54 protein-coding genes (2 of these 54 only partly in view) are annotated in these 57,671 nt (G+C 41.0%); 31 read left to right on the top strand and 23 right to left on the bottom strand.

From position 1 onward, the window contains the following. Window positions 1-384: the 5' portion of a response regulator gene (locus H3302_RS13210; RefSeq protein WP_036965892.1), read on the bottom strand. The gene continues 306 nt to the left of window position 1, outside the view; 384 of the gene's 690 nt are visible here — the first part of the coding sequence; the start codon lies at window positions 382-384; the stop codon falls past the left edge of the window. Between the two features lie 171 nt (window positions 385-555). On the opposite strand from H3302_RS13210, the gene H3302_RS13205 reads away from it, so the two are divergent. Next, window positions 556-1,086 carry a Spy/CpxP family protein refolding chaperone gene (locus H3302_RS13205; protein ID WP_051501715.1) on the top strand — a complete coding sequence of 177 codons (531 nt, stop codon included), beginning with the start codon at window positions 556-558 and terminating at the stop codon, window positions 1,084-1,086. A 61-nt stretch (window positions 1,087-1,147) separates the two neighbouring features. On the opposite strand, the gene yacG is transcribed toward H3302_RS13205, so the two are convergent. From yacG to nadC, 8 genes are all read right to left on the bottom strand, one after another. Next, window positions 1,148-1,381 carry a DNA gyrase inhibitor YacG gene (yacG, locus tag H3302_RS13200; RefSeq protein ID WP_036965896.1) on the bottom strand — a complete coding sequence of 78 codons (234 nt, stop codon included), beginning with the start codon at window positions 1,379-1,381 and terminating at the stop codon, window positions 1,148-1,150. A 67-nt stretch (window positions 1,382-1,448) separates the two neighbouring features. Continuing rightward, complete coding sequence (pilB, locus tag H3302_RS13195) at window positions 1,449-3,125, bottom strand: type IV-A pilus assembly ATPase PilB (RefSeq protein ID WP_118844625.1); 1,677 nt, start codon at window positions 3,123-3,125, stop codon at window positions 1,449-1,451. Between the two features lie 162 nt (window positions 3,126-3,287). After that, window positions 3,288-3,896: a dephospho-CoA kinase gene (coaE, locus tag H3302_RS13190; protein ID WP_180311094.1), complete on the bottom strand. Its 609-nt coding sequence runs from the start codon at window positions 3,894-3,896 to the stop codon at window positions 3,288-3,290. Between the two features lie 2 nt (window positions 3,897-3,898). Next, complete coding sequence (locus tag H3302_RS13185) at window positions 3,899-4,795, bottom strand: A24 family peptidase (protein WP_180311093.1); 897 nt, start codon at window positions 4,793-4,795, stop codon at window positions 3,899-3,901. A gap of 179 nt (window positions 4,796-4,974) precedes the next feature. After that, window positions 4,975-6,204 (bottom strand): type II secretion system F family protein, encoded by a 1,230-nt coding sequence (locus H3302_RS13180; RefSeq protein WP_182395472.1) that lies wholly within the window; start codon window positions 6,202-6,204, stop codon window positions 4,975-4,977. A gap of 19 nt (window positions 6,205-6,223) precedes the next feature. Next, complete coding sequence (locus tag H3302_RS13175) at window positions 6,224-7,519, bottom strand: O-antigen ligase family protein (protein ID WP_180311091.1); 1,296 nt, start codon at window positions 7,517-7,519, stop codon at window positions 6,224-6,226. A 46-nt stretch (window positions 7,520-7,565) separates the two neighbouring features. Further along, window positions 7,566-8,009 carry a pilin gene (locus H3302_RS13170; protein WP_180311090.1) on the bottom strand — a complete coding sequence of 148 codons (444 nt, stop codon included), beginning with the start codon at window positions 8,007-8,009 and terminating at the stop codon, window positions 7,566-7,568. Window positions 8,010-8,506: 497 nt separating this feature from the next. After that, on the bottom strand, window positions 8,507-9,355 hold the full coding sequence (gene nadC, locus H3302_RS13165) for a carboxylating nicotinate-nucleotide diphosphorylase (protein ID WP_074988951.1): 849 nt from the start codon (window positions 9,353-9,355) through the stop codon (window positions 8,507-8,509). 189 nt (window positions 9,356-9,544) lie between these two features. On the opposite strand from nadC, the gene ampD reads away from it, so the two are divergent. From ampD to H3302_RS13110, 11 genes are all read left to right on the top strand, one after another. Further along, on the top strand, window positions 9,545-10,087 hold the full coding sequence (gene ampD, locus H3302_RS13160; protein WP_180311088.1) for a 1,6-anhydro-N-acetylmuramyl-L-alanine amidase AmpD: 543 nt from the start codon (window positions 9,545-9,547) through the stop codon (window positions 10,085-10,087). Between the two features lie 23 nt (window positions 10,088-10,110). Next, window positions 10,111-10,962: a beta-lactamase regulator AmpE gene (gene ampE / locus H3302_RS13155; RefSeq protein WP_036965921.1), complete on the top strand. Its 852-nt coding sequence runs from the start codon at window positions 10,111-10,113 to the stop codon at window positions 10,960-10,962. A gap of 477 nt (window positions 10,963-11,439) precedes the next feature. Further along, window positions 11,440-12,189 carry a pyruvate dehydrogenase complex transcriptional repressor PdhR gene (gene pdhR / locus H3302_RS13150; RefSeq protein WP_036965924.1) on the top strand — a complete coding sequence of 250 codons (750 nt, stop codon included), beginning with the start codon at window positions 11,440-11,442 and terminating at the stop codon, window positions 12,187-12,189. Between the two features lie 84 nt (window positions 12,190-12,273). Beyond that, on the top strand, window positions 12,274-14,940 hold the full coding sequence (gene aceE / locus H3302_RS13145; protein WP_182395470.1) for a pyruvate dehydrogenase (acetyl-transferring), homodimeric type: 2,667 nt from the start codon (window positions 12,274-12,276) through the stop codon (window positions 14,938-14,940). A 9-nt stretch (window positions 14,941-14,949) separates the two neighbouring features. Next, window positions 14,950-16,845 carry a pyruvate dehydrogenase complex dihydrolipoyllysine-residue acetyltransferase gene (aceF, locus tag H3302_RS13140; RefSeq protein ID WP_182395468.1) on the top strand — a complete coding sequence of 632 codons (1,896 nt, stop codon included), beginning with the start codon at window positions 14,950-14,952 and terminating at the stop codon, window positions 16,843-16,845. Between the two features lie 189 nt (window positions 16,846-17,034). Continuing rightward, entirely contained in the window at window positions 17,035-18,459 is a 1,425-nt protein-coding gene (lpdA, locus tag H3302_RS13135; RefSeq protein WP_036965933.1) for a dihydrolipoyl dehydrogenase, read from the top strand. Window positions 18,460-18,737: 278 nt separating this feature from the next. After that, on the top strand, window positions 18,738-19,427 hold the full coding sequence (locus H3302_RS13130; protein ID WP_118844616.1) for a tRNA-uridine aminocarboxypropyltransferase: 690 nt from the start codon (window positions 18,738-18,740) through the stop codon (window positions 19,425-19,427). A gap of 971 nt (window positions 19,428-20,398) precedes the next feature. Further along, on the top strand, window positions 20,399-21,403 hold the full coding sequence (locus H3302_RS13125; protein WP_036965938.1) for a Fe(3+) ABC transporter substrate-binding protein: 1,005 nt from the start codon (window positions 20,399-20,401) through the stop codon (window positions 21,401-21,403). 112 nt (window positions 21,404-21,515) lie between these two features. Further along, window positions 21,516-23,150: an iron ABC transporter permease gene (locus H3302_RS13120; protein WP_074988946.1), complete on the top strand. Its 1,635-nt coding sequence runs from the start codon at window positions 21,516-21,518 to the stop codon at window positions 23,148-23,150. Further along, complete coding sequence (locus tag H3302_RS13115; RefSeq protein WP_182395465.1) at window positions 23,147-24,190, top strand: ABC transporter ATP-binding protein; 1,044 nt, start codon at window positions 23,147-23,149, stop codon at window positions 24,188-24,190. Before H3302_RS13120 ends, H3302_RS13115 begins: the two co-directional genes overlap by 4 nt. Window positions 24,191-24,254: 64 nt before the next feature. After that, window positions 24,255-25,154 (top strand): Dyp-type peroxidase, encoded by a 900-nt coding sequence (locus H3302_RS13110; protein WP_065979651.1) that lies wholly within the window; start codon window positions 24,255-24,257, stop codon window positions 25,152-25,154. Between the two features lie 2 nt (window positions 25,155-25,156). On the opposite strand, the gene argR is transcribed toward H3302_RS13110, so the two are convergent. Beyond that, window positions 25,157-25,624 carry a transcriptional regulator ArgR gene (gene argR, locus H3302_RS13105; RefSeq protein WP_036965948.1) on the bottom strand — a complete coding sequence of 156 codons (468 nt, stop codon included), beginning with the start codon at window positions 25,622-25,624 and terminating at the stop codon, window positions 25,157-25,159. A gap of 226 nt (window positions 25,625-25,850) precedes the next feature. On the opposite strand from argR, the gene mdh reads away from it, so the two are divergent. Then, entirely contained in the window at window positions 25,851-26,786 is a 936-nt protein-coding gene (mdh, locus tag H3302_RS13100; RefSeq protein ID WP_182395463.1) for a malate dehydrogenase, read from the top strand. A gap of 98 nt (window positions 26,787-26,884) precedes the next feature. On the opposite strand, the gene ispB is transcribed toward mdh, so the two are convergent. After that, window positions 26,885-27,856, bottom strand: coding sequence for an octaprenyl diphosphate synthase (gene ispB, locus H3302_RS13095; protein WP_182395461.1), 972 nt, complete (start codon window positions 27,854-27,856; stop codon window positions 26,885-26,887). Between the two features lie 410 nt (window positions 27,857-28,266). Here ispB and rplU point away from each other — a divergent pair, with 410 nt between their 5' ends. The 5 genes from rplU (at window position 28,267) to H3302_RS13070 (ending at window position 31,184) form a co-directional block, all read left to right on the top strand. Further along, the gene (gene rplU / locus H3302_RS13090) at window positions 28,267-28,578 is read left to right on the top strand and encodes a 50S ribosomal protein L21 (RefSeq protein WP_036965957.1); all 312 of its coding nucleotides are present in this window, start codon (window positions 28,267-28,269) and stop codon (window positions 28,576-28,578) included. A 16-nt stretch (window positions 28,579-28,594) separates the two neighbouring features. Continuing rightward, a complete protein-coding gene (rpmA, locus tag H3302_RS13085) occupies window positions 28,595-28,852 on the top strand; it encodes a 50S ribosomal protein L27 (protein WP_036965960.1) in 258 nt (85 codons plus the stop codon). A gap of 157 nt (window positions 28,853-29,009) precedes the next feature. Next, the gene (gene cgtA, locus H3302_RS13080; protein ID WP_036965963.1) at window positions 29,010-30,164 is read left to right on the top strand and encodes an Obg family GTPase CgtA; all 1,155 of its coding nucleotides are present in this window, start codon (window positions 29,010-29,012) and stop codon (window positions 30,162-30,164) included. 80 nt (window positions 30,165-30,244) lie between these two features. After that, window positions 30,245-30,724: a type 3 dihydrofolate reductase gene (folA, locus tag H3302_RS13075; protein ID WP_036969051.1), complete on the top strand. Its 480-nt coding sequence runs from the start codon at window positions 30,245-30,247 to the stop codon at window positions 30,722-30,724. 79 nt (window positions 30,725-30,803) lie between these two features. Then, a complete protein-coding gene (locus tag H3302_RS13070; RefSeq protein WP_036965965.1) occupies window positions 30,804-31,184 on the top strand; it encodes a DUF3718 domain-containing protein in 381 nt (126 codons plus the stop codon). 65 nt (window positions 31,185-31,249) lie between these two features. Here the strand turns inward: H3302_RS13070 and H3302_RS13065 are convergent, their stop codons facing one another. The 9 genes from H3302_RS13065 to lptD all read right to left on the bottom strand — a co-directional run bounded on the left by H3302_RS13065 (window position 31,250) and on the right by lptD (window position 41,726). After that, a complete protein-coding gene (locus H3302_RS13065; protein WP_259369895.1) occupies window positions 31,250-32,095 on the bottom strand; it encodes an IS3 family transposase in 846 nt (281 codons plus the stop codon). Further along, a complete protein-coding gene (locus H3302_RS13060; protein ID WP_182395458.1) occupies window positions 32,092-32,595 on the bottom strand; it encodes a transposase in 504 nt (167 codons plus the stop codon). The genes H3302_RS13065 and H3302_RS13060 overlap by 4 nt, the downstream gene beginning before the upstream one ends. A gap of 403 nt (window positions 32,596-32,998) precedes the next feature. After that, window positions 32,999-35,014, bottom strand: coding sequence for a methyl-accepting chemotaxis protein (locus H3302_RS13055; protein ID WP_036965967.1), 2,016 nt, complete (start codon window positions 35,012-35,014; stop codon window positions 32,999-33,001). A 140-nt stretch (window positions 35,015-35,154) separates the two neighbouring features. Continuing rightward, window positions 35,155-35,970, bottom strand: coding sequence for a symmetrical bis(5'-nucleosyl)-tetraphosphatase (locus H3302_RS13050; RefSeq protein WP_182395455.1), 816 nt, complete (start codon window positions 35,968-35,970; stop codon window positions 35,155-35,157). Window positions 35,971-35,976: 6 nt separating this feature from the next. Further along, window positions 35,977-36,366, bottom strand: coding sequence for a Co2+/Mg2+ efflux protein ApaG (apaG, locus tag H3302_RS13045; protein ID WP_036965974.1), 390 nt, complete (start codon window positions 36,364-36,366; stop codon window positions 35,977-35,979). Further along, on the bottom strand, window positions 36,350-37,156 hold the full coding sequence (rsmA, locus tag H3302_RS13040) for a 16S rRNA (adenine(1518)-N(6)/adenine(1519)-N(6))-dimethyltransferase RsmA (RefSeq protein ID WP_065979654.1): 807 nt from the start codon (window positions 37,154-37,156) through the stop codon (window positions 36,350-36,352). The genes apaG and rsmA overlap by 17 nt, the downstream gene beginning before the upstream one ends. Further along, window positions 37,156-38,145, bottom strand: a complete 990-nt coding sequence (pdxA, locus tag H3302_RS13035) for a 4-hydroxythreonine-4-phosphate dehydrogenase PdxA (RefSeq protein WP_065979655.1) — start codon at window positions 38,143-38,145, stop codon at window positions 37,156-37,158. The genes rsmA and pdxA overlap by 1 nt, the downstream gene beginning before the upstream one ends. A 5-nt stretch (window positions 38,146-38,150) precedes the next feature. Beyond that, on the bottom strand, window positions 38,151-39,443 hold the full coding sequence (surA, locus tag H3302_RS13030) for a peptidylprolyl isomerase SurA (protein ID WP_036965983.1): 1,293 nt from the start codon (window positions 39,441-39,443) through the stop codon (window positions 38,151-38,153). A 36-nt stretch (window positions 39,444-39,479) separates the two neighbouring features. Continuing rightward, window positions 39,480-41,726 (bottom strand): LPS assembly protein LptD, encoded by a 2,247-nt coding sequence (gene lptD / locus H3302_RS13025; RefSeq protein ID WP_065979656.1) that lies wholly within the window; start codon window positions 41,724-41,726, stop codon window positions 39,480-39,482. A gap of 103 nt (window positions 41,727-41,829) precedes the next feature. Between lptD and H3302_RS13020 the strand changes: the two genes are divergently transcribed. Genes H3302_RS13020 through djlA form a run of 3 tightly spaced genes read left to right on the top strand, consistent with a single transcriptional unit; the run spans window position 41,830 to window position 44,366 of the window. Beyond that, window positions 41,830-42,831, top strand: a complete 1,002-nt coding sequence (locus tag H3302_RS13020) for an aminoglycoside phosphotransferase family protein (RefSeq protein WP_065979657.1) — start codon at window positions 41,830-41,832, stop codon at window positions 42,829-42,831. Beyond that, complete coding sequence (gene murU, locus H3302_RS13015) at window positions 42,828-43,487, top strand: N-acetylmuramate alpha-1-phosphate uridylyltransferase MurU (RefSeq protein ID WP_065979658.1); 660 nt, start codon at window positions 42,828-42,830, stop codon at window positions 43,485-43,487. The genes H3302_RS13020 and murU overlap by 4 nt, the downstream gene beginning before the upstream one ends. Window positions 43,488-43,505: 18 nt before the next feature. After that, window positions 43,506-44,366 (top strand): co-chaperone DjlA, encoded by an 861-nt coding sequence (gene djlA / locus H3302_RS13010; RefSeq protein ID WP_065979659.1) that lies wholly within the window; start codon window positions 43,506-43,508, stop codon window positions 44,364-44,366. Here djlA and H3302_RS13005 read toward each other — a convergent pair. The 3 genes from H3302_RS13005 to rapA all read right to left on the bottom strand — a co-directional run bounded on the left by H3302_RS13005 (window position 44,349) and on the right by rapA (window position 49,301). Further along, window positions 44,349-45,272 (bottom strand): DUF3530 family protein, encoded by a 924-nt coding sequence (locus H3302_RS13005; RefSeq protein ID WP_182395453.1) that lies wholly within the window; start codon window positions 45,270-45,272, stop codon window positions 44,349-44,351. The genes djlA and H3302_RS13005 overlap by 18 nt on opposite strands. Before the next feature lie 59 nt (window positions 45,273-45,331). Then, window positions 45,332-45,985: a bifunctional tRNA pseudouridine(32) synthase/23S rRNA pseudouridine(746) synthase RluA gene (gene rluA / locus H3302_RS13000; protein ID WP_074988943.1), complete on the bottom strand. Its 654-nt coding sequence runs from the start codon at window positions 45,983-45,985 to the stop codon at window positions 45,332-45,334. A 421-nt stretch (window positions 45,986-46,406) separates the two neighbouring features. Beyond that, complete coding sequence (gene rapA / locus H3302_RS12995) at window positions 46,407-49,301, bottom strand: RNA polymerase-associated protein RapA (RefSeq protein ID WP_182395451.1); 2,895 nt, start codon at window positions 49,299-49,301, stop codon at window positions 46,407-46,409. Window positions 49,302-49,599: 298 nt separating this feature from the next. Here rapA and H3302_RS12990 point away from each other — a divergent pair, with 298 nt between their 5' ends. The 10 genes from H3302_RS12990 to H3302_RS12945 all read left to right on the top strand — a co-directional run. Further along, on the top strand, window positions 49,600-50,964 hold the full coding sequence (locus H3302_RS12990; RefSeq protein ID WP_074988941.1) for a PhoH family protein: 1,365 nt from the start codon (window positions 49,600-49,602) through the stop codon (window positions 50,962-50,964). After that, window positions 50,964-52,346, top strand: a complete 1,383-nt coding sequence (locus H3302_RS12985; protein WP_130166806.1) for a PhoH family protein — start codon at window positions 50,964-50,966, stop codon at window positions 52,344-52,346. Before H3302_RS12990 ends, H3302_RS12985 begins: the two co-directional genes overlap by 1 nt. A gap of 194 nt (window positions 52,347-52,540) precedes the next feature. Then, window positions 52,541-52,903, top strand: a complete 363-nt coding sequence (locus H3302_RS12980) for a hypothetical protein (protein ID WP_016708261.1) — start codon at window positions 52,541-52,543, stop codon at window positions 52,901-52,903. Window positions 52,904-53,111: 208 nt separating this feature from the next. Then, the gene (locus H3302_RS12975) at window positions 53,112-54,149 is read left to right on the top strand and encodes a hypothetical protein (protein WP_016708260.1); all 1,038 of its coding nucleotides are present in this window, start codon (window positions 53,112-53,114) and stop codon (window positions 54,147-54,149) included. Then, window positions 54,146-54,463, top strand: coding sequence for a hypothetical protein (locus tag H3302_RS12970; RefSeq protein ID WP_045979610.1), 318 nt, complete (start codon window positions 54,146-54,148; stop codon window positions 54,461-54,463). Before H3302_RS12975 ends, H3302_RS12970 begins: the two co-directional genes overlap by 4 nt. 13 nt (window positions 54,464-54,476) lie before the next feature. Beyond that, window positions 54,477-54,824, top strand: coding sequence for a hypothetical protein (locus H3302_RS12965; RefSeq protein ID WP_045979609.1), 348 nt, complete (start codon window positions 54,477-54,479; stop codon window positions 54,822-54,824). A 156-nt stretch (window positions 54,825-54,980) separates the two neighbouring features. Continuing rightward, window positions 54,981-55,340, top strand: coding sequence for a hypothetical protein (locus H3302_RS12960; RefSeq protein ID WP_062566154.1), 360 nt, complete (start codon window positions 54,981-54,983; stop codon window positions 55,338-55,340). 107 nt (window positions 55,341-55,447) lie between these two features. Further along, window positions 55,448-55,945 carry a DUF411 domain-containing protein gene (locus tag H3302_RS12955; protein ID WP_016708256.1) on the top strand — a complete coding sequence of 166 codons (498 nt, stop codon included), beginning with the start codon at window positions 55,448-55,450 and terminating at the stop codon, window positions 55,943-55,945. After that, a complete protein-coding gene (locus tag H3302_RS12950) occupies window positions 55,945-57,372 on the top strand; it encodes a TolC family protein (RefSeq protein WP_062566153.1) in 1,428 nt (475 codons plus the stop codon). The genes H3302_RS12955 and H3302_RS12950 overlap by 1 nt, the downstream gene beginning before the upstream one ends. Next, window positions 57,372-57,671 carry the start of an efflux RND transporter periplasmic adaptor subunit gene (locus tag H3302_RS12945; protein WP_055022008.1) on the top strand. The gene runs 1,458 nt beyond the window's last position, so only the first 300 of its 1,758 coding nucleotides appear in the window; it begins with the start codon at window positions 57,372-57,374; its stop codon lies beyond the right edge, outside the window. Before H3302_RS12950 ends, H3302_RS12945 begins: the two co-directional genes overlap by 1 nt.

The raw sequence follows: 57,671 nt of genomic DNA, 5'->3' as shown, positions 1-57,671 counted from the left end.
TTGCTGGCTCGATAGACTATTAATATGTTCGATACGACGGGTTATTGCTTTAACTCGCGCCAGTAGTTCTCTGTGATTAAATGGCTTTGGTATGTAGTCATCTGCACCAAGCTCTAAACCAAAAATACGGTCAAAGTCTTCCCCTTTGGCTGTGAGCATAATGACAGGCGTGAGTTTATGTTGTCGAAGTTGCTTGAGTACTTCAAAGCCATCCATCGACGGTAGCATGACATCAAGCAAAATTAATTCGTAGTTGTATTTTAAGGCCTGATTTAGGCCTTGTGCGCCATCATGATAACAATCAACTGTAAAGCCTTGTGCTGTTAAATACTCGCTTAACAGCTCGCACAGCCCTGTATCATCGTCGATCATAAGTAATTTCATTGTGGCACCTATTGCACTGTTTCTTTAAGGCTATTCTACTCAGTAAATTGTGTAAAAGTGAATCTTTACACAACCTTTACACTGGTTTGCGTTCCTTTGCATTGAAGTGAGTATAGTGAATCCATCAGTTAAAAATAACGACAGAACACAACCCAACAAAAGGTAATGACTATGACTATTTCAAATAAGCTTTCTAAATTCGTACTTGTTTGTGGTTTAGCTGCAGCAAGTGTTGGCGCAACATCAGTAATGGCAAAAGGGGATATGCACCGAGGCATGAATCCGCAAGCCGGTTTTTTATTGTCTGAGCGTGGAATTAATAAATTACAATTAACAGAAGCACAGCAAGTCCAGCTTAAAGCGATTTTTGCTGAGCAAACAACGCAAATGAAGGCTCTTCGTGGTGATAAAGGCAGCATGAAAGACAATAGAATAGCCTACAAAGAGAAAATGGATGCACTCTTAGCGACCCACGCATTTGATGAAAATGCAGCACGTGAACTAATTAAAGCCCGCCAAGAAAAAGGTGAGCAATTTGCGTTAATTAAAATGAAATCAGAGCATGCAATCTGGCAAGTTCTTAACGCAGAACAGCGTGAAAGCTATCAAGAAATTAAAAAACAGCTGCGTAAAAAAGGTCACAAAAAGGGGCTACACAGAGTTGATGGTGAGCGTAATAAGGCTGAAAGAACACATAGCTAATATGTTCCGGCGCATTCGTTAAACTAGAAAACGCGGCTAATGAAGCCGCGTTTCTTAATACTTATTCTTTGAAAAATGAATCATCATTCTTAGCGAGCATAGCCTCGATATCTTCAATCATATCTTGGTTAAGTTCGTTTGCGCTGGTGATGGGGGAAGAAATCTTGTTATTTTCAAATGACCACTCACCTAGATCGATCAGCTGACAGCGTTTTGAACAAAAAGGGCGATACGGGCTTTGTTCTGACCATTCTACTTTTTCTTTGCAGGTCGGGCAGTTTACAACGGTTGGCATGGTGTGATCTCTATTAAGCAATTTTAGCTGATCTTACTAAAGCTCAGCCTAAGAATCGAGTCGCGAGTTAAAAACTCGTGACCCGATTTATTTCAGCTAGCGAGGTGACACCATCCGCCGCTTTTTTTAATCCCGATAGACGTAAGTTATTAAATCCTGATTTTAAAGAAACCTCAGCAATTTCGAGTGAATTACCTCCACGCATAATAATTTGCGCAATTTCAGGGGTAATTTGCATGACTTCGTAAATACCTACTCGTCCCTTATAGCCATCGGTACAGCTATCACAGCCTTTTGGAGAAAACAGCGTGAGTTTGCTCAATGTTGCGGGGTCAAAGCCTTGGCGAATAAGTTCTTCATCGGGCAGTTTTTCTGGGGTTTTACATTTCGGACATAAACGTCTGGCCAGTCGCTGTGCAATGATAAGACTAATTGAACTTGCAACGTTGTATGCCGGAACGCCCATGTTTAACAATCGAGTCAGTGTTTCTGGCGCTGAATTTGTGTGCAGTGTCGATAAGACTAGGTGGCCTGTTTGCGCTGCTTTAATGGAAATTTCAGCTGTTTCTAGATCTCGTATCTCACCGACCATGACGACATCGGGATCTTGACGCAAGAACGCTTTTAACGCGTTGGCGAACGTCATATCTGCTTTTGTGTTAATTTGTACTTGGTTAATGCCTTCAAGGTTGATCTCAACCGGATCTTCCGCAGTACTAATATTGCGCTCAGGTTGGTTCAAAATATTCAAGCCGGTGTAAAGAGATACTGTTTTACCAGAGCCTGTAGGACCTGTCACTAATATCATCCCTTGCGGCTGTTCGAGCGCATCCATGTAGAGCTTTTTCTGTTCAGGCTCATAACCCAATACATCGATGCCAAGCATAGCACTTGATGAATCAAGAATACGCATTACAATTTTTTCGCCCCACAGCGTTGGCAGGGTACTGACACGAAAGTCGATACTTTTACGTTCAGTAATTTTTAATTTAATGCGGCCATCTTGTGGTTTACGTTTTTCGGCGATATCTAAGCGTGACATAACTTTTATGCGCGCAGATAATCGACTTGCTAGGCTATTCGGTGGGCTTGCCATTTCGTGTAAAATGCCATCAATCCGAAAGCGCACTCGATAACGATGCTCGTATGGCTCGAAGTGTAAATCTGATGCCCCTTTTTTTATTGCATCCATCAAAATCTTATTGATGTAGACAATAATAGGCGCATCGTCTTTGTCTTCATCATTACTTGGCATATCGCGTGGTTTATCGGTGTCGAGATCGCCAAGCTCTTTAAATTCGTCATCCGTTAAATGTAAGCTACCGGCCGCATCGAGCAGCTGCTCTATTTTATTTTCTAGCTGGTTGTAATCAACCACTACAACTTCACAAGACAGACCTGTACTAAATTCAAAGTTTTCAAACGCACCGTAATCAGTAGGGTCCGATGCCGCTATATAGAGCTTACGGCCTTTCTTTATCAGCGGGAGGATATGATGCTCGCGAATGAGCTTTTCTTTTACTAACTCATCAGAAATAAGTGATACATCGAAGTCTTTGATATCAAAATAGGGAACACGGAACAAGTCAGTGCATTGCTCTGCTAATTCATGCGCGTCTATACCGCAGCTCTTAGAAATGAGCTCAGCTGTGGAGTTATATTCTCGTTGCTTTAATTTGACGGTCTCTGCATCAATGCGACCTAATGTGATAAATTTTCTCAGTAACGGTGAGTTAATATTCATTGCGCACCTTAATTTGATCCTTTCTATGCCAAATCTATCAGAAAAAAGCAGGGTATAACATCAGTCTTGTCGATTTAGGCAAAATTGCAAAATAAATTCACCCTTTAACTCAGGTATTTATAATTTGTATTAATGTTTTTGTATTAGATGGGTGTGTATTTTTTAGCATATAGTTTCAGCATGAGTTAAATATTTTTGATGCAGCTTTTTCACATCAATCGCAACTTCAGATAGAGCGCGATCATTGTCTAAAATATCATCGGCTTTTAGCTGTTTATCGGCACGAGACATTTGTGATGCAATAATTTTTTTCGCTTGAGCCTCAGAGACATTGTCGCGTACGCTGGTCCTAGTAATTTGAGTTGTGACGGGGACATCGATGAGCAACGTATGGTTGCACAATTTTTCTAAACCGTTTTCAAATAATAAGGGCGCAACTAAAATTACGTAGTCGCTGGTGGCTTGTTGCAGTTGCTTAAGCATGGATTCCCTTATTAACGGGTGTAGTAAAGCATTGAGCCATGCTTTTTCTGTTTCATTATCAAAAATAATGCCCCTGAGCTTCGCGCGGTCAAGCACTCCCTCGCTGGTGAGAATAGTTTTGCCAAAATGCTCAACAATTTTTTTAAGACCTACACTGCCTGGCTCGACGACCTCTCTTGCGACGATATCGGCATCAACAACCGTGATCCCTAACTTTTCAAACATCGCACTCACAGCACTTTTGCCAGAGCCAATACCACCCGTTAAGCCTAAAATCCAGTTTGCCATATTTAATGACCTAAATAGCTAAAATAGATAGTTTGAATTTGCTCACCCCACAATAAGGTTACCCAACCGGCTATCGCAAGGTAGGGGCCAAAGGGAATAGGCGTGGTTTTATCTTTGCCTTGAATAATAATTTGCAGCATACCAATAAGAGCGCCAACGACACTCGAAAGCAACACGATAGTTAAAATAGCCTGCCAACCAAGTAACGCTCCAAATACCGCGAGTAATTTAAAATCGCCATACCCCATGCCTTCTTTGCCAGTAGCAAGTTTAAAGAGCCAATACACACTCCATAAACTTAAATAGCCAATTGCAGCGCCAATAATCGCATCAGAAGGGGCGATTGTGATGTTCATCACGGCTGCTATCAATGCAAGCCAAACGAGCGGTAAGGTAAGTTGGTCAGGCAAAAGCATATGATCAATATCAATGAACGTAAGCGCAATGAGCACCCATGTGATTACAATATAAAGTAACGCAAGTTCAGATGCGCCAAATACAACTGCAACCGCGATGCTTAAGCTGGCTGTTAGCATTTCAACAATGGGGTAGCGAACAGAGATTGGCGCCTCACAACTTGCACAGCGGCCTTTGAGTATTAACCAGCTGATAACAGGAATGTTCTGCCAAATCTTAATCGGTGCCTTACATTGTGGGCAGGTTGAATTAGGTGTGACTAAATTAAAGGGAGTAGGCTCTTCAGTATGGTTAATTGTTTGCTCATCGGCCAATAACAGACGGCACTCTGATTGCCATTCTCGTTTCATCATCAGTGGTAACCTGTAAATAACGACATTTAAAAAGCTACCAATACACAGACTCACAAGTCCTACAGTTAACAAATAAAACCACTGTTGAGATTGCATCACGGTGGCTATATCAAGGAAAAAATTTTGCATTAAACTACCTAATTTTTGGCTTTTAGAAACAAGTTTAGGCTTGCAGGCCTGAACGAATTACTCAATGTCTTTTTTATTATTTTAATCAATAGCCATTCAAAATTGTAAATGACTACCTAAGCTGTGATTAGTAAAAGCCTAGACAGCATCAATATACCAACTCAATTTTTACTTATCGATTAAATGACGGAACCTAACTGGAAAATAGGTAAATACATAGCAACGATTAAACCACCGACTAGCACACCAAGTACAGCCATGATCAACGGCTCCAATAAGCTCGAAAGGCCATCGACCGCGTCATCAACCTCTTGCTCATAAATAGTGGCTACTTTAGCAAGCATGCCATCTAATGAGCCTGACTCTTCACCAATTGCGACCATTTGGATCACCATATCAGGAAATATTTTAGAGTTTCGCATTGCCCAGTTCATCAAATTACCTGAGCTCACTTCTGCTTTTATCTCTAAAATAGCGTAACGGTACACTGCATTACCTGAGGCTCCCGCGGCGGAGTCGAGCGCATCAACCAAGGGCACACCCGCAGCAAAGGTTGTTGAAAGAGTGCGTGCATAACGAGCCACTGCTGCTTTATTTAAAATCATGCCAATAACAGGTAACTTTAATATAGCTCTGTCGTTGGCATCTCTGAGTTTTTTGCTTTTAAGCAGCGCTTCTTTATAGGCATAGCCAAATGCAATAACAGCAATCAGCATTATCCACCAATATTCTTGCATAAATTCAGATATACCTATCACCATTAAAGTAAAGGCGGGAAGCTCAGCACCAAAGCCGTTAAAAATCTCTTGGAATTGAGGCACCACAAAAATAAGTAAGATTGAGGTAACGATTAAGGCCACAACTAATACCGCAATCGGGTAAAACATTGCTTTTTTTATTTTAGATTTTAATGCTTCGGCTTTTTCTTTATAAAGAGCGACACGGTCGAAAATTTTATCAAGGGCACCCGATTGTTCACCCGATGCAACAAGGTCGCAATATAAATCATCAAAATAACGGGGGTGTTTGCGTAAAGCTTGCGAGAGTGGCACACCCGCTTTTACTTCGTCACCAATTTCTTCCATCAGCCTAGCAACACTTTTATTTTTAGCACCTGAACCTATCATTTCAATAGATTGAATAAGCGGCACACCAGCCATCAGCATGGTCGCTATTTGGCGTGTAATCAGGGCAATGTCTTTAGGGGGGATTTTTTGTACATGTTTAATGCCAAATAATGGCTTTGCTTTGCGCTTAACTTTAGAAGGAGTAATTCCTTGTTTACGGAGCTGTGCTTTGACCAATGCTATACTCTGACCAGAAAGTTCACCTTCAAGTTTCTTTCCTCTGGCACTTAAACCAACCCATTGAAAAGTATCTAATTTATTTTTTTCTATTTGTTTTGACATTTTCAATCCTATTTGGGAGTTACTGGCAACTTGACAAAAAAACTTGTCCATTTGCCCAGAAATTAGGTCCTGATGGTATATGGCTTTGGCAATTAAAACTTATCATACTAAGAATAAAATAAATTAGAGCAACTGCATATATAAAGATAACTTTATTAATGCTAATTCTTACACTTTTATTAGTTTTTCGTAACTCTTTTATTATTAAACCTGCTAGTATAAAAAGAAATGTTTGTGGGATCGGCATAATTGTTATACCACTTACAAGTGAAAGTGAAAGTAGCGCTAAAAATGTAAGAAAACAACAATTAAAAGTATTGTTATCTTTTTTAAATTTTAAGTAATCTAGTGATTCACTTATAAGGTTAAAAAGTAAGTAAAGAATTAATAACGTTACTATAGCTCCCCAATCAAAGAGTAAAGATATTACGCTATTGTGAGGATGGCTAACTCCATAACTGTCTGATTTAAATGTACCAGCCCCATTTCCGAATAAAATAGTTTTAAAGTTAAAAGATCTAATTACATCTTCCCATAATGCTAATCTTCCTGAGCTGGTTTCTCGAAAAAGGCTATCCCTTGTAAGTGATACAGGCTCAGTTAAAATGTAGATGATAAATAGAAATAAAGAAAAAATGAAGAGCCAAAATACTTTATTTAAAACTTCCCTATTTATTATTTTCATATAAGCACCAATAAAAATAATAATTATTATTGCTAGAGAAGCTCCCCTAGCTGAACTAATCATTATAATCAAAAAGTTTAAGACTAAAGATATAGCAGTAATGCTTTTGAAGTTTTTATTCATTAATAGGTATAGTGAGAAGCATACGCATATGACTTGGAAATGATTAAAAAAACGAATGTTATAGAATCCGGAAAAAACTCCATCTATAAAAAAATCTGTATTGTTATATAAATAAAAAAAATAGTTTAAAAAAAACATACCAGAAGAGAAAATGCTCAAAATTATTGATGTTATAAATAATGGCAATTCTAAATCTTTTTGGCTTATTCCAAGTTTTATTAGTGCTGTCAGCATAAAGATGTGTAAAAGTATTAAAAGTGAATAAAAAGGATTTTCACTATGAAATACACTGATCAGAGAAAATGTTAATAGTAAATATATTATGTTTTTATTTTTTGAATCACTAATATTGGATGAGATTAGGTATGGGATGCATAGAATTAATAATGCAATTTGAGAGGCTCTTTTTTCATTAAAAAGGCCAAAATATAGAGAATCCCAAAAAGGAGCAATACTAATAATTAAAAAAATTGGTAGGTAAAATTTATGTGGAATATTTTTTATCATAGGATAAAGAAGCTCTAATCAAGAGCTTCAATATTTATAGATTTTATTAAGTTCTACGACAGTTTTGAGGTACAAATTTATTTAATGTATTTGAGCTCACTTCACACTGCCAAAGTATCGAGTTGGCGCTATAGGTAGGCTTGAATGCTATTGAAGCTGTATCAAGAGCTGTGTTCGTACCTTGTATAGTTACTGTTATCAAACCATCAGTACCAACTGAAACTTGCTTTACATATGTTGAAGTGATATCGGTTGCAGCTGCAATTCCTACTTTAGTATTGGTGTTACAGTTTGTTAATGCGCCATTTGAAATTGCACATTCACTTACGGCTGTTTTAGCAGAGCTACCAAATGCAATAACCTCACTAACCTTAGCACGCGTAGTATAGTCTTGATATGCTGGCAGGGCCACTGCAGCTAGAATACCGATGATTGCTACTACAATCATTAATTCAATTAGGGTGAAACCCTGTTGCTTTTGTTGTGTCATTTTGTTCCTCTCCTAAAGGATATGATGTTATGTAAGTTTAGCTGTTAGATCAGCATTGTAAAATCGATGCTAAACATACAGGACTATTCTTACAGTTTTACTTAAAACTTCTGTTAAAAATCGTGATTGTTAACAAGTTGATTTTAAACTTTTGTTCATTAAGTGTTTGTTAATTTACTTTAGCATCAATTAATGTATTTGAAAGCAATTTTCCGGCTAGATAACTGGTTTTTCAGAAGTTTCCTACTTTAGTTTGAGACAGATCAAGCTTAAAAATCCATAATTGAACTATTTATACACATGCATCCTTGCTGGAACTTATTGAATTAATTGTAAACTTACGTAAGTCATTAGGACACAATGATACTAAAGAACTAAAAGCACTGAAAAGTTATTGATTTTTTGTTACCGATTCAGGCTTTTTACGTATTTAATGCTTTTTTTATTTCGTTGTCAACGAATTAGGTAAACATTAAATACGCAAAAATGGGGTGGGGTTACGCGTTAAAGCGCATCGATAGGTCGATTGATTGTAAATTTTTTGTAAGTGCGCCGCTTGAGATAAAATCAACACCTGCTTGCGAATAAGCTTTTAGTGTTTCAAGGGTCATATTGCCAGACACTTCTAATTTTGCTCGCTTATCAGTAAGGATGACGGCTTGCTGTATTTGTTCCACAGTAAAGTTATCAAGCATGATGATATCAGCACCCGCATGAATGGCTTGCTCAAGCTCATTTAAAGATTCAACTTCGACTTCTACAGGTTTTGATGGATGATTAACTTTTGCTTGTGCCACGGCTTTATCAATGCCACCACATGCTGCAATGTGGTTTTCTTTAATTAAGAATGCATCGAATAAACCAATACGATGGTTCGCGCCGCCGCCGCATTTGACTGCGTACTTTTGCAATGCACGTAAGCCCGGAATCGTTTTACGGGTATCAAGTAACTGCGTGGTTGTTCCTGCAAGTTCTTTAACGTAGTGGGCTGTGGTTGTTGCTGTACCCGAAAGCGTTTGCACAAAATTAAGCGCTGTACGCTCTGCGGTTAAAATGGCACGTGCAGAACCAGACGCTGTAAATAAGGTGGCATTTGCAGCGACCTTATCACCATCGTTTACTAATACATCAACTTTTACCGTTGCATCTACTTGCTTGAACACTTCTAAAATAATGTCTTTGCCACAAAATACACAGTCTTCACGAGTAATTACTTTGGCATTCGCTTGCTCGTTTTCAGGGATGAGTTGAGCGGTGATATCACCGTCGTTTGCATTTTGGTAATCCAAATCTTCATCAAGGGCGAGTTTAACCAGTTGGCTAATTAAAGAGTGAGGGACTGACATGTCGAAAGCTCATTGTTTATTAATAAATTGGCTAAATTTTACTATGTTTAACCTTGTATTAGAAGTTAAAGATTTATCGCTAACGTGGATTAAAAGTCCTTGTGGGTGGCTTCACAAATGAATGCAGCTAGACCCTGAGTAGCGAACCATTTACACTGTTTAACTTTATTGTCATTGTTAGTTTTTAATATGCATATAAACGAATTAGGCCAGTTAAACAGTGTGTTACAGCGGCCATGCAGGCATTATGATGCGCGTCCTGATAATGAAGTGTCATTACTTGTGATTCACAATATTTCGCTACCCGCAGGGCAGTTTGGCACGCGATATGTGGATGATTTATTCATGGGTTGCATAGACTGTGAGGCACACGATAGTTTTGTTGACTTAAAGGGGCTTAGAGTATCTGCGCATTGTTTTATTCGTCGCACGGGTGAAGTGATTCAATATGTGCCATTTGAAAAGCGTGCTTGGCATGCTGGTGTGTCTGAGTTTAATGGCCGTCAGCAATGTAATGACTTTAGTGTAGGTATTGAGCTTGAAGGTACTGATACTGAGCCGTATACCCAAGCACAATATAATGCATTACACTTAGTGACAAAGGCACTTATGGATAAATACCCAAAAATAACCCGCTCTCGTATTGTCGGCCACTGCGATATTGCACCCGGTAGAAAAACGGATCCGGGCGAGAGTTTTGATTGGCCATACTTTTTTGATTTAGTGTTTTAATTTAAAGGATATAGGTAACAAGCATGATCTTGATTTCAATTATAGTTGCGCTAGTCATTGAGCGTCTTGGCGCGCGGGCTGATTACTGGCAAATTGGTTTTTATGCCGATCACTACCTAAAGCACTCTAAAAAACACTTATCAGATAAAGGCTTATTTAATTCGCCCGTTGGTTTTCTGATCTGGTTAATGTTACCAGTGATTGCTATTGCCTTAGTTTATAAGTTATCAGATTTTATAGTATGGCAATTAGCGGTTAACACCGTGGTGTTATTAACGTGTTTTGGCTGTGCTAAGCAACGAGCACTGTATAAGTCTTATCTCAATGCCCTAACGCGAAACGATCAAGAAGCTGCGACATTATTTGCATTACAAATGGGCCAAAAGAAAACAGAAGCTGAGCCCCAAGGGGAAACATTCGGGCAAACACTCGCGTGGCTTAATTTCCGCTTTTATTGTGCTGTTATTTTTTGGTTTGTGATATTGGGTGTACCGGGCGCAATACTCTATGCCTTAGTGCGTACTTACGCTGACAAGGTAAGAGAAAACCATAATATGGTGTATGCAAAACGCTTTAAACTAATTCATACCTTATTATTTTGGTTAGATTGGTTACCTGCGCGCATTGCAAGTTTTGGTTATCTTGTTATTGGCAACTTTAATAAAGGAACCAGTTGCTGGTTGAAATACGTGTTGGACTTTTCAGTAAGCAATCGCAAAGTGGTTACTCAAACAGCTTTGGCTGCAGAGCAAATTGAGCAGCAGTATGTTGGTTGCACTTATGAGGCAACCTGTATGATGAAACTCGTAAAACGTAATGTGTTGTTCTTTTTAGTCATTATTGCCGCACTCACTCTATTTGGTGGGTTGGCGTAGTAAAGTTAGCGAGTTGCAAGGGCTGGCTTTAGCCGGGAACGGCTTTTAAAGTCAGCGAGCTGCAAGAGTAAAGCTTGTAGGAATGATTTCAGTCATGAATCATTCTGTTAATGTACGTCGTTTGAGTTTTGATTTTTCAGCACTGTAATGCTTCCTACTTTGCCTTTCTACAAAGCCACTCAAATCAGCTAACATCGAATAGCTGACTTCTAAGAGCGTGCTTGTCAATCTGGTCTGACCATTTATTTTTTATTGTTTTCTTCTTCCGAAATAGCGACTTTCTTCCATACTGTTTAATCTTTATGCAAAATGGAGTACCGTGTCAGTTGGCGCTGAGCGCAGTGAAATTGACAGAAATACCGGTTTTTGATAACGTATGCTACAAATTTGGTATGACCAATTTACCTTTTGGTTGAGTCTTATGGCTAAAAACCCTGTGTTTAGCGGGCTTGGCCGAAACAACGCGGACGTTGATAAATGTCTTTAAAGATAAAAGCAGCAAAATTATCTGATGTAATTTTACAACAACTTGAGAATATGATTCTTGAGGGGTCGTTAGCGCCAGGCGAAAAATTACCTCCAGAACGTGAGTTAGCGAAACAGTTTGAAGTATCGCGTCCATCACTTCGAGAGGCTATTCAAAAGCTGGAAGCTAAAGGCTTAGTCACGCGTCGTCAAGGGGGTGGCACGTTTGTAAAAAATCAGCTTGAAGAGGGGCTTACTGATCCACTCTTTGATTTGATAAGTAAACATCCTGAATCACAATTTGATTTACTTGAATTTCGTCATGCTCTTGAGGGAATCGCAGCTTATTATGCTGCAATGCGTGGTACGACGAATGATTTTAAAAAAGTAAAACAAAGCTTTGACAATATTGCGCTTGTAAATGATGACATTGTGCAAAAAGCAAAAGCAATTAATGCATTTCATTTCAGCGTAGCTGAAGCGTCTCATAATGTCGTGTTGCTGCACTTAGTGCGTGGTATGCAAGCATTGCTTGAGCAAAATGTATTACAAAATTTAACTGTACTGTTAAAAAAGCCGCAAATCAGCCAGCAGCTCGCAGAGCATAGACGACTGTTAATGGATGCGGTTATTGAAGGAAACCCAGAGCAAGCACGCCTTGCTAGTAATGCTCACTTGGCCTTTATCGAAGAAGCCTTACTTGAGGCTGGCAAAGAGCATTCGCGGATTGAACGTAGTTTAAGACGCACCAAACAACATTAAGCAAGTGATTAGCTAAGTTTAGTTAACTACTTAATTTAAGATTTATTAAAATAATTAGTATTTTAAACATAAGGAAACCTCCATATGTCTGAAGTCAATAAAATTGACGTAGACGCGCTAGAAACACAAGAGTGGTTACAAGCCCTTGAGTCTGTTGTGCGTGAAGAAGGTGTAGAACGTGCTCAATTCTTACTTGAGCAAGTGTTAGAGCAAGCCCGTTTAGACGGTGTTGATATGCCTACTGGCACAACTACTAACTACGTTAATACCATTCCAGTAGATCAAGAACCAGCCTACCCAGGTGATGTGAATGTTGAGCGTCGTATTCGTTCAATCATTCGTTGGAATGCGATTATGATCGTATTACGCGCGTCGAAAAAAGATCTCGACTTAGGCGGCCATATGGCGTCTTACCAGTCTTCAGCGGCTTTTTATGAAGTTTGTTTTAATCACTTCTTTAAAGCGCCAAACGATGTAGACGGCGGTGACTTAGTTTATTATCAAGGTCATATTTCTCCAGGTATCTATGCGCGTGCATTCGTTGAGGGTCGTTTAACAGCTGAGCAGCTTGATAACTTCCGTCAAGAAGTTGATGGTAAAGGTCTTCCTTCGTACCCACACCCGAAATTAATGCCTGAATTCTGGCAGTTCCCTACGGTATCGATGGGTCTGGGTCCAATTGCTTCAATTTACCAAGCGCGTTTCTTAAAGTACTTAGATGGTCGCGGCTTAAAAGACACTAAAAACCAACGCGTATATGCTTTCTTAGGCGATGGTGAGATGGATGAGCCAGAATCACGTGGTGCAATCTCATTCGCTGCACGTGAAAAATTAGATAACCTATGTTACCTAATCAACTGTAACTTACAGCGTTTAGATGGCCCAGTAATGGGTAATGGTAAAATCATTCAAGAGCTTGAAGGTCTATTTAAAGGTGCAGGCTGGAACGTGATTAAAGTTGTATGGGGCAGCGGTTGGGATATCTTACTTGCTAAAGATACAACCGGTAAGTTACTACAGTTAATGAACGAAACTATTGACGGTGACTACCAAACATATAAAGCAAAAGACGGTGCCTACGTGCGTGAGCACTTCTTTGGTCGTTATCCAGAAACAGCAGCACTTGTTGCTGATATGACAGACGAAGAAATCTTCGCACTTAAGCGTGGTGGTCATGAGCCATCAAAGCTTTACGCAGCATTCAAAAAAGCGGAAGAAACGAAAGACCGTCCAACTGTTATCCTAGCGAAAACGGTTAAAGGTTACGGCATGGGTGAAGCGGCTGAAGGTAAAAACATCGCACACCAAGTTAAGAAAATGGACATGACACACGTAGCACACTTACGTTCGCGTCTTGGTTTACAAGATCTTGTGTCAGATGATCAATTAGCTGATCTTCCATACTTAACACTTGAAGAAGGCTCAGAAGAGTACAAATACTTACACGCTCGCCGTGAAGCACTTCAAGGTTACACACCGCAGCGTATTGCTAAATTCTCTGAAAAGTTAGTCTTACCAGAAGTAGAGGCATTTAAACCATTACTTGAAGAGCAAAAGCGCGACATTTCTACAACAATGGGCTTTGTTCGTGCACTTAATGTGTTGCTTAAAGACAAAGGTATTGGCAAAAATATTGTGCCTATCATTGCTGACGAAGCACGTACATTTGGTATGGAAGGTTTATTCCGTCAAATCGGTATTTATAACCCACATGGCCAAAATTACACGCCTCAAGACCGTGACATCGTTTCTTACTACAAAGAAGCTACATCAGGTCAAGTATTACAAGAAGGTATTAATGAGTTAGGTGCAATGTCGTCATGGGTTGCTGCTGCAACATCATACAGCACCAACGATTTACCTATGATCCCATTCTATATCTACTACTCTATGTTTGGTTTCCAACGTGTTGGTGATATGGCATGGATGGCGGGTGACCAACAAGCACGTGGTTTCTTATTAGGTGCCACTGCAGGTCGTACAACGTTAAATGGTGAAGGTTTGCAGCACGAAGATGGTCACAGCCATATTCTTGCTAACACAGTGCCTAACTGTATTTCTTATGACCCAACTTACGCTTACGAAGTTGCAGTTATTATGCAAGACGGTATTCGTCGTATGTACGGTGAAGATCAAGAGAACGTGTTCTATTACCTAACACTGATGAACGAAAACTACCATCAACCAGCAATGCCAGAAGGCGCTGAAGAAGGTATTCGTAAAGGTATCTATAAGCTTGAAACCGTGGCTGGCGATAAAGCGAAAGTACAGTTGCTAAGCTCGGGTACTATCATGATTGAAGTACGTAAAGCTGCCCAAATCTTAAGTGAAGAGTACGGTATTGGTTCAGATGTATTCTCAGTGACTTCATTCAATGAATTAACACGTGATGGTCAAGATGTTGAGCGTTTCAATATGCTTAACCCAGATGCAGAGCAAAAGACTGCTTACATCACTGAAGCATTGTCAGACGCTGTAACAGTTGCTGCAACGGATTACATGAAGAACTACGCAGAGCAAGTTCGTTCATTCGTACCAAGCAGTAACTACAAAGTACTTGGTACAGACGGTTTTGGTCGTTCTGATAGCCGTGAAAATTTACGTCGTCACTTTGAAGTTAATGCAGGCTATGTTGTTGTTGCAACATTATCTGAACTTGCTAAACGTGGTGACGTTGAGAAGTCTGTGGTTGCAGAAGCAATCAAGAAGTTCGACATCGACACTAACAAAGTTAACCCGCTATACGCATAAGAGGTTCCAATGAGTATTGAAATTAAAGTACCAGATATCGGTGGCGATGACGTTGAAGTAACCGAAATCCTTGTTAGCGTTGGTGATAAGGTTGAGGTTGATCAGTCGTTATTAACGGTTGAAGGCGATAAAGCATCAATGGAAGTTCCTGCTGCACAAGCAGGAACGGTTAAAGAAATTAAAGTAGCCGAAGGTGACACTGTTACGACGGGTTCACTTATTATGATCTTCGAAGGTGAAGAGCAAGCTTCTGCATCTTCTGAAGCAAAAGAAGAATCAAAGCCAGAGCCTGCTAAGCAATCTTCAGGTTCAGCGACGCAAGACGTAACGGTACCAGATATCGGTGACGACGAAGTTGAAGTGACTGACATCATGGTTGCTGTTGGTGATACAGTTGAAGAAGAGCAATCTTTATTAAGCGTTGAAGGTGACAAAGCGTCAATGGAAGTACCTGCACCATTTGCGGGTACCGTTAAAGAGATCAAAATCGCGACAGGCGATAAAGTTAAAACAGGCTCTTTAATCTTTGTTTTCGAAACAGCATCTAGTGATTCTGACGCTCCGACAGCAGAGTCTGCACCTGCTGACGAAGCGGCCGCTGACACTGCATCAAGCACAAAAGAAGTTAACGTGCCTGATATCGGTGGTGATGAAGTTGAAGTAACCGAAGTCATGGTTGCTGTTGGCGATAGCGTGTCAGAAGATCAATCAATCTTAAACGTTGAAGGTGATAAGGCTTCAATGGAAGTACCAGCACCTTTTGCTGGTACGGTTAAAGAAATCAAAGTTGCTGCAGGCGATAAAGTTTCAACAGGTTCTCTTATCTTTGTATTTGAAGTTGCGGGCAGTGCTAAAGCGTCAGCGCCTAAAGCGAAAACAGAGTCAGCACCTGCGCCAGCAGCAAAAGCAGAGGCAGCCCCTGCGGCTAAGCCTGCTTCAGCACAAGCTAGCAAAGAAGAGTTTGCCGATAACAACGCGTATGCACATGCATCGCCAGTTGTTCGTCGTTTAGCGCGTGAGTTTGGTATTAACTTAGTAAACGTTAAAGGCACGGGTCGTAAAAACCGTGTTGTTAAAGAAGACGTGCAAAACTACGTTAAAGAACTTGTGAAGCAAGTTGAATCTGGCAATGCAGGCAAAGGCAATACAGGCGGTGGTGAGCTGGGTCTTATTCCATGGCCAAAAGTTGACTTTAGCAAGTTTGGTGAGATTGAAGAGAAGAAATTATCACGTATTCAAAAACTGTCAGGTGCTAACTTACACCGTAACTGGGTGCAAATCCCACACGTTACACAGTTTGATGAAGCTGATATCACCAGTCTTGAAGCATTCCGCAAAGAGCAAAATGCACTGGCTGAGAAGAAAAAGCTGGGTGTTAAAATCACGCCACTTGTGTTTGTCATGAAAGCAGCAGCGAAAGCTCTGGCTGAGTTCCCAACATTTAACTCTTCGTTGTCTGAAGACGGTGAAAGTTTAATCTTGAAGAAATACATCAACATTGGTGTTGCAGTCGATACACCTAATGGTTTGGTTGTGCCAGTATTCAAAGATGTTGATAAGAAAGGCATCATTGAGCTTTCTCGCGAGCTAATGGACGTGTCGGCTAAGGCGCGTGATGGCAAACTAACGTCATCTGACATGCAAGGCGGTTGTTTTACAATTTCAAGCCTTGGTGGTATCGGTGGTACCGCATTCACGCCTATCGTAAATGCACCAGAAGTGGCTATTTTAGGTGTCTCTAAATCGGAGATGAAACCTAAATGGAATGGCAAAGAGTTTGAACCTAAGTTAATGGTTCCATTATCAATGTCATACGACCATAGGGTTATTGACGGTGCACTAGCAGCACGCTTTACTGTGACGCTAGCAAGCTATATGAGCGATATTCGCCAATTGGTGATGTAATCGCGTCATAATTTATAAGAATCAAATCCCAGCAAGGTGTTTTTTGCTGGGATTTTTACCATTGGCAATGATACAATCTTTGCCATAGAACAATCTTTGTATAGATATCTGCTCTCACTTTCTGCCTTGCAGAAACATGGCAGTTTAACTTAGGGGCAGTGTTCCCGTTCAAACATTTAAGGTAATAGCATGAGCAACGAATTAAAAACTCAAGTTGTTGTACTAGGCGGTGGTCCTGGTGGTTATTCTGCAGCTTTCCGTGCTGCTGACTTGGGCTTAGAAGTCACATTGGTAGAGTCTCGCAACACATTAGGCGGTGTATGTCTAAACGTGGGTTGTATTCCTTCAAAAGCACTTTTACACGTAGCTAAAGTGATTGATGACGCAGCAGAAATGTCATCTCACGGCGTTACTTTTGGTAAGCCTGAAATTGACCTAGACAAAATCCGTGATTGGAAAGAGTCTGTAATCGGTCAGTTAACTGGCGGCCTAGACGGCATGGCTAAAATGCGTAAAGTGAAAGTGGTTTATGGTTACGGTAAATTCACTGGTAGCAACACCCTGGCTGTTGAAGGTGAAGAAGGTACTACAACAATCACATTCGACAATGCTATTATTGCTGCTGGTTCACAACCAGTAAATCTACCTTTCATCCCTGAAGATGACCGTGTAATTGATTCGACTGGTGCGCTTGAGCTTAAAGACGTTCCTGAGAAACTACTTGTACTAGGTGGTGGTATCATTGGTCTTGAAATGGGTACAGTGTACCGTGCACTGGGTTCTGAAATCGACGTTGTTGAGTTTGCTGATCAATTAGTACCCGCTGCTGATAAAGACGTTATCAAGATTTACCAAAAATACGTTAAGAACAAGTTTAACGTAATGCTATCTACTAAAGTAACTGGCGTTGAAGCAAAAGACGACGGTTTATATGTAACATTTGAAGGTAAAAACGCACCTGCTGAGCCTGTACGTTACGACAAAGTACTTGTTGCTGTTGGCCGTACTCCAAACGGTAAACTACTTGATGCAGATAAAGCGGGCGTTAACGTTGATGAGCGTGGTTTCATTAATGTTGATAAGCAACTTAAAACAAACGTTGATCACATCTTCGCTATCGGTGATATCGTTGGTCAACCAATGCTCGCGCACAAAGCGGTTCATGAAGCACACGTTGCGGCAGAAGTTATTTCTGGTCAGAAGCACTACTTCGATCCTAAGTGTATCCCTTCAATCGCTTACACAGATCCAGAAATTGCATGGGTTGGTGTAACTGAAAAAGAAGCGAAAGAGCAAGGTTTAAGCATCGAAACAGCTGTATTCCCATGGGCTGCGTCTGGTCGTGCAATCGCTTCAGCACGTACTGAAGGTCAAACTAAGCTTATCTTCGATAAAGACTCTGGTCGTGTTATCGGTGGTGCTATGGTTGGTATCAATGCTGGTGAGATGCTAGGCGAAATCGGCTTAGCCGTTGAAATGGGCGCAGACGGTGAAGACCTTGCGTTAACTATTCACGCTCACCCAACGCTAAACGAATCAATCGGTCTAGCTGCTGAAATCTTCGAAGGTTCAATTACTGACCTTCCAAACAAAAAAGCAGTTAAAAAGAAGTAAGTTCTTTTGACTAATCGTTTTAAAAACCCAGCTCCGGCTGGGTTTTTTGTTATTTTTAGGGATTAGACGTTAGAGATTAGAAGTTAGAGATTAGAAGTTAGAAGTTTGATCTGACCCCGATAAAGTAGAAGTTAGATTACACACATAAAAATGTGGGGTTATTTTTTTCTAACCACTAACCACTAACCACTAACCACTAACCACTAACCACTCGCATTGATTTCTATTCCTGCTATTTTTAGCTACAATACGCGCCGTTCAATTTTCTGGTAAACACAGTGGCTACTATCTCAAATAACTCCGTCTTGGTACTTCGTGCTAAACAATTGGGCGAATCTCGCCGAGAATTTAAAGCCCGAGGAGCAAAACTCACACGCTGCGAACGGTGCTTATTAGCAGAACACTACTGCATTTGTGAAGGTGTTCAACAGGCTGAATGTGAAGCCGCTGTATGCCTATTGATGTATCATAACGAGAGTTTTAAACCCTCTAATACAGGGCGCTTAATTGCCGAAATCATTCCCGATAACCACGCATTTAAATGGGATCGAACAAACCCTGATGCCGCGCTTCTAAGTTTATTGGCCGATCCTCAGTATCAGCCGATGGTTATTTTTCCTGCCAGTGATGTTGAGGACGAAAACCGTGTAATTACCGAGGTGATACCTGAACAAGGCAAGCGTCCGCTTTTTATCTTTTTAGATGGCACTTGGCGTGAAGCTAAAAAGATGATCCGTAAAAGTCCCTACTTAGATCACTTACCCGTGCTGTCTATCACGCCTGAAAAGTTGTCTGATTATCGTTTACGTGTCGCTCCCCATGAACATCAGCTAGGAACGGCTGAAGTCGCTATTATGGTTTTGGCACTTGCCGGTGAAGAAGAAGCAACCAGCAGGCTAGAAGAGCACTTTATTAACTTTAGAGATGCCTATTTGCTTGGTAAAAGAAACAAAGGTCGCCCAGAGTAATTCTTGTATCAATTTGATTTATTGAGCGCTCTATTTTGAGGCAATAAAAGTTGAGGCAATAAAAGTCAGAGGTAATAAAGCGCGTTGGTAACAAGGTATCAGTTTTGTGATTAGGTTTTATTAAATGAGAAACTTTTAACGTTGTTTACGTCAGCTTTTAATCCTTCAAAATGATTGAGTATTATTGCGGGTAGGTAGTATGCAAAAGAAAAGCGCGAACTATCTCTAGTCGCGCTTGCGGAATCTTCTTAATTTTCTGCATCCTGCAATTGAATCTAATCAACTCCATAAACTTTGCAAATCCATGCCATTACACTGTACTTAGTTGTTCTGTGTAATAAAGACTCTCCGGGTCTATATCCTGTCCATTCCTTTACATCCGTGCTGGTAAATACTTTACCTTTCCATTACGCATCATCGTGATGCTATCCCTTTATTAGCAATTCCCTTGCGTTGTCCTTACGACCTGTCCTTTATTCCACTTTTTGAACTCCTGTATAACAACACCCTGTTGTTATTCCATTTCACATCATCCTGATGCTGTCCATAAGCTGTCATTCCCTTGCGTTACTCTTCCTGAGCCTGTCCTAATATCCTTACTATCCTAATGAACCTTATCCGAGGTTTGATATGAGTAATGCTTCCCTATCCATCTACTCATAAAGCTTCATGCTTAGCTGATAAGTTAATTATAGAGAAATTGCCAAGCGCGAGTAGGTCAAAATCGTGCTTAAAATAGCGGTCATTTTATTGTCATTTTAATTTAATTGTTTATTTTCAGTTTGTTATGGGTTTTTATGTGGTTTTTGCTGTCTGCTTTTACTCAATAGCTGCCATGTAGGTAAGATATCTCTCACAAGTAACTTCCTAAATGGCAGCTAACATGATTGTTTTATGACTATTAACAGGTGCACTTTGCCTTAAGTGTAGGTAAAATATTTTGAGAATTGTTTTTATTTAGGTGTTAAATAATGAAAAAAACAGCGTTAGTCTTATTCACGGCTTTACTAAGCACACCTGCACTTTCAGCGGATGTCGTTAATATATATTCATTCCGACAACCTTTTTTAATTCAACCAATTTTAGATGATTTCACTCAGCAAACGGGCATAAAAACCAATGTTGTTTTTGCTAAAAAGGGCCTGATTGAACGCGTAAAGCGCGAAGGTAAGCATAGCAAGGCTGATCTCGTTTTGACGTCAAATTTTAGTGCGCTTGTACAGTTAGAAGAGCTTGGTTTAACGCAATCAATTAACAGTGATATTGTTAATGCAAATGTCCCCAGTACTTTTCGTGATGAACAAGGGCAGTGGATTGCACTTACTAAACGAGTGCGCAATGTCTACTCAGCAAAAGAGCGAGTTGGCGCGTTACCCACACTGAGTTATGAAGACTTAGCCGATCCAAAATACAAAGGCAAATTATGTACGCGCCCTGGTAAGCACCCTTATAACTTAGGCCTAGTAGCGTCTATGGTGGCGCATCACGGTGAAGTAAAAACAAAAGAATGGCTTGAAGGCGTAAAATCAAATTTAGCTCGTAAACCACAAGGTAACGACCGTGCACAAGTTAAAGCGGTAAAAGAAGGGCTGTGTGATATTGCCTTAGGTAATAGTTATTACTTTGGTAAAATGTTGCAGGATGAGCAGCAAAAGTCATGGGCTGAAGCGGTGCATATTAACTTCCCTAATCAAACAAACCGAGGCTCACATATTAATGTATCGGGGGTGGTGATGACGAAATATGCCAAAAACCCTGAAAATGCCTTGAAACTGATTGAGTATATGACCGACAATAAAGCGCAAAATATGTATGCCTCAGTCAATATGGAGTACCCAGTAAAACAAGGGGTTGCTTTATCTGATATGGTGGCATCATGGGGCAAATTTAAAGAAGATACTTTGTCGCTTGATGAAATTAGCAAATATCGCCCTGTGGCACTTAAGCTAATTGATGAAGTGAAGTTTGATTTATAACGCACAAAGCGTTATTCCAGCTTAAAAATTTGAAAAAGCTGTTTAAGCGGCATTGCTTAAACAGCTTTTGTTTTATATCGCCCTGTTATTAATGAAGGAATAACAGCCTCGTATGCATGTGAAGTTTTCGTTGTCTCGCTGGCAGTTAATAGCTTGGTTTATCGGGTTATTGCTTGTAACACCTCTTGGCTTTTTATTAGTGGAGTCTCTGCAAGGAGGCTCTGATGTGTTTCAGCACTTGTTTGATACTGTGTTGTGGGATTACACCCGCAATACTCTATTCTTGATTGCTGGAGTCGGGCTTTTAAGTTGCCTCATCGCGCTGCCATTAGCGTGGTTGACTGCGTATTGTGAGTTTCCGGGACGAAAGCAATTTGAGTGGGCGCTCATGCTGCCACTTGCCATGCCGACCTACTTGATTGCTTATGTTTACACGGACTTACTCGATTATGCAGGTCCCGTACAAATTGCGCTACGTGATTGGTTTGGTTGGCAATCGCCGGATGACTATTGGTTTTTCGATATTCGTACCTTAACAGGAGCAATAGTGATGATTGCCCTTGTGTTGTATCCCTACTTGTATTTAATTTTCAAAACAGCACTGAGAGAGCAATCATTTAAACTTGTGCAAGCCAGCCAGTTAATGGGGCTGTCACCTTTGCAAAGCTTCTTACGAGTAAGCTTGCCACTTGGCCGCGGCGCTATTGTGGCGGGTATTACCTTAATTAGCATGGAGGCGATGGCTGACTTTGCAACAGTGAACTATTTTGCTGTGAGTACATTGACGACCGCCGTTTACGATACCTGGTTGGGGTATTACTCTCTCACTGCGGCTGCAAAAATTTCTGGTATTATGCTGCTCATTTTATTCTTAACCCTGATGCTTGAGCGCTACAGCCGAAGAAACCAAGCCGTGTATGAGCGCCAATCAAGTGTTAATAGTGCGACGTTATACAGCTTAAAAGGCAGCGCAGCCTGGGGGGCAACAATAGCCTGTAGCCTTACTTTGGTGCTGGCGTTTTTATTACCCGTGGCAGTGCTTGTGAAGTACGCTATTGTGTATGCGGAAGATGCGTGGAATGGTGCATTTTTTAATTATGCATGGCAAAGCCTCAAGGTTGCTGTCGTCGTGAGTCTGGCGACTATTATACTGAGCTTATGTGTGCTGTTTTATCAACGCATAAGTAAAGACCGTTACCCCCTTATTCCTGGACGTCTAGCGAGTACAGGGTACGCACTACCAGGCACGGTGCTTGCTATCGCCGTTTTACTGCCTTTAACGCAGCTTGATGACTTACTGAATGCATGGTTAGAGCCGCACGGTTTTTCGTTAGGCCTAGTATTAAGTGGTACTCTATTTGCGATGGTTTTTGCTTATATAGTGCGTTTCTATGCAATTGCGCATGGGGCGCTTGAAAGTAGTTTCTTACGTATCAGCCCCTCACTCGATATGGCGAGTCAATCAATGGGCAAAGGGCCTTTTACAACCCTGTATAAAGTTCATTTACCCTTGCTAAAACGCGGTATATTAACCGCAGGATTATTAGTATTTATTGAATGTATGAAAGAGCTACCCGCCGCATTGCTCTTGCGTCCATTTAACTTTGAAACTTTGGCCACGCATGTTTTTCAGTATGTCAGTGATGAACAATTAGAGTTAGCGTCTATTTCGGCCTTGTTTATTGTTTTAGTAGGACTAATTCCTTTGTATTTCGTTAATCGTTCGATGGAGCACAATCACTCATGAGTCATTTGATAATTAAAGACTTAGCCTACCAATATAATGGCACTAAGGTATTGAGTGAGCTTACTCTAAATGTGAAGCAAGACGAAATAGTCTGTTTATTAGGCGCCAGTGGGTGTGGTAAAACCACCACGTTAAAAGCAATTGCAGGTATTTTACAGCCATCGCAAGGATACATGAGTATCGACTCACAAGTGGTCAATGACAATCATCACTTTATTGCGCCAGAAAAACGAAATATCGGCATGATGTTTCAAGATTACGCTTTGTTTCCGCATCTAACAGTAAGCGATAACATTGCCTTTGGTTTGAGCAATATGAGTAAAGCACAAAAACGTGAGCGCGTGAGTGAAATGCTCAGGTTGGTTAAACTAGATGGCTGTGCAAAACGATACCCACATCAACTCTCCGGTGGGCAGCAACAACGTGTCGCAATAGCGAGAGCTTTGGCATATAAACCCAGTTTATTACTACTTGATGAGCCATTTTCGAACATTGATACCCAAGTGCGTTTTGAACTAATTGCTGATATTCGTCGGATTATAAAAGACCAACAAGTTTCCGCTGTTTTTGTGACGCACTCAAAAGAAGAAGCGTTTGCCTTTGCTGATACGCTTGCGGTGATGCACGGTGGAAAAATAGCGCAACAAGGCACTCCTGAGCAGTTATTTAGCCAACCTAACTCAAAGGAGGTTGCAGAGTTTCTTGGTACGGGCATATACTTAACGGCAAAAGTCTTAACGCCAACTGAATATGAAACGACGTATGGTGTCATACATTCGCTAACCGAAAGCAAGCATCAAGGTCAACACGGTGTGGTGTATGTACGACCTCATCATATTAAGTTATGTGAGGCAGAGCACGGCGATGTAAGTAGTCAAGCCATACTCAACAGACGTTTTATCGGTACGCGTTATGTGTATAAGGTACGTATTGCTGGGCAGGAGCTAGAAGTTGCTGCCGAAAATGATCGTGTACTAGCGGTCGAACAACTAGTAAAAATAAAAATAATGCCACATACGGTCAATTTTTTCGAAGATTAAACAGAACGTTATAATCCTGAATTCCTTGTCTGTATGTTTGATAACGAGTAGCTAAGGATTCATTATGGCGCAAGCGCAATCTGGGATTTGTGCTGAAGCAAACTTACACGGTTTGCACCTGTTTTTTAATGTTTATGATGGTCACGATGAGTCATTACGCAAAAAACTTAAACGCGTAAGCGTCATTCAAGACGAGTTTGCAGACCAATTCTCTGAAGCCATGTTGTCATGTGTGGTTGCGCTTGGTGCGCAGTACTGGCCGCATATACTGCCAGAGTTTATTCCAAGCCAATTACAAAGCTTTCCAAATGTGACGCACAGTGAGCACGTCATGAGTGCGCAGCCATTCGATTTGTTTGTGCAAATTCGCTCTGATCGTGAAGATGTAAATCACCTTTTTGCTCTACAAATCATTAAATTATTTACACCTGATGTTGAGCTGGTGGAACAAGTTCGTAACTTTCGCTTTTTAGATGGCCGCGATTTTAATGGCTTTATTTATGCGGGAGACACTCCGCATGGGCGACAAAAGCGAAGCACCGCACTGATTGATAAGCCGGGTCATTTTGAAGATCAGGGAAGTTATATTCATGTGCAGCGTTTTGTGCATGACCTAAGCGTGTGGCAACATTTGTCGTTATCTGAGCAAGAGCAAATCATGGGGCGTACACGTCTTGATAACACGTTAATAATGCCAGCTGTTGAAACGAGTCATGCAGTACGAAATGAATTAAAAGATGAAAAGGGTCAGCCTCTCATACTCAATCAAAGCATGCCGTTTGGTGACGTTCATAAACAGGGCATTTTAATGGTGTCGTGTGCAGCGCAAGGTGATGCGTTTGAACAGGTACTCAAAAGCCGATTAGGGCAGGGCGAATGTTATGACCATTGGCTCGATTTTACACAAGCCGACATGGGGTCTGCATTTTTCGCCCCGTCAGTAAACTTTTTGAAGCAGCTTTAACGTTAAACTGTATCGAATAATGTTCTAACACGGTCTAGCGTGACATCGATTTCAGAAATTTTTGCAGGGGCGATAAAAATAGTGTCGTCGCCTGCAATTGTACCCAGTACACCGTCTGCCTTACCTAATGAATCCAGTAATCGGGCAATCAGCTGTGCAGCCCCTGGGCTGGTACGAATAATAATCATCATTTCGTTGTGCATGATGTCGATAACAAGCTGACGAAGAGGGCTCTTTGCGGTTGGCACACCCATTTCGGCAGGTAAACAATACACCATTTCTTGTTTTGCATTGCGTGTGCGTACAGCGCCAAATTTACTCAACATGCGTGAGACTTTACTTTGGCTAATATTATCAAAGCCTTGGTCTTTTAATGCTTCGACAATCTCCCCTTGTGAGCCAAAGTTTTCTTCTTTTAATAACGATTTAAACGCTTTGATCAGTGCTTCTTGTTTGTCTTGTGGTTGCATGTTGTCGTTTCTTTTATTCATCAAATATGAAGTAATTCTACACAATTCTGCATAGTTATGCAGTATTTGTTTGCATTTGTCGTCCAAATACCGTCACGTTACAGCTAAGTTTACAACTATGGTCGAAATTATACGCGAAATAAGCAGGATAAATTTGTTTTTAGTCGCTAATTTCATTATCTTTAGGGCCACAAATATTTCCTACCTCAAATTACGGAGAATTCCAATGAAAGTTGCTGTTTTAGGCGCAGCTGGCGGTATCGGCCAAGCATTGTCTTTATTATTAAAAACAAGTTTACCTGCAGGTTCTGAATTATCGTTATACGATGTTGCCCCTGTTGTTCCTGGTGTAGCGGTTGATCTTTCTCACATCCCAACTGACGTTAAAGTTGAAGGCTTTGGTGCAGACAGCTTGGACGCTGCATTAGTAGGTTGTGATATCGTTCTTATTCCAGCGGGTATGCCACGTAAGCCGGGCATGGACCGTTCGGACCTTTTCAACGTAAACGCAGGTATCATCAAAACATTAGCTGAAGGCATCGTTAAAAACTGCCCTAAAGCGTTAGTAGGTATCATCACTAACCCAGTAAATGGCACTGTGCCAATCGTTGCTGAAGTATTCAAAAAAGCGGGTACTTACGATGCTAACCGTGTATTCGGTATTACGACTCTTGACGTGATCCGTTCTGAAGCGTTTGTAGCTGAGCTTAAAGGCTTAAGCGCAACTGACGTTAAAGTCCCTGTTATTGGTGGTCACTCTGGTACAACCATTCTGCCACTTCTTTCACAAGTTGAAGGCGTTACTTTCACTGATGAAGAAGTTGCAGCACTTACTCCACGTATCCAAAATGCAGGTACTGAAGTTGTTAACGCTAAAGCTGGTGGCGGTTCAGCAACACTTTCAATGGGTGCCGCAGCGGCTCGTTTTTGTATGTCTTTAGTGAAAGGCTTACAAGGTGAAGACGTGGTAGATTACGCATACGTTGCTGTTGAAAATGGTGATGCTGCTTACTTCGCACACCCAGTACGTTTAGGTAAGAACGGTGTTGAAGAAATTCTTTCTTACGGTGAGTTAAGTGCATTCGAAGAGCAAGCTAAGAACGACATGCTAGCGACACTTAACAAAGACATCCAAGAAGGTGTTGATTTTATCAACGGTTAATCCCGATTGATGCTAAGCGCTTCACATGCATGTTGAAGCGCTTAAAACAAAAAAGCCTGCAATTGCAGGCTTTTTTAATGGCTCGAATAAAGTATCGCTTAGTGAGCGCGGGCGACCGCAATCCGCGCTAAGCTTTCTAACGCTTGTTTGTATGGCGTGTCGGGTAAAAAAGCAATGCATGCAATGGCTTTATCAGCTTCTTGCTCTGCTTTTTGCATTGTAAACTCAAGGGCTTTGGTATCAGCGAGCGTCGCTAGAATGCTGTCTAAGTGATCCATACCATTGCCTAGTTCAATGGCTTCACGAACTAGTTTTACTTGCGCTGGTGTGCCTTTTTGTATCGCGTAAATAAGCGGTAAAGTAGGTTTACCTTCAGCTAAGTCATCACCAATGTTTTTGCCAAGTTGCTGTGCATCAGCATTGTAATCAAGTACATCATCTACTAGTTGAAAAGCAGTCCCTAAATGCATGCCGTATAGGTTTAATGCGTCGAGGACTTTTTCGTCTTGCTCGGTAATGATAGCAGCAAGACCCGTTGCGGCTTCGAAAAGCTTGGCGGTTTTGCTGTAAATAACCTGCATATAGCTTTGTTCGGTGGTGTTAGGGTCATTACAGTTCATAAGCTGCAACACTTCACCTTCAGCAATGACATTGGTCGCATCAGCTAAAATTTGCATGATCGGCATTTTGCCAAGCCCAACCATAAGCTGGAATGAGCGAGTGTAAATAAAATCACCCACGAGCACACTGGCTGCATTGCCAAACTCTGCGTTTGCGGTAGGTGTACCTCGACGCAAATTAGACTCATCAACCACGTCATCATGCAGCAAAGTTGCTGTGTGAATAAACTCAATGATGGTTGCTAGGGTAATGTGATCTTTACCCTCATAGCCTAAAGCTTTAGCTGCTAAAATAGCCAACATGGGGCGAACACGCTTGCCACCACTGTTAACTATGTATAAACCAAGTTGATTAACCAACGCGACATCTGAGCGCATTTGGGCATGTATAAGTTGATTGACGTCATCCATTTCATTTTCGATTAACGCCTGGATAGCTTTTATATCCATTGATCTCCGAGCCAATTTTTATGGGTATACGAGGCTGATTGTACATCAAAAATTGCGCTTGCTCGATATTTTGTGATGATTCAATAAAAAAACACGTTAAAGTTTCTGTTTTCGGCTCAATTATAACGACTTAATTTTATCTGCTTGTTTAATAAGTGAACATTCTAGACTGATTTATTAGCTATATTTGTCTCGGTCATTTAATTGTCACAAGATCGCAAAAACCGCTTGGCAAGCGGTGTTTTTAGGATAAAATAAGGGAAAATATTGAATTGCCCTTAATGCAGCTATTTTTTATTCATTTTATCTAAAAAGAGGCTTGCTAGTTTTTGCGCATTAGCGTAAACTTCGCGCCCTATTGAAGAATATTTTAGTTGCGTCGATTTGAGGGCGCACAGACGGAGTTAATTATGTACGCGGTTTTCCAAAGTGGTGGTAAACAGCACCGTGTGACTGAAGGTCAAACAATTCGTCTTGAGAAATTAGACGTTGAAACTGGTGCAGCAGTTGAATTTGATTCAGTACTTTTAGTTGCTGATGGTGAGAAAATCGAGATCGGTGTACCGTTCGTAAACGGTGGTAAAGTGACAGCTGAGGTTGTTTCACACGGTCGCGGTGAGAAAGTGAAGATTGTTAAATTTAGACGTCGTAAGCATTCTCGTAAGCAAATGGGCCATCGTCAATGGTTCACTGAAGTTAAAATCACTGGCATTAGCGCTTAATTAGAGGTACTTAGAAATGGCACATAAAAAAGCAGCTGGTAGTACTCGTAACGGTCGCGATTCAGAAAGCAAACGCCTAGGTGTTAAGCGTTTTGGTGGCGAATCAGTTCTAGCGGGTAGCATCATTGTTCGTCAACGTGGTACTAAGTTCCACGCTGGTGCAAACGTAGGTATCGGTAAAGACCACACTATCTTCGCAAAAGCAGATGGTAAAGTTCAATTCGAACAGAAAGGTCCTTTAAACCGTAAATACGTAAATATCGTAGCTGAGTAATCATCTCGATATTTGAAAAACCCCGCCTTTGCGGGGTTTTTTGTTTTAAGGCACTCGATTATATAGCTAAGCATCTTCGGCACTGTACGAAGATGCTTAGCTATATAATTAGGTGTATAATACAGTTATTAACAAGCCAATCTTAAAGTGAGTAATCATGAAGTTTGTAGATGAAGTGGAAATTCGTTGTGACGCGGGTGATGGCGGCAGCGGTGTCGTATCTTTCCGACGTGAAAAATATGTGCCGGATGGCGGTCCTGATGGCGGCGATGGCGGCGATGGTGGCAGTGTCTATCTACAGGCCGATGAAAACTTAAATACCTTAATTGATTATCAGTTTGAGCGTTTTCATAAAGCAGAGCGTGGCACCAATGGTCACGGTCGCAATATGACCGGTAAGAAGGGCAATGATTTAGTCCTAAAAGTACCTGTTGGAACCCGTATTACAGATGTTGATACTGAAGAGTCATTAGGTGATTTAACAATGCATGGCCAGAAACTGGTTGTTGCAAAAGGAGGCTTCCATGGCTTGGGGAATGCACGCTTTAAATCAAGTACGAACCGTGCTCCGCGCCAAAAAACATTAGGTACGCCTGGCGAAGTAAGAAATTTACGTTTAGAACTGATGTTGCTTGCTGATGTTGGCTTACTGGGGTTACCTAATGCGGGCAAATCAACATTTATTCGCAGTGTATCTGCGGCTAAACCTAAAGTTGCTGACTATCCATTTACAACGCTTATTCCTAATTTAGGGGTTGTGCGTCCTGATGCTAATAAGTCATTTGTCATAGCCGATATTCCAGGATTAATCGAAGGTGCCTCTGATGGAGCGGGTCTTGGTATTCGCTTCTTAAAACACTTAGAGCGTTGTCGTGTGCTGTTACATATCATCGATATTATGCCTGTCGATGGCACTAACCCAGTGGACAATGCGTTTGCGATTGTTAATGAGCTTCATCAGTACAGCCCTAAACTTGCTGATAAACCGCGTTGGTTAGTGTTTAATAAAATAGATTTGCTGCCAGAAGACGAAGCTGAAGCACTTTGCCAACAAATAGCTGAAGAGCTGGGTGAAGAAACCAATGTTTACCGAATTTCTGCCGCAAACAAGCAAAATACCCAAGCACTTTGTCACGATATCATGGCGTTGCTTGATAGTATGCCGAAAGAAAAATTCGCTGAAGAAGAGAAAGAAGAAGTTGAATTTAAATGGGATACATACCATCAAAAAGCAACGTCGAAAGATGACGACGACGATTGGGATGATTGGGACGATGATGACTACGATGTTGAAGTTATCTACCAACGTTAAAGTTTAAAACGGAAAAGGAGCCTCGTGCTCCTTTTTTATTAATAAGAAAAAAGTATTAAAGGTGTAGTGTGAAAATTTCAATGATTGCTGCAATGGCAAATAATCGTATTATTGGTCAAGACAATCAAATGCCTTGGCATTTGCCTGCCGACTTACAGCACTTTAAACAGGTTACTATGGCTAAACCTGTGATTATGGGACGTAAAACCTTTGAGTCTATAGGTCGACCATTACCAGGGCGTCAAAACATAATTATTAGCCGTAATGCTGATTATAAAGCAGAAGGGATTGAGGTTGTAACGTCGCCAGATGCGGCGCTAGCCCTAGTAAAAGAGGCAGATGAAGTGATGATCATCGGTGGAGGAAATATTTATCAGCAGTTTCTTCCTCACGCAGAGCGACTTTATTTAACCTTCATTGATCTTGATGTAGAGGGAGATACGCAGTTCCCAGATTACGAAAGTGTTGCTAACTGGACAGTTGTCGAGCAGGAAGAGAAACTGCCAGATAACAATAATCCACACCCGTATACTTTTGTTACTTTGTATAAAAAACCTTAACAATATTGCGATAAAATGGTTTGATTGGTACAATAATAGTCAAGCTTGGTAAGCTAAAAGTATTACATAAGGGCAAAATATGATGAAGTTACCAAATATGTTATTAGCCGCAGCAGTTGTTACGGCTTCAGTTGCGTACACAGCACCTGTTAAAGCCGACGATCAGCAGTTGGCGCTTTCACTTTGTGAGTACATTGCTGCAGATGATAAGAATCGTTTACGTGATAAACTAAAAAGTTCACGCGTAAAGATCCGTAATATCATCGACGCTTTTAAGTGCAATGACAACAACATGCTTCGTCATGCAATTGTGAGTGGTGCAAACGATACGGGTGAGTATATTGTTAAGCGTTTACCATCTTCTTCATTTGAAGACGGTGCAGACATCGCATGGGCTGAAGCCAATGGCTTTGGTGGCTCGCCAGTTGTTGCTGCTATTAAAGAGCGCGCAGGTCTTTAATAGTAAAGCCAAACAGATTTATAAAAACCGCACTCTGAAGTGACCCCATAAAGTTGGACTCATTTTTAAGCGGCTGCCAAGGCCTGATTTCGATACTGTATCGGACTCAGGCCTTTTAGTTTCAGCTTAATACGCTCATTGTTGTAATAGTGGATATATTCTTTGATGTTTTCAATAAGCTCATTCACGTCTTTAAACGTTTCGTTGTGGTACATCTCACTCTTCAATATGCCGAAGAAGTTCTCAGCAACCGCATTATCTAAACAATTTCCTTTTCTAGACATACTTTGTTGCAACCCTTTTTCCTTGAGATGATTTTGATATTGTTTGTTTTGATATTGCCACCCTTGATCTGAGTGTACAACTGGCTTTTCATTTGGCTTCAACCTAGCAGTTGCTGTTTTAAGCATGTCAGTTACCAAAGGGAGTGCAACGGATTTTCTGACTTCGTAACTGATTACCTCTTGGTTGAATAGGTCAATCATAGGCGATAGATATACCTTCTCATTATCCACTTTAAACTCTGTCACATCCGTCACCCATTTTTGATTTGGCTTCTGCGCACTAAACTCGCGGTTAAGCGTATTTTCTGCGATTTTACCCACTTCACCTTTATAGGATTTATAGCGCTTAGGCCTTACTTTTGACTTGAGGCCTAACTCATTCATCAGCCGTTGAACGCGCTTATGATTAACAAGTACCCCCATTGTTCTCAGAGCACTCGTAATTCTGCGATAGCCATATCGTCCTTTATGCGCGTGATAGATATCACGTATTTTTACCAGTAAATCATTGCTTGTACAGGGTTGCTTACAGGTAGTGCGATGATAATAGTAAACACTCTTTGGCAGCCCTGTAGCCTTTAAAAGGTGTCGTAAGCTATGTTTTGCCTTGAACTCTTCGACGACTATCGTCTTGTCTTTGCTTTTTTCTTTCTGGCTTGAGCCAAGGCTTCTAACTTTTTTAGCACATCATTCTCTGCTCGTAAGTATGCTAATTCTTCTCGTAACTCCTCCTCAGTCATTTGCTCTACTGGTTTTGATGAAGAAGAAGAATTATTAGTCATGACTGGCCTACCTTTTATTTGTGGTTTGAGACGTGATATACCATCACGAGCATAAAGCTTTTGCCATTGAAAAAGAATGCCAGGGGACGATAAATCGAAAAAAGCACTGGTATAACCGAGTGACCAACTGTTTGCTGTCATCGTTTTTAACACTTCTACCTTAAATGCTTGAGAATAAGGTTTGTGAACAGACCTGAAGCTTTCAGCGCCATGAATTCGATAAATAGCGGTCCAATATCGGACCTGCCTATCTGTAACATTAAATCTGTTACTTACCGTCGAAGAGCTTTCAGACAAAGCGAGCTCTGCTATTTTGAGCTTAAAAGCTCGATGATGTTTGGACATAAAAAGACCCCCAGTAATTGGAATGTCCAACTATTGGGGGTCACTTCACTCGTTGCGGTTTTTTTATGTCTGTGAATAATACCAATTCAAAATCATGCTAATACCTATCTGCAATAATTCTTACTCATTTTGAGTGATTACACCAGTCGCTAGCTGCGTTAAAAATGTCTGATTTACGACTGCATGGATGCCGGAGGGAGAGTAATGCAGGAGCAATTGCCGAGCACAACTCAATAACGAAATTTTTGTCTTGTTATCAACGCGGTTTTATTGCCTCAATATAGACCTTTTAATTAAGCGCAGTGGTATGAATGGGGATCATTGAATGAGCTGAAGGGGGAATAAAAAAACCGTGTTTGCAATGCTAAACACGGTTTTTCTATTTAGGTATAGCGAAGGCTATTTAAACTTTAAAGGCATCTACCGACAGTCGTAATTCTTCAGCTAATTTAGCGACTTCTGAGCTTGAGATGTTCGTCTGGTTAGCCCCTTCAGCTGTTTGCTCTGCAATAGCAACGATTGACTCTAAGCGCTCGCTGATCTCTTGCGAGACTTGTTGTTGTTCGTGCGCAGCTGTCGATATTTCTTCACTTACGTTATGTGCTTGGGCAACGGCTGCGGTGATTGAGTCAAGTGCAGTGTTGGCTTGGTCTGATTGCTCAACACATGATTCAGCTTGTTGCTTACCTTTAGACATTGCGGCAACAGCGGCTTCCGCACCAATTTGCAGTGATTCAATCATTGCTTGGATTTCCTGCGTAGACTCTTGAGTTTTGCTCGCAAGAGAGCGTACTTCGTCTGCTACAACAGCAAAGCCACGGCCTTGTTCACCTGCGCGTGCTGCCTCAATAGCGGCATTAAGTGCAAGAAGGTTTGTTTGCTCTGCAATGCCACGTATCACATCTAAGATACCGCCAATTGATGCACTGTCTTTATGCAGCTTATTAATGACTTGAGACGCGTCATCGACTTCACGTGCAAGCTGTTCAATCGTCGCTTTGTTTTGCGATGAGATACCCTTAACACGCTCGGCTTCTTTATCTGCGTTTTTAATTTCACTCAGCGCTTGTTGAGCACTGCTGCTAACCGCTTGAGAGGTACTGCTCATTTCTGTCGTCGCCGTTGCTGCTTGTTCTACTTGTGCTTGCTGGTTACGAATGGCTTGGCTTGACTCTTCGGTAATCGCCGATGTTTCCTCAGACGCAGCGGCAAGTTGCGTAGAACGAGAAATAATACCTTGGATTAGCGTACGTAAGCTTTCTATTAATGTATTACAGCTACGTGAAAGCTCACCAAATTCATCTTTTGCAGTGTCATCTAAACGTTGTGTCATATCACCACTGGCAACGATATCTAGAATACGGTTTACTTCAGAAAGTGGCTTAGTGATACGGTTTACAGTCATGGCTGCAACAACGATTGCAATGAGCGTTGCAATAATCATAGCGACCCAAGTCCAAAGTGTCGCTGTCGTCACGTTACCACTGACGTCTTGCTGTAAATCAAAGGCAAGCACTGTGGCATGATCAACGAGTTCACGCAGTTGTGTTAATGCTTCTGTTGTCGAGTTTTCGGCATTAGCAAGCTCCGCTTCAGTTTGAGCAATGGCATCAATTAAACGTTTTTTGTTTGCCGACAAGCTATTTGAACCTTTTACATTGTTGGCAAGTGTTTCAAAGTAGCCGTTTAAATCATTGTATAGGCTTGCATTCGACTCAATAACAGCGGGGCGAATTAAGCTTAAGCTGCGCTCAATTTCTTCAAGGTAATATATTTGCTCTTTTTTTATGATTTCTAGCGTATTCAGTGTTTTCACTGTGAGCATATCAGTGCTGTTAGTCACTAATGATTGAAAATGATTTTCTAAGTTATTTGCCGCTTGATAAGCACGTGAGTGATTCTCTTCTAAGCCATCAATATCAATAATATCGAGTACCACAGAGTTTGCATCTTCAGCGCTAAGCTCAATACTTTCAAGTTGAGTACTGAGAGTTTTGTTAAGTTCAAGCTGCGTTTTTTTATCTTTAAACAGGTTATCAACCGATTTAGCAAAACGTTTATAGGTTTGTTCTACTTGTTGACTACTTTGTTTTAGTTTTGGGTCATCACTAACCACGTTTTGTAAATCTTGATAAGAATTATCATAACGTTTTTTCTGTTCATTAAAGCTGCTACGTGTCGCTGCTAGCTCATCTTGTGATGCTGTGTAAAAGCTCGCTTGTGCGGATTTACTCATTAAGATGAATTCGACCTGTAGCTCATAGCTTTTATCGAGAGCAGGGAGTGACAGCTGATTAACTCGCTGTGTAGATTGATCAATATTGGTAATTCTGATCAATGAGTTACCACCAATAAATAGCAAGAGTAGGGTAATGACAATAAAGCCGCCCCAAATACGCTGTCTAACGGTCAAGTTCATATGTAATTCCACTAATAGTACTAATCAGTATTTATCGGCAGGGTTGCTGATAAGTTAAGTATTTAAATTAAATTGGCTTTTATTTAAATTTACTTTAATTGATATAAATCTAACAGATGTTCAGTTATTTTTCAGTTAATTTAGATAAAAGAGTGAGAACTTTCGACAAAACGCTCTTTTTTACTGAGTTCCATGAGAGTCATTTCTCCTCCCCACACACAGCCTGTATCAAGGCCATGTATATTTGCTCGTTGGGTTTTTCCTTCAATTGCCGCCCAGTGACCAAAAACAATCTGCTGCGTTAATTGCGTTATATTCGGGTGTTCAAACCACGGTATTGTTGAGCTATTTGCACTGGTACTGGTTTTGTTTGTGAGGTCTAAATGGGCCTCTTTGTCTACAAAACGCATGCGTGTGAAGTAATTTACAATGTAGCGAAACTTAGCTTCATTACTGAGTGTTGACTGCCATTTAGGCGGATGAGTATCGTACATATGGCTAAAAAAATGTCGAGCATCAGCACCTTGATAGCAATTCTTTGCAAAGTGAGCGCGTTTCAATGCTTTCTTAATCGACCAATTGGGGTTTAAACCGGCATGACTTATGAACATGTCGTACTTTTCAAGCCATAGAGCAAGTGGTTGTTGCTGTAAAAATTGAATATAGTCAGTGAGTTTAGAGCTGCTAAAAACAGCACTGAGCTTATCTTTTGGGTTGTGTGGTTTATTTAAATGATAACACGCGATCATGTGCAGGTCATGATTGCCAAGCGTAATGCTGACACTGCCTTGCATTGCATAGAGTCGCTCAAGGCACCCAAGAGAATCTGGGCCTCGAGCAACTATGTCACCAACTAGGTATAGGTGGTCTTTGCTAGGATTAAAATTAACGCGCTTGAGTAGTGCGTCAAATTCACTGTAGCACCCTTGCAAATCCCCTATCGCGTAGTCAGCCATCGATACTTAATGCAGTATGTTAGGGCGTGCTAGACGAAACACGTCAATCGGGGCTTCAAATTCAGTGCCGAATTCGTTACGCATGGTGTAATAACCTTGCATTGTCCCTACAGGGGTGTCGAGCACTGCGCCGCTGGTGTATTTATAACTTTCACCTGGGGCAATAGTGGGGGTTTCACCAACGACACCTTCGCCTTGAACTTCGACTTCCTTGCCATTGGCATCAGTAATTAACCAGTAGCGACTTAATAGCTTAGCACTGCACAAACTATGATTTTTAATCGTGATAGAGTAAGCAAAAACGTATTTATCTTGTTCAGGCTCCGATTGACCTTCAACGTAGAAGGTCTCAACAGAGACCTTAATTGGCGAACCTAAATTACTGCTTGTTGTCATAAATCCAATTAGCTATATCAATAAATTGTTGTAAAGACAGACTTTCTGCACGAAGTGTAATATCAATACCAATGCCTGTAAGCTCTTCAGCAGTCAGAAGGTTTGATAAACTGTTGCGCAGTGTTTTACGACGTTGGTTAAACGCTTCTAAGCACACAGTGTTTAAAAGCTTGGTACATTTAGCTGTACGTTGCTCAGGCTTCTTAGGGATCAAACGAATGACCGCTGAATCAACTTTAGGTGCAGGTTTAAAGCACTCTGGGGGCACATCAATCACTGGCATTGCATGGCAGTAATACTGTGTCATGACAGTTAAGCGGCCAAAAGCTTTGCTACCAGGGCTTGCTACCATGCGCTTAACAACCTCTTTTTGAAGCATAAAGTGCATATGCTCAACGTTGTCAGCAAATTCAAATAAATGAAACAGCAGAGGAGTCGAAACATTGTATGGCAAGTTACCAAAAATCTTTAGTTTTTCGTCTTCTTTAATCAGGGTGCTAAAATCAAACTTCATTGCATCACCTTGATGCACTGTTAGTTTTGGCCCTAAAAAAGGATGACTTACTAAACGCTCTGCTAAGTCTTTATCTAGCTCAACAACAGTTAGATGGCCACTTAAGTCTGCAACGGGTTCGGTGATAGCACCAAGACCTGGGCCGATTTCTACTAAATTGTCTTCGGGTTTAGGATCGATAGCCGTCACAATTTTATCGATGATCATGTCATCATTTAAAAAGTTTTGGCCAAAACGCTTTCTGGCGCGGTGTCCTAAATGTACTTTATCAGTCATTAATTTTGTGCTTTTTCATGGGCGAGCTTAATTGCTTCGCGGATCGCTAATTCAAAACTACCCACATCGGCGGTCCCTGTGCCGGCTAAATCAAGTGCCGTACCGTGATCCACTGATGTGCGAATAAATGGCAAGCCAAGGGTGATGTTCACCGAGTTGCCGAAACCTTTGTATTTTAGCACAGGTAATCCCTGATCGTGATACATAGCAAGCACGGCGTCGGCCTGTGACAGGTATTTATCTTGAAATAATGTATCAGCGGGCAGCGGACCAATTAAATTCATACCCTGATTATTTAATAATTCGAGGGTGGGGGCTATCGTATCTATTTCTTCGCGGCCTAGATGACCATCTTCACCAGCATGTGGGTTTAAACCACACACCAAAATACGTGGTTTTTCGATACCAAATTTAGTCTGTAGATCGTGGTTTAAAATCGTTGCCACCTTGCTTAGGCGCTCAACGGTGATAGCACGTGACACATAAGCTAATGGAATATGTGTAGTGACAAGGGCAACACGTAATCCCTCGGTTGCAAGCAGCATCACTACATCTGCTGTATTAGATTGCTGCGCAAAGTACTCGGTATGACCGCTAAACGAAATACCCGCTTTGTTGATAATGCCTTTGTGCACAGGGCCTGTGACTACTGCCGCAAAGGTGCCATCCATATTTTTTTCACTGGCGATACGAAGCGTATCTAAGACATATTGACCGTTTGCATCATTTAAGACACCCACTTCAACTTCTTCAGCTAGGTCAACCTGATGCAAATAGACACTGCCTGCCGGTGCAATTGCTGGAGCTTGGTCTTCATCAAATTTGATCAGGTCGATGTTTAAACCAAGCTGTTTGGCGCGTTGTTTTAATAACGCACCATCAGCAATTACGACAAGTTGGGCATCCCACGCGTGTTGCGCTAACTTAATTAATAAATCAGGGCCTATACCTGCGGGTTCACCTGGGGTGATTGCTACTCTTATTGTCATAATGATTATTCTACAGGGAAGATATCAACATGAGCTTGCTCACGCATTTCTTGCTGCCAGTTGAAGCTTTCTTCTTTAAACTTACGATTAAACAGCAGTTGATGCGCACGGTTACGTTTAGCAAGTTCAGTCTTATCTGCGACACGTTTATCAAGCAACTGCACAATATGCCAGCCAAATTGCGTTCTAAATGGCTCACTGATCTCGTTTTTATCAAGTGACAACAAGGTGTTTTTGAACTCAGGCACATAGGTGCTTGGGTCTGTCCAATCGTATTCGCCGCCTTTTAGCGCAGAACCTGGATCTTCAGAGTACTCTTTTGCAAGTTCAGCAAAGTCGGCGTTACCTTCACGCAAGTCTTTCGCAAAGCCTTTAAGCATCTCGCGCGCTTTTTCTTCGCTTAAAATGATAGACGGTTTAATAAGGATGTGACGAGAGCGAACTTCTGTGGTTTCAACTACTTGGCGACCACGTACATCTTGTACTTTAATAATGTGGAAACCTGCGCCTGAGCGAAGTGGACCAACGATATCGTCTTTTTTCTGACCTTTTACAGCCTCTGCAAAGAGTGAAGGCATTTCATTAATACCCATCCAGCCTAACTGACCACCTTCAAGCGCTTTTGAGCCACTTGATGATGAAATTGCAATGCGCTTGAACTCTTTACCTTCTTTTAAAAATTCAATGACTTTGTCAGCACGTGTTTTAGCGCTGGCAATTTCATCGGGTGTTGCATCACTTGGAATATCAATCAAGATGTGGCCGATATTGTACTCTTCGGCATTTTTACCTTGTGTTTCCATTATTTTTAAAAGGTTATCAATTTCTTGTGGGCTGATGTAAATACGGCGATCGACGTTAGCACGTGTAACTTGCTGGGTGGTGATCTCTTTACGTATTTCTTCGCGGTAAGCGGGAAAACTTTCACCAGCCGCTTCAATCGTGCGACGCAAATCAGCAATCGTGCCACCTTGCTCGCGCGCCATGTTTTCTAGCGTTTGGTCAAGCTGTGAATCCGAAATCTCAAGGCCCATACGCTCTGCAAGTTGCATCATAAGAGTTTGGCTTACAAGTCGTTCAATCGCTTGAATGCGCAACGTATCATCCGATGGGAGCTCTTGGCCTTGCTCGGCTGCTTGTGCTTTTACGCGATTAATAATTGTGTCGACTTCGCTTTGTAAGATAACACCTTGGTTAACGATGCCGACGACTTTGTCTATTTCGACAGGTTTTGCGAAAACGCTTTGGCATAAGCCAACTGTTAATAATGCTGATGCAAATAATTTTTTTAAATTCATACTTTTTCTAATACTCTTGCTAATAGTACTGCGGTACTAGTTATTAAGAAAATACGGTCTACGATAGCCAAAAATACCTTGTTGTAATAATTTTTGTGCATCATAACGGCTTTTACTACCAAGTCCTTTTAACACGATATTGAAGCCAATACTGGTATCAAAAGTGGCTTGCTCTTGGCCAATCGCTTGATTCAAATCGGTTTCGATTTGACGACGGCCAGTGATTTGAAACGCCCAGCAGCACGATTCATACTGCAGGCCGCTGAAAACCTCAATGCTACGACCACTTTCTAAATCGCGGTGATAGCTGCCAACAAACTGCCAATCATGTGTTAGCGGAATGCTGGTAAATAGACCAACTTGCTCGATTGTATTGCCTGAGACATCATTTGCATAGCGATGGTTCAATTGTACGAGCTGTTTATCGTCACCTTTATAATCTAAAGTGATATTTGACTGGATTATTTCTTTACCATCGGTGTCATATTGAATCCCCCCAGATAAATACCAGCGACGGTGCCAATGTAACATGGTTTGCGCGGCAAACAAGGCATTGTAGTTTGTATCAGACTGAATCCCTTGCGAAGTCGGTTTGGCATCATCGCTTAAATAAAAGATTTGCCCAGCACTGAAATTAAACACTTCTTCATTGTCGCTGCTAAATAAGCGCGTTGTTGCACCTAAAGTAAATTGATTTGCGGTTGCTATGCGGTCGATGCTCGAAAAGCGACGATCTCTAAACAAACCAAAAAAGTCATCTTGTAACTTGGTGGTATCGTAAAGGCCAATATTCGACTGGTCTTTATTGGGTGTATACAAATACTGAATTTGAGGTTCTAACGTTTGAATGCCTTCTTTGAAGAAAAAAGCGGTTTCACGTTCAAAGTTTAGTTGGCTGTATAAACGTACTTTTGGCAGTGTACGTGTGACTTTTTCTTCAAAGTCAGTGCCCGTTAGATCACCGTGTTGATTATAAGTGGTGTGTAATAGGCTTACTTCAGATAAAAAAGACCACGCATACTCTTGATACCCCAAACTGGCTTTTGGTTCAATGTGAAGGCGGCTTGCTTCATCAATCACTGCATTGTTATTGGTAAAGTAGCTAAGTTCACCGTCGAGTGTTAAATCGACACCATAAAAGTCGTATGGGTTAGTTTGTGAAAAACTAATTTGTGGTAATGCTGCATAAGATTCACGGTGATCACCGAGCACTTCAAAGCTTTGAAGTTTGATGTCGGTACGCCACGTATCACCTAAATGCGTTAGTGAGCCTGTACGATATAACTGGGTATCTGTGCGAGTGGCATAATTCGAGTTTAAATCGGTTAAGTAGTTATCATCGCTCACATTGGTAATATCAATGTTGCCGCGCCAGTTCTCACCAAAATAACTTTGCTGTTGCCAGTGAAATAAATAGCGCGAGTCAACACTTGGCTCTTCGTCGTCTTTATCAAGGTACTCTACAGCGATTAAACCGTTATTTTGCTCTGTTAAATAACGAAACTCACCAATCATTTGTAAGCCACGCTTAGACATATAGCGTGGCGTAATTGTTGCGTCGTAATTTGGCGCTATATTCCAATAATACGGCGTGATAGTTTCAAGACCGTAGCGACCAGAGCTTGAGAAATTAGGTGTTAATAATCCTGACTTACGGCGGTCATCTAATGGAAAAGTGAAATAAGGGATATACAACACGGGCGTATCGAATACGCGTAATACGGTATTGTGAGTTTCACCCCAGCCATCTTCACTCGATAAATCAATTTCATCTGCTTCAATTGCCCATACCGGTGTTTCGCCCGGACAGGTAGTAAAGCTTGCGTTCATAAGGTTTAGGCCAGACTCATTGACTGTCAGTTTTTCTGCGCCACCATGACCGAGTTGGTCGGTGAGCTTATAGTCAGCGCCAAGTAGGCTTAATTCAGAGTTATTTAAATCTGCGTTGAGCCCAGAGCTATTAATTTGGCTAACTTTATCGCGATAAACGATAGGGCCGGTTGCATTAAGTAGACCACGTTGTTTGTCAATCAGTGCACTTTGTGCGGACAAATTCATCGTTAGGGTGTTAATATCTACATTACCGGTAAATTCTGCGCTTTGGGTACCCAATAGTTCAATATCATCGGATTTGATATCGATCATATTAAGTTCAAGGCCAGGGAGCGGTTGCCAAGCTCTGGTTTGCATTGAAGTGCCACAAAAGTTGTGTGCCAGTTCAGTTTCGGCGAACGATGGTGCGCTAAGTACGCTTAGCATCATTATGCCCCAGGTTTTGCTCATTTAATGACCTTAATGCTCTTTGGTTGGATATAAGCTAGACATAATAAAGGAAAACAATGGCAAATACAGTAATTGACTTAGTGAAAAATAGATATCTTACTAAATGAATCGTTATAAAAGTTTACAGCAGTTTTTAAATCCTCATTTTAAGGAGGATGAATATCAATTAGCAGCCATCACTGGCGATGCGAGTTTTCGTCGGTATTTTCGTATTAATACCGCAGAACAAAGCTTCATTGTGATGGATTCTGATCCTGATAAATTAGATAACACGCCCTATATCGAACTAAACAAAGTGTTCTCTAAACATGGTTTTAAATTACCAAAAATTCTTCAGGCTGATGAAAAGAAAGGCTTCTTTTTACTGAGTGATTTAGGCAATACACATTTAGCTGACTTACTTGGCGATGAAGACCGCACGCTACATTATAAGCATCTCATAAAGCTCAGTGCACAATGGGCGCAAACACCGCCTGCTCAATATATGAAAGTGTTTGATGATGACTTTTTGCAATTTGAATTGAGCATTTTTAGCGAATGGCTTGTTGATGCGTTTATTGATTGTTCGTTGTCGGATGAGCAAACACAGATGTGGCAAGATGCCTGTCAACTGCTGGTCAATAATGCGCTGGCGCAACCTATTGTGACCGTACACCGTGATTTTCATAGTAGAAATATTATGCGTACAGGACAGCAGTGGGCGATTATTGACTACCAAGATGCAGTGCAGGGGCCAGTGTGTTATGACTTAGTGTCGTTACTTCGAGATTGCTACTTTCAACTTCCTGAACATGAACTCGACTATTTACTGCATTTTGCCTATGACGAATTTACCAAGCAGCAGTTAATTCACGGTATTACGTTTGAGGAATTCAAACGGTGGTTTGATTTAACAGGAATACAGCGTCACTTGAAAGCGGCCGGTATTTTTTGCCGTTTAAAATTACGCGATGGAAAATCTGGCTATTTAAATAATGTGCTGCCAACGCTTCAGTATATTAGTAATGTAAGTAAAGATTACCCAGAGTTAAGTGCACTCAGTGAGTGGATTGAACACACTATCATTGTGCAGACTAAAAAGCGGTTAGACAAAGAGATTAAATGAAAGCAATGATTTTAGCGGCAGGCCGTGGAAAACGCATGATGCCGTTGACTAGTACGCTGCCTAAACCGATGTTAAAAGTGGCAGGTAAACCATTATTAGCACACCACATTATTAACTTACGCCAAGCAGGCATTGTTGATATTGTCATAAACCTTGCGTGGCAAGGAGATAAAATAAAGCAGTATTTTGGCAATGGCGAAGCGTTTGGTGTCACCATACAGTACAGCCAAGAGTGCGAAGGTGGGCTTGAAACAGCCGGTGGCATACTTCACGCTTTGCCTTTGCTTGGCGAGCACTTTGTGGTGATTAACGGGGATGTATTTACTGATTACGATATGACGTCACTCACACAACTGCATTTAGAACCCGGCGAAGCGCACCTTGTTTTGGTTGAAAACCCGGCCCACAATCCTGACGGTGATTTTGCGTTACGCCATTTAGGTCCCGATAGTCAAAAGTACACGTTTTCAGGTATCAGCCGTTTTCATGCTGACTTTTTTAAAGGCCTAACACCGGGTGTGCTTGCACTAGGGCCTATCCTGCGTGAGAAGCTGGCAGAGTATCAAGTATCCACTGAGCTGTACCTTGGTCAGTGGGACGACATAGGCACACCAGCCAGACTCGACGAACTAAACCAGCGCTTAGCTGTAAAATAACAACGAGGGTTTATCATTATGTGGGGAAAAGTACTGGGGTTCTGTTTTGGCTTTATGTTTGGCCGGTTTGTTGGCGCTTTGCTGGGGTTGTACCTTGGTCACATGTTTGATCGCAGCTTAAAACAAGACTTTGATAAAGCGGGCGGTTTCTCCGGCCTGTTTAAAGGTGATGATATTAATGAACGTCAAGCGCTGTTTTTTTCAAGCTGCTTTGCGGTTATGGGTCATATTGCCAAATCAAATGGTCGAGTCAGTGAAACGCACATTAAAGCTGCGAGTGTCTTTATGAATGAAATGGGCTTGTCGGGTGATGAGCGCCGTGAAGCACAAGATGCATTTCGAAGCGGTAAAGAAGCCGATTTTTCACTAAAAGAAACGGTTCATGATTTTAAAGAACGTTTTGCCCGTCGTCATGACTTGCTGCAATTGTTTCTAGAAATTCAAATACAAATGGCATTCTCTGATGGTCATCTTGCAGAACAAGAAAAACAATTATTGCACGAGGTGAGTAAACAGTTAGGAATTTCGCGCACACAATTTTCATTCTTACTAAAACGTTACCAAGCTGAATTTGCATTTCGTCAGCAGCAACAGCGCTTTTATGAGCAACAAAACCAACAACACAGTACTCATAATGAGCAACATGGTCATCGAGTCCCGCCAAACAATAGCATGAACCGTGCTCAGGCACTTGCGTTACTTGGCTTAAGTAAGGATGCGTCTGCGCGTGATATTAAAGTAGCTTATCGTAAGCTCATGGCACAGCATCACCCTGATAAGCTGGTATCGCAAGGGCTACCTAAGCACATGATGGAAGTCGCGGTGAAGAAAAGCCAAGATATTCAAGCCGCTTATGAATATTTAAAGAAGGCGGCGTAAAAAGCCGTCGACTTCTTTGAGCAACCGCTCGTGTTGCTCAGGTTCTGTGGGGGTTCCGAACAATTCTCGTTGTCGATAATCATATTTAGCGTTGCGCCTAACCCAGCGTTTTCTATCGTCGACGCTTTGAAGTGTGTCTGGGTTACCTTCACTGTAGAAAATATCTAATAGTGGTGGGCTAATGGTCGACAACGTGGCATTGAGATGCTGGTTTCGAATACTGTTTGGAAGGTAGCTTCCTAAACTAATAAAGGCATTCAACTCGTTATTGGGAAAGCTTGCATAGTGCTCAATAAGTAGCCCAGCACTGGCACCCTGTGCCAGTACTATAATGTTGCCACCTTCATCCATCGCGCTGTTATACAAAGCATTGAATCTAGCAATTAACTTTAGTTTGTAATCATCAAGTATCGCTTCACTTATGTTTGGCTTCGCTGAGACAAAGTGAGGCGCTTGTTGTGTTTGGGCTGGTGGAGCTGAGTCAGCTTGCTGATTATTTTGCGTTGTTGACTCAGTTTCAGAGTTATCAGTGGGCTCTGGCATCGCCATATCGGCAGGGTGCCAGTCAATATCAGGCATTGTCATAGCGAGTGTCGAATAGCCAATATCATTTAATTGCTTACGTAAAAAGTTGATCCCCGCATTATTGGTAGGCACGTCTTGCCAGTCTGGAATAATTAACACGATGCCACGTTGTGTTGGCGCCATAGATTGACGATATAAACTAATGAACTCATCTTCACCGGCCAGTAAAGTACGCACTTCATCGCTGGGTAAAAAACGTTGAATATCGTTTGTAACGAGGCTTGACCAAGGCGAAGGTTTAATAAAATCAGCCCCATTCACTGTGCTAACTAGCGCAAAACTGGCTGCGAAAAGTAACGTCTGTAAAGGGGATAAAGTCATGCCGATATCACTTAATTAAGGTCTAGGTATGTATCGGCAAGTCGGCGTAAATATTTAGTTTAAAATTCTGGAGCAGCTTCAAACACCATTTTTTCATCACTGGCAGGGTGAGTTAAACTCAGCATTTCTGCATGAAGTTGCAAACGAGGAGCCAGCGCTAATGCTTCTGAGTGGGCATACAGTCTATCCCCTAAAATTGGGTGACCTAAAGACAGCATGTGCACACGTAGTTGGTGAGAGCGCCCTGTAATTGGGGTCAGCTCAACGCGCGTTGCCTGAGCTTCATGCTCAAGTACTTTAAAGTGTGTTAATGAAGGCTTGCCTTTGTCGTGATCAACCATTTGTTTAGGGCGGTTAGGCCAATCACAAATAAGCGGTAAATCGACGGAACCTGTTTGCTGTTCAAGCTTACCAAATACACGCGCAACATAGCGTTTGGCGGTTTTTCTATCTTGAAACTGAATACTTAGATTGCGATGTGCTTCTTTATGCATCGCTAAACAAATAATCCCTGAGGTTGCCATATCTAAGCGATGAACAATTTTAGCGTTAGGAAATACGCGGTTAACGCGTGCAATAAGGCAATCGGCATGTTTTGGGTCCTTACCCGGCACCGTAAGTAAACCACTTGGTTTATTGACGATCAGTAAATCATCATCTTGATAAACAATGCTCAAATAGGGGGTCATTGGGGGATTATAATTGAGTAACACAGCCAGCCTCGATGATATGCAAGGGCGTTATTTTAAAGGAGTATCAATGCTTACACAATGCTAGGAGTGGTTTTGAATTGTTATCCGATATACAGTTGCTTACTTAGCGAATTTGCAAAACAGGAGTCATTGAATGTTTTTTTTGGGCCGTATTCGCAGTAAGCCTTGCACACGATGCGGATTACACGTTAACGACCGCGAACCTGAGTGTTGGCACTGCAAAGACCTTACTGACTTACAAGCTGTGTATTTAAAAAAAGCTTAAACAGAAGATGTCATTAAGAAAAATAAAGGCTTAGCCGCTCTCTTTTGCAAATTAGCCGCCGTCGCGTTGGTGATAAGCCTCGCTGCGTTTTTAATATAAAAAACGCGATGTGGGATGACATCGCGTTGCTTATTTATACGTTTTACGTCACTCGCTCTAGTGCGACACAACAATCAAACGAATCGCATCTAATTTAACTTGGGCTTTTTCAATATAGGTCGTCAGGTCACTGCGTTGTTTATCAAAGAAGCTAAGCTCTTCATCACGAATATTCGGATTAATTTGTTTAAGCGCGGTTAAACGGGCTTGCTCTTCACCTAATGCGGTATGCATTTTTTCTAATGACTCAACACGCAATGCGTCGAGTTTTGTTTGGGCTAACCCCTGAGCGCTGGTGATCATTGGGTGAATGGCACTTTGTAGCGCACTGGCTAACTTGCTTGCCGTTTGACGACCAACCGCAGAAAGCTGTTGGTTAAAGGCATCAAAGGCAACATTATCGGCTAAGTTATTGCTGCTTTTATCAAGTAAAACACGAATAGGAGTCGGCGGTAAGAAACGACCTACCTGTAATGACTTCGGTGCCATGGCTTCTGCAATGAAGATAAGCTCAACAAAAAATGTACCCGCAGGGAGTTTTTTGTTTTTCAGCAGGGCAACCGATGCTGTACCAAAGTCATCATCGCAAATCATGTCTAAACTGCCTTGCACCATCGGGTGATCCCAGCTGATAAAATGCGCATCTTCTTGCGATAGTGCAGTTGCACGGTCAAAGGTCACGGTAATACCGTCATCTTTTAAGCAAGGGAAAGAGGGATTCAACATATGCTCGGTTGGTTTTAAGATAATGGTATTTTCACCTTTATCTTCTTGGCTTACACCAAAAGTGTCGAACACATTGATCATGTAACTTGGCAATGTAAACTGGTCATCTAGCTCTTCGATATCAGCGACTAAGCTTTCAGCACGGCCTTGACCACTTGAGTGCAGCTCTAATAAACGGTCACGACCACTTTCCATTTGTTTGCGCAGTTTTGCATTTTGGCTAGCAACTTGTTCGAGTAGTGGGTCTAGCTCTTCTTCATCACAATTATGTGTACCAATGAATTCAAGCAGCTCTTCACCGAATTCTTTATACAACATTTGCCCTGTGGTTGATGTTGTTTCAAACGCATCTAGGCCTTCGTTATACCAGCGTAGCAAGACTTCTTGTGCTGTATTTTCAAAGTAAGGCACATGAATGTTTACATCTTGCGTTTGACCAATACGGTCAAGGCGACCAATACGTTGCTCTAACAAATCAGGGTTCAAAGGTAAATCAAAGAGCACTAAATGATGTGAGAACTGGAAGTTACGGCCTTCTGAACCAATCTCTGAACACAGAAGGATTTGTGCGCTGTCGTATTCATCAGCAAAAAATGCCGCAGCACGGTCACGCTCAACAATCGACATACCTTCATGGAACACAGATGCTTTAATGGCTTCGCGCTCTCGTAAAATTTGTTCAAGGCTAATCGCTGTTTCAGCTTTAGCACAAATTAGCAGGACTTTTTCGTGTTTTAGTGTTTTTAATGTTTCAATTAACCAGTCAACACGTGGGTCGAAGGCGCCCCAACTGGCGTTTTCACCTTCAAATTCTTGAAATATTTTTTCTGGGAATAACGCGCGCAGGGCGCTTAGTTCAGCACTTTGAATGCCGCCTATATTCCCTAATACCGACATTGCGGTTTTATATTGCTTTGGCATCGCCATTGGGTAAGCGTGGAGTTTACGGCTAGGGTAACCATCAATACCGCTGCGGCTATTTCTGAACAAAATACGGCCGGTACCATGGCGGTCCAGTAGCATTGATAAAATTTCGTTGCGCGCGGTTTCATCACCTTGCTCAGCTTTAGCAAGCACCTCAGTGATATCGGTTTCTTTTAATAAGGCTTTTAATGTCTCGCGAGCCGTGTCATCTAAGCGTTGCTCACTGAGTAGTTGATTAGCAGCTTCTGCGACATCTTTGTAGTTACTTTCTTCTTCAACAAAAGCATCGTAATCATAAAAACGATCAGGGTCGAGTAATTGCAAACGCGCAAAGTGGCTGCGGTGGCCTAATTGATCGGGTGTAGCTGTTAGTAAAATAAGGCCTGGAATATCTTGGCTAAGTTCAGCCATGCGTTGATATTCTGTGCTTGGTTTACCATTTGTAATACTCAAATGGTGCGCTTCATCAACCACGAGTAAATCCCAATCGGCTAATGTTGCTTGTTCAAACCAGCGTTTTTTCTTGCTTAAAAATTCAAGGCTAGTAAGTACTAACTGTTCTGTTTCGAATACATTCGGTGAGTCTGCGAATGCTTCATCACAACGTTCCTCATCAAAAATAGAGAAACGTAAATTAAAGCGACGAAGCATCTCAACGAGCCATTGGTGTTGCAGGTTTTCAGGCACCACAATTAATACACGGCTAGCTCGGGCACTAATGATTTGTTGATGTAAAATCATCCCCGCTTCAATGGTTTTACCAAGGCCCACTTCATCTGACAATAAAACACGCGGCGCGAAACGTTTACCCACTTCTTGTGCAATATAAAGCTGGTGAGGTATTAGGTTGGCACGTTGACCAATTAAGCCTTTTAAAGGTGATTGCTGACGCTCAAACTGGTGCTGCCAAGTTTGATAGCGAAGGGTGTAACGATCAAAACGGTCTACTTGGCCTGCAAATAAGCGGTCTTGCGGTTTATTAAATTTAATAAAGTGATCTAAAAAGGTCTCTTTTAACTGAACTTTTTCACCGTTATCAACACGTGTACCGTGGTAGCATAAAAGCTCACCTTGTTCTTCAACTGACTCTACTTCAAGTTCCCACTCTTCAACGCTGCGAATAACATCGCCTGGATTAAATGCGACACGAGTAACAGGTGCTTCTGTTAAAGAATAAACTCTGTTTTCACCACTGGCTGGAAATAAAATGCTGACCTGACGGCCTTCAAGGGCAACTACGGTGCCTAATCCTAAATCTGACTCAGTATCACTGATCCAACGCTGACCTAAGGAAAAATTCATGTATGTCTCGTCTATGAAGAAAAAGGCGGCTATGTTACCTGTAACATCAGGCTACTTCAAGGCAGTAAACTCGCCGCACACAATTAAATTTAGTCAACCTTTTTAAGTCAATATTACAGGTAAATTTTGTATGTATTTTAACCACTTAAATAATTGTAATTTTGGCTGTCATAAAAAGGACTTTTGCTGCAAATAGACTAAACTGAGTATATACCTAACAAATAAATAACCGCTTTAATCGCTGCTTGTTTAGTTAATTGGGTATAGCATAAAAATCATAAAACGTAAGGAAAGTGCTATGGAAAAAGCTTCGAACCTTGATAGTAAAATGTATGTGCTCGATACCAATGTCTTACTCCACGAACCCCTCGCTTATTTATCTTTTCAAGAACACGATGTTGTTGTCCCGATGACCGTATTAGAAGAGCTCGATCATATAAAGGATAGAAAACATGATGTTAGCCGTGATGCTCGTGTTGCAATTCGTGGTTTGGATGAAATACTCAAAGACGCCTCACCAGAGCAAATGTTGCAAGGTGTCGCGTTGCCAAGTAATAAAAAGGCGAAAACAGAGTCTCGCGGTCGTTTAATTATTGTCAATGACCATTTATTTGCCGATAGCATTTCAGGGTTACCAGGCAACGAAAATGATCACCGCATAATTAACTGCGCGGTACATTTACAAAAACAGCACAGTGATAGCAAAGTTGTGCTAGTTACCAAAGACATCAACATGCGCCTTAAAGCGAAAGGAGCAGGGCTGAAGTTTGTTGAAGACTATCGCACAGACCAATTAATTGATGATATTGCGCTATTAACCAGCGGCTACAAAAAAATAGAAGGTGATTTTTGGCAACATGTCGGTGAGTGTGAAACTGAGCAACAAGGACGCGACACTTACCATCATATAGCAAAGAGTACCATAAGTGATGTGTTTTATAACGAGTATATACTTGATAGCAGCGACCATTTTGCGGCACGAGTAAAAAGCTACGACGATAAAACCATTACTTTAAAAGACATTAGTGTCGAACGTCTAATGAACCAAACTGCGTGGGGCGTTAAGCCAAAAAATGTGTACCAAGGCATGGCGCTTGATGCTTTACTAGACCCAACTATTGAACTGGTTATTTTAACCGGCCCTGCAGGCTGTGGTAAAACTCTACTTGCCCTTGCCAGCGCACTTGAAATGATTATTGAAAAAGGCATTTACGATAAAGTTATCGTAACCCGAAATACCCCCGAAATAGCTGAATCAATAGGCTTTTTACCTGGTACCGAAGAAGAGAAAATGGCCCCTTGGCTTGCTGCCATAACCGATACCCTAGAAGTGTTACACAAAGGCGATGAAAACCCGGTATCTAGTCGCAACTACATTATGGAAAAAGCCAACATGCAGTTTAAGTCGGTTAACTTTATGCGAGGAAGAAGTATTCAAAATGCCGTGGTGATTTTACAACCCCGAATTGGGGGTATTTTAAAGTTTTTACCCCCTTGTTTTTATTGGCCTGTAGAAAAAGTAAAAAGAATTTCCAAAAAAATTGATTACCTTAGCTACTCTGAGCAGTCTCTCAACAATAAACCTTTACTCAAAATTTGTAATTTACAAGAAAAGTACAACACAAAGCCTAGCAACGATTCAATCTTTTGGGAGGCTGCGTAATGAAAAGCTCTATTGATAATCGAAATCCTCGTGTACTAGACACATCTGCATTAGTACATGATCCAAAATCTATTTTTAGCTACAAAGATGATATTTACATCTGTCTAACTGTCCTTGAAGAGCTTGATAACCTGAAAGAAAGAACTAATAAATCGGTAAGTGCCGATGCCCGTATGTGCATTAGAATGCTTGAAGACATTATAAATGGACATACAGCCGAGGAAATGGAAATAGGTATTCCTTTACCATCTACCGAAACAGCCCAGAGAGGAAAGCTTTTCATTGGAATTGACACTCAATTGGATCTGGCTAAGGAGTTAAAGCACGGGATAGGAAGTGATGCTGATAACAGAATAATTAATTATGCTTTATATCTTCAAAAAGAACTCAATAAAGACGTAACAATTGTTAGCCGTGATATTAATATGCGATTGAAAGCTCGAACAGTTGGGGTTAGGGCTGAGGACGTTGCCGTAGATAATCAAATATCAGATATTGATCTTTTATACACAGGAGTACAGGCTTTTGAAGGCGATCTTTTTGATCGAATTGAATCAGATAAAGATTTCAAAGTCTCAGGAGAGGTTTATACATTCCCAATAAGCTTGTTCAACGATGAAGTTCAGCCAAACATGTATTGGTACGATGAAGCCGGACACATTGGTCGGATTTCAGAAGTAACAGATACTGAGGTATACACAAAATTATTGCCGCGTAAGCAAGAAAAGATATGGGGCATATTGCCTAAAAACCAGCGTCAGGCGGTAGCTTTAAGCCAATTAACAGACCCTTACTATGATTTAAATATCATCCTTGGTCCTGCTGGCTCCGGAAAAACTTTTTTGGCAGTTGCTTCGGCGCTGCATCAAGTATTGGAGTTGAAAAAGTACAAAAAAATCGTTGTGGTGCGCTCCAGAGACTTTATGGACGACGATCCGGGATTCTTACCGGGGGATTTAACTGAAAAATCAATGCCTCTTCTGGCAGGTATTACTGACGCATTAATTTCGATGCACTCGGATGATAATCATGAAGGAAATATTCACGCTACAGTTGAACATGTGATCGAAAGAGCTAATATAGAATTTACCAGTATGGCTTATTTTCGTGGCCGTTCAATAGACGATGCTGTTTTAATAATTGATGAAGCACAAAATATGACCCGTGCTCAAATTAAAGGAATGCTTAGTCGCGGTGGCAAAAATTGTCGGACAATCGTATTGGGCAACCTAGCCCAGATTGACGATAAGTTTGTAACACCTGCTTCTTCTGGTGCAAGTGCGGCTGTTAATGTGTTTCGTCATTATGAAAAAGGATCAGTGCTGATTTTTGATGAAGTAGAGCGTAGTAGCTTGGCTGAATTCACTGAAAAGAATATGTAGGCATCAAACTACCATTCACATTTCCTTATAATATTGCGACAATGGCCACTGCTTTTTGCAGTGGCTTTTCAGAGAAGCCCGTTCCCACGAAAACAGGACGAAATGGATTTACTCTGAACTAAAAGATTAAATATTCACATAAAAACTGAGTGACATAGGTGCGTGGCCTAGCGTTGCCGTTTTTTGGTGTATTGATGTCTTTTAAAAAAGAAGACCTGCTAGTAAATATAAAAAGGCAGGCAAAACGATTATCTAAATTATTAACTATTCCCCTTGGACAAGCCCAAGAAGGGGCAGCTATTTGTCTATATGGCTGTGACAGTTACAGCGATTTACTAGTAAAAATAAAAGCTGAATCCTTTGACAACCCATTGATAGCACTGTCTGCACTCTCACCAAACTCGGAAATATTTTTAGTAAAAATATTAGCTAGCCACCTAGATAGCATTATTGGAAATTTTGAAAAAAAATTTCCCGGCTCCAATATAAATGAAGAGATGGTCGTATCCTTGTTTGGGCTTAGCTTTTCAGAGTTCAAACTCAAAATATCTACCTAAAGTTGTACAAATACGTAAGTTGTCATTTTGTTTTTTGGCGATATTATAATAAGAAGGCTGAACGGACAGCCTACGCCTACACATGTTTTTCGCCTTGAAAAACGTGAACAGTGAAGCGGAGCATCCGTAAAAATTTGGTTATTTGAACAATAAATAAAGCAATGTGTTGGTAGGCCATTGTTTATTAGAAAGTTGTTTGGAGAACTAAATGATCTCACTTTATCAATTAAAGAATAAACTCAATAAACAAGCAAAAGAGTTTGCTGAGTTATTAGAGTTTCCTGATCTTTACGCCCAAGGCCTGTGGGCTAGAGGTGTTTATAACTGCCCTCATTTTTCTGATACCCATAATAGCCTCACTGAAGCATTTGAACAGAAAAAACTGGATTCAATTCTAAAGCACGATTCCCTGAAATACTTAATGATCAATGAATACGATGATCAAGAAATTATTGAATCGCTTCATAAAGAAATTGAGTCAATGGCAAACCGTATTGAAAGCCTGATGCTGGTAGATATCGAAACATTAGAGTTAGTTTCAGTGATATACCAAGTATTAGGGTTGCCAGAAGATGCCAAGTTTATTGTAAACACTGGTGCTGACTTTAGGCTGGAGTGGCGACCATATTTCGATGCTTTTGATGATCCGTTGATAGTTCAATATGCAGATTTAAAAGTTCATGGTTGTTATTTCAGGCTCATAGCTTCAAAGTTTCCGGTTGAAAAGCTTTCCTTGAATGACATTAAAAAATACATGTACATCAATCATGTAAACCATGATAGTGAGTTCGAAGGCTGTATTTCTGAAGGAAATACATTTTCTAAGCATGAGCACTGGCTGGTGTTGACACTTGAATTATTCCGTAGCGGCAAAGTAAATAAGGCTCAGTTCAATCCAACAACCTTCAAAATCGAAGGTATGCGCTATTTGGTATATGGCTTCCCACTGATTCCTTCCTTTGTATCTGATTGGCACAAACCTGATTTATGTCTACAGGTTAAAAATCTAGATGGTGATCAAAAGTTCATTGTTCGTATCGATCAGCAAGCTCTTGTTTTCCATGCACGACGTGTCGATACCAATTTTTTTAACACCATCGATTATGAAAAATATATTTCGTTGTATCAGTCTAGCGTTCTGTCACATTTTGATGCTGACAACAATTTACTAAAAGTTAATGGAGTTAAGTACCTTAGTTTTTTCCGCCCGTTTTGCCTAGAAGATAAGAAGGAAGCAAAAGCATGAGACCAAGAGTAAAACTAACTAACGCAACACTTATCTCAATTAAATCTGACTTAGAAGATAAGGTTGAACAGGTGCTTTACGCTACTTTTGCTGAGGATAGTAAGAACGGTAAAAAAGGTGAGGCTTTGTTTTCCACGAAAGTCATGGAAGTAAACGGTCTTGAATATAGAACTTTTGGTGCTGACTTTTATATCTTAGATGCAGAACCCCAAAAGTTTGATGTAGATGTATTTGAGTTCAATTTAATGCATGAGTGTATGTACTCTCCAAATGAGCTATTAGAGTTGCGAGAAATGCTCCCTGCTGGCTATTAGTAGGGAGTAACAAATGGACAAAACATATTTAAAGGATGCTTACATACTCTCGGTCTATGACTATAAAGACTTTGAAAAATCATTTCTTGGGGAGTTTTTGTCAGGGGTTGTTATTGACGATGAAACATTCAGATTTCGGCCATTTGAGCAAATGGTAACTTCAAAGATTGTTAGCAAATCTGCTGATGAGGATAAGTTAGAAATATACACACATAGTGAGAGTTGTTATGTGATTGATGCTGACCATAAGTTAATTGATATTTCGTTTGTTGAACTGGTTGTTATGAGGGCGGGAGCTTATTCGGTAGATCGAGTTTTAGAAATGAGAGAGCAACTTAAGTCTCAAAATAAAAGCCATTGAATAACGAAGATAAGAAGTCTGATGAGATTATTATTTGTCACTTACCTCTTTGAAAAAGTTGACGTTAGTCAAATATTCATAAATGTTTACATGACATCAATTTACTTATTCGAAAATTTGTATTAGCATAGACATGTATATTTTTATGAGAATTTTATGTCTAAAGCATTTTCAAAAGTCTTAGTGATAACGCTTATGCTGTTTGCCTTTGTAGGGCAAGCATTTGCGTATTCTGCTATGCCTTGCGAAATGCCATCAGGTTCTCATGAATCACACATGAACATGAACATGAACATGGATCATGGTGATATGAATAAAAGCAGTAATGGTCAATCAGAAGATTGTTGTGACGTTGAATGTATTTGTCCTGCAAATGCTTGCTCATCTACGACAGTCCTAAATTCCAGTGTTGACTCGACAGATATTCAAATATTGAGTGAATCTGTAGCTGCTATGCAATCTAAACAACCTCATTCAATTTCCACTTCCCTTTATCGTCCACCAATTTTTGCCTAATACAGGATTAGTGCGTCCAAATTTCGCACACATGTAATTAATTTTTCTGTTAGTCAATATAGCGTCGTAGCGCTATAGCTATTTTCCAGCGACGTCTGGGGGCAAAAATGATCAATAAGTATTTAAAAATAGCAGTTGTAATGCTGCTTTCACCTGCGTTTGCAAACGCTAATGAACATAAGCATGCACACAATAACGACGTAACACCTTTGGAGTTAATCGTTTATAAAACCCCAACTTGTGGGTGTTGTAAAAAATGGATAACTCATATTGAAGACAAAGGGATCGTTGCGCATTCCAAAGATTTCCGAAACATCGGCAACATCAAAACTAAGTATGGTATCAAACCTAATTACCGTTCATGCCACACGGCAGTGAGTAGAAATGGGTTTGCCTTTGAAGGTCATGTACCGGCTAAGTTTATTCAGCAGTTCTTGTCAGAAGAGCACCCCAATGCGATTGGATTATCTGTCCCAGCAATGCCTGTTGGCTCTCCGGGTATGGAAGTCGGCGACCGCTTTATGTCATATAACGTATTAATTTTATTTAAAGATGGAACGAGTAAAGTATATGCAGAAGTTAAGGCTTATGAGGAGCAATTCTAATGAGATTAAATGTTTCAAGCCTTACTCTACTTTCAACTTCGCTAATTCTCGGCTTGTCTGTATTCTCAGCTCAAGCTGAGAAAGTAGTGTCACTTGAACAAGCTATCACCTTGGCTCAGCAAAATGATCCTTGGCTTCATGGGAGTCGGTTAAAACAAAGCGCGGTTGAAAATAGAAGTATCGCTTCAGGTACTTTGCCTGACCCCAAAGTATCACTAGGGATAATGAATTTACCAACAGATACTTGGGACTTAGATCAGGAAGGAATGACTCAACTAAAGGTTGGTGTTTCTCAAATGTTTCCTAGAGGTGATAGTTTAAAGATTAAACAAGAGCAATTAAAAATTGAGTCAACGAAATTTCCACTGCTACGAGAGGATCGTAAGGCTAAACTGATAAGCCAAGTATCACAGTTATGGTTAGATGCTTACTTAGCCCAACAAACCATTAAATTGATTGAAGCGGATTGGGCGCTCTTTGAGCAGATGGCGGAAGTTACTAAAGCTAGCTACTCAAATGTTGTTGGTAAAACCAGACAACAAGATGTTATTCGTGCTCAATTGGAAATCGTGCAGTTAGATGACCGATTAACTTCGCAAAAGCAGAAACTAGAAACAACAATCGCTCGCCTTAATGAGTGGCTTCATATCTACGATGCTGCTGGCTTGAATGAATCATTCAACTTTGATACGCAACCATTAGAGTTTAGGGTTTCTAAAAAGTTGCCTACAATTCATTTGAACAATTCAACAGTCCTAAAAGCATCTAATTACTCAAGAAATCTATTGGCTCAGGAGCTTTCGAATCACCCAGCCATACTTGCAATTGATATAAAACGCAAAGCTTCAGAAAAAGCAGTTGAGTTAGCTAAACAGCAATATGAACCGCAATGGGGTGTTAATGCTAGTTATGCCTATCGGGACAATATGCCCTCTGGTGATAGCCGAGCTGATTTATTTTCTGTTGGAGTAACGTTTGATTTACCCTTGTTCACCGAGAACAGACAAGATAAGCAAGTTGCAGCTTCTATTGCAGATTCAGAGACTATTAAAACCGAGAAACTATTACTGACAAAGCAAATGATCAGTATGGTGGAAAAGGAGCTTAGACAGCTTAAGCGTTTATCTGATAGGCAATCTATCTATCAAGAACAACTCCTTAAACAAACTCATGACCAAGCAGAAGCGTCATTGACAGCTTACACAAATGATGATGGCGATTTTGCCGAAGTTGTTCGAGCAAGAATCGCAGAATTAAATGCCAGAATATCAGCCTTAAGAATTGATGTTGACGCACTTAAAACAGTTGCTCGTATCAACTATTTCTTTGCACGTTCTCAATCTAACTCAAATGCTGAACATAAGTCGATGCAAACTTCACACAAAACTAATCAGCACTTATCCAATCAGCAATTTGGAGAAAAATAATGTCAACGAATACTAAAACAATTATTGCCATCATCATTGGTGCTGCGCTAGGCGCAGGAGTATTGAGCTTATATCAAGGTGCAGGGTCAAACAGTAATACAGATGAAACAACATCAGCAGAGAAAAAGCCTCTGTATTGGGTTGCACCGATGGATTCTAATTACCGCCGGGACAAGCCCGGTAAGTCGCCTATGGGGATGGATTTAATTCCTGTGTATGAGGAAGAATCATCTGGTGATGATTTTGGTCCCGGAGCAGTAAAAATTGCGCCTCATGTAGTGAATAACCTAGGGGTTCGC

Source organism: Pseudoalteromonas sp. MT33b (genome assembly GCF_014117385.1).
GTDB lineage: Bacteria > Pseudomonadota > Gammaproteobacteria > Enterobacterales > Alteromonadaceae > Pseudoalteromonas > Pseudoalteromonas lipolytica.
This window is presented reverse-complemented; position numbering and strand designations above follow the sequence as displayed.

Coding starts and splice junctions, on each gene's coding strand:
- rapA (WP_182395451.1), bottom strand. CDS start 49,301: ATGAATTTTTCCTTAGGTCAGCGTTGGATCAGTGATACTGAGTCAGAT.
- H3302_RS13180 (WP_182395472.1), bottom strand. CDS start 6,204: ATGTCAAAACAAATAGAAAAAAATAAATTAGATACTTTTCAATGGGTT.
- H3302_RS13110 (WP_065979651.1), top strand. CDS start 24,255: ATGGCGCAAGCGCAATCTGGGATTTGTGCTGAAGCAAACTTACACGGT.
- ampD (WP_180311088.1), top strand. CDS start 9,545: ATGCATATAAACGAATTAGGCCAGTTAAACAGTGTGTTACAGCGGCCA.
- H3302_RS13070 (WP_036965965.1), top strand. CDS start 30,804: ATGATGAAGTTACCAAATATGTTATTAGCCGCAGCAGTTGTTACGGCT.
- H3302_RS13205 (WP_051501715.1), top strand. CDS start 556: ATGACTATTTCAAATAAGCTTTCTAAATTCGTACTTGTTTGTGGTTTA.
- H3302_RS13055 (WP_036965967.1), bottom strand. CDS start 35,014: ATGAACTTGACCGTTAGACAGCGTATTTGGGGCGGCTTTATTGTCATT.
- rplU (WP_036965957.1), top strand. CDS start 28,267: ATGTACGCGGTTTTCCAAAGTGGTGGTAAACAGCACCGTGTGACTGAA.
- H3302_RS13125 (WP_036965938.1), top strand. CDS start 20,399: ATGAAAAAAACAGCGTTAGTCTTATTCACGGCTTTACTAAGCACACCT.
- mdh (WP_182395463.1), top strand. CDS start 25,851: ATGAAAGTTGCTGTTTTAGGCGCAGCTGGCGGTATCGGCCAAGCATTG.
- aceF (WP_182395468.1), top strand. CDS start 14,950: ATGAGTATTGAAATTAAAGTACCAGATATCGGTGGCGATGACGTTGAA.
- ispB (WP_182395461.1), bottom strand. CDS start 27,856: ATGGATATAAAAGCTATCCAGGCGTTAATCGAAAATGAAATGGATGAC.
- H3302_RS13020 (WP_065979657.1), top strand. CDS start 41,830: ATGAATCGTTATAAAAGTTTACAGCAGTTTTTAAATCCTCATTTTAAG.
- ampE (WP_036965921.1), top strand. CDS start 10,111: ATGATCTTGATTTCAATTATAGTTGCGCTAGTCATTGAGCGTCTTGGC.
- djlA (WP_065979659.1), top strand. CDS start 43,506: ATGTGGGGAAAAGTACTGGGGTTCTGTTTTGGCTTTATGTTTGGCCGG.
- apaG (WP_036965974.1), bottom strand. CDS start 36,366: ATGACAACAAGCAGTAATTTAGGTTCGCCAATTAAGGTCTCTGTTGAG.
- coaE (WP_180311094.1), bottom strand. CDS start 3,896: ATGGCAAACTGGATTTTAGGCTTAACGGGTGGTATTGGCTCTGGCAAA.
- H3302_RS12985 (WP_130166806.1), top strand. CDS start 50,964: ATGAAAAGCTCTATTGATAATCGAAATCCTCGTGTACTAGACACATCT.
- lpdA (WP_036965933.1), top strand. CDS start 17,035: ATGAGCAACGAATTAAAAACTCAAGTTGTTGTACTAGGCGGTGGTCCT.
- pdhR (WP_036965924.1), top strand. CDS start 11,440: ATGTCTTTAAAGATAAAAGCAGCAAAATTATCTGATGTAATTTTACAA.
- H3302_RS12975 (WP_016708260.1), top strand. CDS start 53,112: ATGATCTCACTTTATCAATTAAAGAATAAACTCAATAAACAAGCAAAA.
- H3302_RS13050 (WP_182395455.1), bottom strand. CDS start 35,970: ATGGCTGACTACGCGATAGGGGATTTGCAAGGGTGCTACAGTGAATTT.
- surA (WP_036965983.1), bottom strand. CDS start 39,443: ATGAATTTAAAAAAATTATTTGCATCAGCATTATTAACAGTTGGCTTA.
- H3302_RS12960 (WP_062566154.1), top strand. CDS start 54,981: ATGTCTAAAGCATTTTCAAAAGTCTTAGTGATAACGCTTATGCTGTTT.
- lptD (WP_065979656.1), bottom strand. CDS start 41,726: ATGAGCAAAACCTGGGGCATAATGATGCTAAGCGTACTTAGCGCACCA.
- cgtA (WP_036965963.1), top strand. CDS start 29,010: ATGAAGTTTGTAGATGAAGTGGAAATTCGTTGTGACGCGGGTGATGGC.
- H3302_RS12990 (WP_074988941.1), top strand. CDS start 49,600: ATGGAAAAAGCTTCGAACCTTGATAGTAAAATGTATGTGCTCGATACC.
- murU (WP_065979658.1), top strand. CDS start 42,828: ATGAAAGCAATGATTTTAGCGGCAGGCCGTGGAAAACGCATGATGCCG.
- H3302_RS13175 (WP_180311091.1), bottom strand. CDS start 7,519: ATGATAAAAAATATTCCACATAAATTTTACCTACCAATTTTTTTAATT.
- pilB (WP_118844625.1), bottom strand. CDS start 3,125: ATGAATATTAACTCACCGTTACTGAGAAAATTTATCACATTAGGTCGC.
- argR (WP_036965948.1), bottom strand. CDS start 25,624: ATGCAACCACAAGACAAACAAGAAGCACTGATCAAAGCGTTTAAATCG.
- H3302_RS12950 (WP_062566153.1), top strand. CDS start 55,945: ATGAGATTAAATGTTTCAAGCCTTACTCTACTTTCAACTTCGCTAATT.
- H3302_RS13170 (WP_180311090.1), bottom strand. CDS start 8,009: ATGACACAACAAAAGCAACAGGGTTTCACCCTAATTGAATTAATGATT.
- yacG (WP_036965896.1), bottom strand. CDS start 1,381: ATGCCAACCGTTGTAAACTGCCCGACCTGCAAAGAAAAAGTAGAATGG.
- nadC (WP_074988951.1), bottom strand. CDS start 9,355: ATGTCAGTCCCTCACTCTTTAATTAGCCAACTGGTTAAACTCGCCCTT.
- H3302_RS13060 (WP_182395458.1), bottom strand. CDS start 32,595: ATGTCCAAACATCATCGAGCTTTTAAGCTCAAAATAGCAGAGCTCGCT.
- folA (WP_036969051.1), top strand. CDS start 30,245: ATGATTGCTGCAATGGCAAATAATCGTATTATTGGTCAAGACAATCAA.
- pdxA (WP_065979655.1), bottom strand. CDS start 38,145: ATGACAATAAGAGTAGCAATCACCCCAGGTGAACCCGCAGGTATAGGC.
- aceE (WP_182395470.1), top strand. CDS start 12,274: ATGTCTGAAGTCAATAAAATTGACGTAGACGCGCTAGAAACACAAGAG.
- H3302_RS13120 (WP_074988946.1), top strand. CDS start 21,516: ATGCATGTGAAGTTTTCGTTGTCTCGCTGGCAGTTAATAGCTTGGTTT.
- H3302_RS12955 (WP_016708256.1), top strand. CDS start 55,448: ATGATCAATAAGTATTTAAAAATAGCAGTTGTAATGCTGCTTTCACCT.
- H3302_RS13115 (WP_182395465.1), top strand. CDS start 23,147: ATGAGTCATTTGATAATTAAAGACTTAGCCTACCAATATAATGGCACT.
- H3302_RS12965 (WP_045979609.1), top strand. CDS start 54,477: ATGGACAAAACATATTTAAAGGATGCTTACATACTCTCGGTCTATGAC.
- H3302_RS13005 (WP_182395453.1), bottom strand. CDS start 45,272: ATGACTTTATCCCCTTTACAGACGTTACTTTTCGCAGCCAGTTTTGCG.
- H3302_RS13185 (WP_180311093.1), bottom strand. CDS start 4,795: ATGCAAAATTTTTTCCTTGATATAGCCACCGTGATGCAATCTCAACAG.
- rpmA (WP_036965960.1), top strand. CDS start 28,595: ATGGCACATAAAAAAGCAGCTGGTAGTACTCGTAACGGTCGCGATTCA.
- H3302_RS12970 (WP_045979610.1), top strand. CDS start 54,146: ATGAGACCAAGAGTAAAACTAACTAACGCAACACTTATCTCAATTAAA.
- H3302_RS12980 (WP_016708261.1), top strand. CDS start 52,541: ATGTCTTTTAAAAAAGAAGACCTGCTAGTAAATATAAAAAGGCAGGCA.
- rsmA (WP_065979654.1), bottom strand. CDS start 37,156: ATGACTGATAAAGTACATTTAGGACACCGCGCCAGAAAGCGTTTTGGC.